A 57,671-nucleotide genomic window follows, 5' to 3' on the forward strand; every position below is an offset into this window, starting at 1 on the left:
TTCCCTCTTTTTCAAGAGACCCTAGGATTGTTTTGGCTATATGAATCGGGATTGCAAATCCAATTCCTTCAACAGCTTGTTGTGCAATTTTACTCGAATTAATTCCAATGACTTCACCCTGTTCATTAAATAAAGCTCCTCCACTATTCCCAGGATTAATAGCTGCATCTGTTTGAATGACCTGTGCTTGCCAATCCACTTGTTGATTTCCAAGTGTACTAACAGGTATTTCTCGTTCCTTGCTACTAATAATCCCCTTTGTTACACTACCTTCTAGCCCCAATGGATTCCCAATGGCTATTACCGTTTCCCCTGTACGAATTTTTTCTGAGTCTCCAAGTGTTGCTACTCTTTTTACATCTGCCCCGTCAATTTCTAATACCGCTAAATCTAATAATGGATCTGTCCCTACTACTTTAGCGGGAACCTTTTTACCATTATTCAATTTCACTTCTACTTTATTCGCACCGTCTATCACATGATTATTTGTAACAATGAAAGCCTTATTGCCGTTTTTTTTATATATGACCCCTGATCCCGAACCAGCTTCTTCTAATTGATCTTGCGTATTAAATGAATCTGCATTTTGTTTATAGTTAATGACACCTACGACAACTTCTTTTGCAGATTCAATCATATTTTGAAGGTTGCTCACATCTTCTGGTTTGTAAGAGGTCGGCGTAACCTGATTTACTTCGTTATGTTTAGGAGATTGGTCTGCATTTCCTTTGATTTCATTTATATAAGGGATGGTCAATCCAATGGTAATTACACCAATCATTGCACCAATTATTCCTGTGAAAAAATACCCTGTTTTTTTATAGGCTTTATTCCTATTATTTTCTGTTTGATTTGTATCATAATGTCCCATTGTGAACATCCCTTTCTCCTTTAATTTCAATTGAATATTTTTATCTTCATATTTGAATTACGATGTATGAATGTGATATTTAGGAATCATCATTTCAAAAAAGAAAATTTCACCTTTAGGCATGGTTTAGACATAAATCAACTGTTTTTTCTTAGAGATAACATTATATTTGAATTTTTCTATAAATACATGTATGACGATATTCAACCCCACCTCGAGCTGGTCTCTAAAAAAAGAGCCTATTCGGCTCTCATCAAATCAATTATTCAATGTACATAGCATGTTATACGGGTATTGGCACAAAGCAGCAAGAAGGAATCATAACCTCAATTAGATTCTTTACTCTTTTGTTATAAACTTAGAGCCGAAAGTTCTCGTGAGAATGGATGGTAATAGGTTTGCGTGTAAATAAGAAGGAAGGGATAAAAATTGATAGATTGTGTATGTCGTCAACATCATGTATCATTCCTTTCTATTTGATACATGTAGCATACAAACTTAATCTGTATTCTATATGGAGTTAATCTAGAGTTATAGTAAAGATTTTCAGTACCTAGCTATTGAATACACGAAAAAGAAAGAATCAATTTGATCCTCTCTATTTTTGTTCACTAGACTTATATAGCTTTCTTTTATTTACACTTGTATATTTATTTAAGTACGGTGCTAATTTCAATTTTTGTTTTTTCTCTTTTATGCGACCATTATTCGAATGAGGGGCCATCCACAGTTGTACATCTAATAAAGAAAGAATGATGTTTGCTTCCAGTGACATCTTGATTACCTCCCTCTGTCTTGTTATGTATATAACCTATCTCATGCATCTGGAGCTGATTTGAAATACATGTAGTTTTCCTGTGAAGTTTTTATAGTGTTTCTATGTATTCTAATTCGTCTCCACATCAGCTCCAGATTGGAGGATTATAATGACTACAAGAGGTGATATAAAGATGAACTATCATATTCTGGTGGTAGAAGATGATCAAGAAATACAAGAATTAATCAAACAATTTTTAATGACACAACAGTATAAAGTTATAGTTGCTTCAGATGGATTAGAGGGCATGAAACAATTTAATAAGCAGTCCTTCGATTTAATTCTTCTAGATGTGATGATGCCAAACCTGAATGGATTTGAAGTTGCCAAAATGATTCGAAGTCAGTCAAATATACCAATTATTATGCTAACTGCGCTAGAAGAAGAACAAGATCAAATGAAAGGATTTGATCTTGGAATCGATGATTATATTACGAAACCTTTTTCTTTTCATGTTTTGATGAGACGAGTCGAAGCAGTACTGAGAAGAAGTAATAATCAAAGTACGGATAATCATTTTGTATTTAGAGAACTACATGTCGATGGCGATGCATATAAAGTATATGTAAATAAAGTTGAGGTTCCCCTAACGACAAAAGAATTCGAAATTTTGCAACTACTACTTCAAAATGAAAAAAAGGTACTCACAAGAGAAAATATCGTAGAAAAAGTTTGGGGATATGAGTATGCCGGAGACACACGAATGATTGATACGCATATGAAAAACATACGAAAAAAATTAGATATACCCTACATTAAAACAGTAAAGGGCATTGGTTATAAAATCGATGAATAGGATTGTAAAGATCATGAAGATGAAGAGAATCACCTATAAACTCTTTATGACTACATCCCTCATTTTGTTAGCCTTTGCAACCTTAATTTATGTAACTTTATACTTCTTTCTCCCTAAATTTTATGAGAAATACAAAACAGATCAGCTTCAAACGGGAATCGAAGAAATAATTGATAAATCTAAAGATCTTACGCTTCAAAATGCAACACCACTTGTTGATGAATACGCACAAAAAAATAATGCAGTGATCTACCTTCAAGATAATGAGGGAACAATTATTTATTCTCCTTCTTTTACTTTTCTTCAAAGTACTATTCAAGGAGGTGCTATTCAAGGGGGGACTCAAGCAAAAGGTTTTGTTAAAGCAGTACCATCAAGGAGTTTAGATAATCCTAGTAATTCATATGAGGCTACCAAGCCAATACAATTCCAAGATGTTAACTTAACGCTTGTGGTGTTCGCAACATTTCAACCGATCGATGAAGCATCACAGGTCTTGGTACGTTTTCTTCCCTTTATTAGTATCATTGTACTGGTTATTGGTTTAGGAAGTGCTTATTTCTATTCAAGGTTTATTACAAAACCACTTATTTATATTAATGAAGGTGCACAAAAGATGGCAAACTTAGATTTCTCCGAAAAAATTGAGGTTCGTTCTATGGATGAATTAGGGGAATTGTCCAATAGCTTGAACGATATGTCCATAAATTTACAACAAGCAATTTTTGATTTACAAAAAGCGAATCAGCAATTGAAAAGTGATATTGAAAAAGAAAGAGAAATAGAAACAAAGCGACGGGAATTTTTTGCTATTGTAGCACATGAATTAAAAACTCCTCTTACTGTTATGAAAGGTTACTTAGAAGGGATGATATATAATATCGGCCCTTATCAAAATCGTGACCAATATTTAAAGAAAAATCATCAAATAATTGGAAGTATGGAACAACTGGTTCGCGAAATTTTAAGCACGTCAAAACTAGAACAACATACCTTTAAACCACAAGTAGAAGAAGTAAATCTTTCGAAGTTAATAGGTACAATCACAAAAGACCTCGAATTTTTTGCTTCTCAAAAAGACATTCAAATAATAAAAGAAGTCGATTCTGACATTTTTGTTTATACGGATTGTGTTCTTTTAGAAAAAGCTTGTAAAAACATCATTCATAATGCAATTATGTATTCACCACTTAACGAAAAGGTCTATATAAAGTTAAGCCAAAAATCTAAGCAAAACTATATCGAAATGCAAGTCCTTAATACAGGTGTCGAAATTAAAGAAGAGAATATACAACATATATTCGAACCCTTTTATCGAATCGAAAAGTCAAGAAATCGGAATACTGGAGGGAGTGGCTTAGGATTATATATTGTAAAACAAATTTTCGAATCTCTTTCTATCACGTATTCTATGAATAATACCAAACAAGGCGTACAATTTTTGGTTACCATTCCATTATCCATCAAGTAAACAACAAAAGAGTCTCGATCTTATTTCATCCTATAGAAATAAGATCGAGATTTTTCATATAGGATACCGTCACATTGATAAATATAATTACCTAAAATATAAGTTATATTCTAATATTTTATTGCTGATAACTGACGGTATCATTATATTTCATTCTGCAGCTTATTTAGAAGAGTTATGTACATTTCGAAGAAGTTCTTCAATAAGTTTTGTTTTTTCATTCACCTTTGTGGCATATGTGAAATCACCATAACAATATGGATACCTAAAATTATTTTTATTTCCACCACAAGTGTACATCGCTGGATTTTGATCAACTTTCATCTTAGAAAACTTTTTAGCCGAATCTTCCGAGTGTTGTTTAACTTCTTGACTGGCAATAAAATCAATATACCCTGGTCCCATATTATAGCTTTGAATAATTGCATCCATGCTAACATCTTTTTCCGTTCCATATTTGTACATTTTAGCAAAGTGTTTTACCCCTTGTTCAATGCTCAAGCTTGTCTCTTGAATTTCATTTGGCTTTAATCCAAGTGATTCAGATGACTGCATAGGGTCGTTTCCCTCACCTCTACTCTCTTGGTACATAATTCCTAATAAAACTGCTGTTTTCCCTCCTAAATTATATTTTTCTAATTCTTTTTTCAAGGTAGGCTCATATTGCAATACACGTTTTTCGGTAGCGAGCGCTTTATTTTGTTGAATATTAGTTTTATGATTAATATATAGTATTCCAAGCATTGTTCCTAAACCTAAAATACTAATAAGGAATACTTTAATAATTTGTTTTTTACTCATATCCTTCATATATTTCTCCTCGTATAAGAAATTCAATTTTTCAATGGCGGTTGGTTATTTACAAAATATATAATAATCATCTATTTCTCTACCCCTTTCAGACTCAAATTTATTTCTTTTAGGTTTAAAGTTTAATATAGAAATTTAAAGATAAGATAAAGATAAGATAAAGATAAAATAAAGAAAAGATAAAGTGCATTTTTAGAGCACTTTAAAAAGATATTGGTACAAACGAATATGTGGGACAAGTTGTAGATATGAATGGATATAGTGATAATCGAGAGGTTATCATACAAGTTATTAATTATGGAGATATCATTCTAGAAGAAGTTTTACTTTAAATTTACTTTGCTCATTTACCGCCTTCTAACAATCAGCATCACACATGGCTTAATACATTACTGAAAAGAAAAAAGCTCTGCACTATGCAGGCTTTCTTTATGATTTCACCGCTAAATTTTTCATAAAACTTTCTATAGAATTCGCCTGAAATATACGTAAATGAGGAGATTGAACGTCGTAATGTTTGCCAGTAATGATAAGGATTGAAGGAAAGAATTTAGAAACTTTCGGTTGCCAGGATTCATTGTGCCATTCTTGGCTATGGAAGTATAACTCGTATCTGTTTATCTTATCTTGCATTATTTTTTTACTGTACACTGACTTTTGAACTTCAATAAAGAATGGTGATCTACGCCATATAGTAAAAGCATCCGGCTCCATATATTCTTTCCCATACTTTGGTTCAACTTTAAATAGTTTAGGATTTTCATAATGAACGAGTTGTTTGTATACGTCCACAATACCAAGGAAATGAGGGATTTTTTGACTTGTCTTTCTGATAGAACTTGGCTGCGGAAAATAAATGTATGGGTGCTGTAATACGTTAGCATCAACATAGCCGTCTCTTCTTAATCGTTTCATAACCGTATTACAACAAGTTACCGCATTCTTTAAGCCTTGAAAATGCAAGTCAATAATATCGTCACGGGACATACATCTAAATCGCTTCAAATCATTCAAAATTCCTTTATCTCTACTCTTCATCATCTAACACCCCAAATAACGGAATTTCTTCTTGCGATGAATTCTGGAGTATTTTCTCCTCTTTAGACATGCGATATGGTTCAACAATTTGTTTCGCCTTACTTAATTCCAAATAAGGAGCTTGCACTTTCTTTAATCCATTTCGTTTTAAAATCATTTGGCCTGATAGCTCTAAATGCTCTGAACCAGGAGTACCCATGATATTACTATTAATTACACTATCACATTTAAAGCCAATTCTTACGGTCATATTGAGCTTTAACTTACCATCTAACACTTTCGCATCTGGCCGCTGCATACTAAGCATAAGAAACACCCCAAGTGATCGGCCGACCGCTGAGATCTTTTCAATTGTAGTCATACACTCTTTTTCATCTTTTAGCATGGCCACTTCATCGATAGCAAGTAGAATATATGCTTTTGGATGATCAGGATTTAATTTGTTGTACGCATCAATATGATCAACTTCATATTCTTCCATAAGTTTTCTTCGTTCTCTGATTTCCTTCCATAACTTTTGAAGCATTATTTTCATTTCAATTTCTTCCATACAAACTTCTTTCACATGCTTCACTCTACGCAAAAAATGAAATTCAGAGTTTTTTAAGTCACCAAGGTACAAATGCAACTTTTCAGGAGACATATATTGAATAAGTGTGGATAATACAACACGTACCATACTACTTTTCCCGCTTCCCGTTTCTCCTGCTATTAATAAGTGTGGTGTATTGGAATCAACCATATCGTACGTAATCGTTTTTCCAAATTGATCCCGGCCAACCACAACAGGAAGACGGTATTCTTTTAATAATGGCTGCCATTCTTTATAACAGTACTTGTAAGGTTTTAGTCCAGCAGCTGAATGGAATGCATGTAGTACAAACTTTTTCATATCCCCTTCAATCGTAAGATTCCGTCCTAATATTTGCTGAAAACAGAACCACTTCTTTTCGATTTTCTGTGGATCTAATCCGTTTGGGATGGTAAATACATATCTCACGCTTTCTTTCGAAGAGGAAACATTATGTATCTTTGGATAAATAGGCACTTTTCCCCCACGCGTTTGATGTTCCGTATATAAACCTGCTTTTCCGAACACCTCCATAAGCTGATTCCTTAACCTTTGCGTACGAAACCACTCCTTTATAATTCCCATTACTCCCTTCCCTCCTTAAAACATGATTACGATACGAACAAATACATATCCAATCAAGCAAACTCCACCAATTCGCGTGCCGTGATAAATACCTTCGCTTACAAATTTAGCTGCTGATATATAGTCATGTCGCACCAAGTATTTTTCTAACATGACTGCTCCGATTAAAATCGTTCCCATAACTCCTAATGCAATGTAAGTATGTAATACCTGATCCGACATATGAAGGAATGCGAAAGGACTTAATGAATTGTATTTACGGATTTTCTGTTCTTTATCTTTGTATGACCGATCCATAAACTCGCGAAAAGGAATTGTTTCCTTCCTAGTACGCATTTAAATGCCCCCTTTATAAACAGAATTTAGAATGTAGATATTACATAGCTTCATCTACTTAATACCGTGGTAGTTTTACCTTGGTAGAAATCCTGATAAATACTGTGGTAATTATTCGCAACTTACTTTGGTAAACTCGTATTCTTCTATCTTAATAAATACCGTGGTAGCTGCTTTGATACATCATATTGTGGACAGCTTGTACATTATGTAAAAAACTTTTGCCGTCTATGCGAATAGTTTTTTACATTTATGTCCACAATGTTGAAAATAGGTTCAGGAGGGATTTAAGTGTTTTGGAAATTCGGAGGGAAAAACCGAACGAAATTAGGTGATTTTTTAGATCGGAATGGCTTCACCCAAAATGATTTAGAAAAGACCGCGAAATTAAGTCGTCCTACAGTTTCAAAGGCGTGCAATGATAAAGAATACATACCTAGTCCAACTGTAATGAAAAAGATTTTAAAAGTTATTAGGCAAATAAAACCAAACGTTAAATCTACCGACTTTTGGGATATGTAAAAACTGGCTAACTAGAGTCAGTTTTATTTTTTTACAAAAACCCCTTCATAAGAGAACGTATATTCGTGTATAATAAGAACAGATGTTCTTATTATTAAGGAGGTGTAAAGGTGTATGACTACTCAATTTTGCCGAATCGAATTGTTTTATGTGTAGATCTTCGTAGTTTTTATGCAAGCGTGTCCTGTATCAAGATGGGCTTAGACCCACTGCATACCAAATTAGCTGTAGTAGGAGATGTGAAGAGAAATGGCTCTATTGTTTTGGCTGCAACACCACCATTAAAGGCATTAGGTGTTAAGAAAATGGCAAGGTTGTACGAAATACCACGGCGTAAAGACATTCTTGTGGTAAACCCAATCATGGGAACTTATATAAAATGCTCAAATTACATAACAAAATTAGCTCTACAATACGTTCCTATTGAAGATTTTCACCAATACAGCATCGATGAATTCTTTATGGATATTACAAATAGTATCCATTTGTTTGCCAATGAGCCATATGAATTCGCGTTAAAATTCAAACGTGAAATATATAAGAAAACAAGAATTGAATGCACGATTGGGATTGGGCCTAATCCTTTAATGAGTAAGATCGCTTTAGATGTGGAAGCGAAGAAGACAAAAGACTGCATCGCATATTGGAAGTACGAAGATGTACCCATAAAATTATGGCCGATACGACCACTTAGTAAGTTTTGGGGAATTTCGAGTAAAACAGAAGCAAAGTTAAATCGAAAAGGAATACATTCAATTGAAGACTTAGCGAAATATCCGCTCAAATACTTAAAACAAAGTTTTGGAGTTATTGGCGAAGAATTACACCTACATAGCAACGGCATTGATTTTAGCCGCATTGCAGAAAAATACATACCAGCAACAACTTCAATTGGTAAGAGCCAAATACTCATGCGTGATTACACAATAGAAGAATTTCCAATTATCCTTCTGGAACATATCGAAGAAGTTTGCTATCGGCTGCGAAGACATAATAAACTTGCTCAAACCATACAATTTTCTATTGGTTATAGTAAAAATTACGCTGGCGGTTTCAGGAAAACTCACACTTTGAACCGACCTACCAATTTAACAATGGATATTTATCGAATTTGTACATACTTTTTACATGAGTTATATACGGGTGAACCCCTAAGATCGATTAATGTTTCTTTAACCAACTTAATCAATGAAGGCGAAGAACAAATCTCTCTTTTCGATAACATCATACAACGCGAAAAAGAAATAAAATTAACTAAGGTAATGGATGAAATACGCACTAAATTTGGCAAGAACAGCATATTAAGAGGCATTTCTTATACAAATAGTGCTACAGCAAGATACAGAAACACATTGTTAGGGGGACATAAATCATGAACAACGCGAATATGCCAAAAGGAAGAGGAATGGTAAAATGGACTCCGTTCGCTGCGATGCCGGAGCAGTTTGCTGGTATTCGTGAAATCATCAAGGAGAAAAACAAAGTAACTCGGCCGATCTTAACCGCTGAAGAAAAAGAACTGATCGAGAACATGTTGCTATGTTCCTTATTATCTGAAGAAGAAATACTAATTACATATTATGAGGATGGTTATTTACTCTCTAGCTACATGACTGTTGTTGGTATTGACCAGCAACATAGTGCTGTTATATGTACCGATGCTTTTTATAATAAAATGAAACTACAATTTTCTAATATAATAGACGTAAAATAGAATGGATTTAAACGATCACGTTTGTATTGTTATAAAGGAGTGTATAAAATGCAAGGGAATCAGATAAGAAAGAATACAGCAAGAACAGTTATTCATAATGATATAAATAACTATCCCTATTTAAGTATACCCATGATTATCAATGAAAAAGATGGAATGATTTACGAAGTTTTAAGTGCTGGTTTTCATAATAATGATGCAGCAGCAATGATAACAACAGACGGTTTCGCTACAACCAGGGTAAATACACCTATCGTATCATTAAAAAATAGTAATGGTAGCATTCAATTTTACCGCTTACCTTTAGAACTGGAATATTGGGTGCTTTCTTGTATACGTGCTTCTTCAACAGGAAAAAATCCGTTTCCATGTAAAGTTGCTTTTGGAATCGTTGACACTAAATTTCATGTGGAATTTAAGTGAAAAAGGAGCAAATTAATTTGCTCCTTTTTATTTCTAAAGAGGTGATAATCGTCTTTATGGTGACCCTATCAGTCAAAGTTTCAATTGAAATAAGTAATATTTTAAAAATCGCTTAGCGTATAAAAAGGTTAAAATATGTGTGTTGCCCCAGATAGAAAAAGACGTTAATTATATTCCCATTTAAATGCTGATTAATAAGTAAGAATCCCCTATTCTTCTCTATTTACTTATACTTATATTTTTTATAATTTATTATGATATAGATATTACTTAAAAGTATTTTTTACAAAATGCTTAATTGTAGTTTTTAGGGATTCAAACTCCGATACCCCACCTTGTTTTCTTAATTCACATAATTTTCAAATATCAGAGATTCATATTTTAAGATTTGATATATAATGAAAGCAACCCGTAGTTAGAGTGTTTGCTCCGATTCAAATTATGAGATAGTTTGTTCTAACTTTTTTACATTATCTAAAAAAGAACTTGTAGGGATTCCTACAAGTTCTTTTTGTTCTTCGGATTGACGAATAGTAAGTGTTATTGGGGATACCGCTAACATTTCGAGAGTCGTCATATATTCTTATGACAAAATGCTGTAGAAAGCTTAAGAATTCTTAAGAACTTTTGCCCCTCTTTCTTAAGGTTTGGACTCTAGAGTATAATTATGAGTTCAAACCTGTGGGATGATTAGGTATGAAAACCATTCGCTTTCTTATTTCTGTATATAATGCACTAAAAATCAATTGGTGCAGCCATTCCAAGTTTAAGGTTTCTTGGAGACAAAATAATTGAAGGACTTGATTTGAAGAAAGTAAATTACATTGTCAAATATGGACTGAGTACAGGTGGATTCACAGAAAAATTAATTAAAAGAAGAAATCTCAAGACAATTATTTTATTAGTGGAAAATAATAAGGAATTTTATTTTTTTAATAAAAGCAAAAGTTAAAGAAAAAGGGAACTTATTAATTGTATATGGATCAGTAATAAATATTGAACAATATATTAGGGAGAACGATATTACGTATATACATTATGTTATTTCTTGTCTTCTGTTTGCAAGCTTAAGAAAAAGAGAAGATAGAAATGTATCACCTGCTTATGTCTTTAGCTGTTTAATGCGAGAAAAAATATGGAGGAATACTATGGAGTCAAACATTCTTATTGTCGATGATGATAAAGAGATTAGAAATCTTATCTCTGTTTATTTGGAAAATGAAGGTCTGAAAACTCAAAAAGCAGAAGATGCTATGGAAGCTTTACAACTGTTAGAAGAAAAGGAGTTTGATCTGATTATTTTAGATATTATGATGCCTAATATGGATGGTATTGAAGCGTGTATGAAGATTAGGGAAGACCGCAATATGCCTATCATCATGCTATCTGCAAAATCTGAGGATATAGACAAAATTCATGGTCTAGCCTCTGGTGCAGACGATTATTTATCAAAACCGTTTAACCCATTGGAATTAATCGCTAGGGTAAAATCCCAATTAAGAAGATTTAAAAAATATAATACGTCAATAGAACATAATAAAAGCATTCTAGAAATTGGTGACTTAACCGTGAATACAGATACACGTCAAGTATGGGTAAGAGGAAAGAAAACAAGGTTAACTCCAAAAGAGTTTGATATTCTCGAACTACTTGCCTGTAACAAAGGGGTTGTCCTGAGCGTTGCAAAAATATATGAAGCCGTTTGGAAAGAGGTTTTTTATAAATCAGATAATACCGTCATGGTGCATATTACAAAAATAAGAGACAAAATTGAAGAGGATTCTAAACATCCCATTTATATTAAAACTGTTTGGGGAATTGGGTATAAAATATGAAGAGAGTTAGTTTTAGAAGTAAGATCATTATAAAACTTCTTGGTGCTGTAGCAGCTAGTTTTTTTATTTCGTTTAGTTTTACAATCCTCATTTTTCTATTCGTCATAGAACCATTATTTAAAGAACACGAAGAATTTGGTATGTTTGAAGCCAATTTGGCATTGTTGTTCTTATTCGCGTTCGCAATCTTTAACTTTATAATAATTTTTTTAATATTGGTTCGAAAGAAAATAGTATATTTGAAGCTCATTTCGGATAATGTGAATGATATTGCAAATGGAAAACTGGGTTTGACCATTGGGATTAAGGGGAAGGACGAACTGACCCAACTTGCTCAAAATATCAACTATATGTCCAAGAAATTGGAAAATACATTTGAACAAGAAAGACGATTAGAACGTACAAAAAATGAACTTATAACCAATGTATCTCATGACTTACGCACACCGTTAACATCTATTATTGGCTATATAGATTTATTAAAAAAAGGGCAATACGACAGTAAAACACAATTACAAGAATACCTCGAAACCACTTATTTAAAATCAAAGCGATTGAAATATTTAATTGATGAACTGTTTGAATATACCCGTTTATCAGGCATCGATGCTAAGTTAAACCTTAATGAAGTTGATTTATCAGGTTTGCTGGAGCAAATAGTTGGAGAATACATTCCTATATTTGAAAAGGAAAGTTTAATCGTTCAAAAATTTATCCCGGAAGAAACAATACCTATCTTCATTGATGTAGAAAAAATGGTACGTGTTTATGAAAATCTGTTTGTGAATGCGATAAAGTACAGCATGAAACCATCTCAATTATCAATATGTCTGGAACTAATGGGTAACAAAGCAATTTTGAAAATATCAAATAAAGTCGAAAAACCGCCTGTTAGCGACCCCAATAAATTGTTTGAAAGGTTTTTCAGGGGGGACAAGGCAAGAAAAGATGACCAGGGAAATGGTCTCGGGCTTGCTATCTCAAAAAGAATTGTTGAACTTCATCATGGTAATATACATGCAAAATATAAAGACGGCTGGATGTCCTTTATTGTTGAACATCCAATCAAATAGATTGGCTTATGGAATTACAGGTTCCATAAGCTTTTTTTTATAAAACTTAAGAATTCTTAAGGGTTTTACAGGGTGTTTCCTAATTTTCATCGTTTATCATGTATGTATTCAAAGCGATGAGGGGAGAGGAGAAATTAAAAAGAAAATTTTCTTTACAGCTTTCAAGTGGATACATCGTGACAACCTCATGAAAAAGGTAGATGCAACATGACTATTTTGTTAGTAGCAAATAAGAATAGCAGCTTATTTTAAAGAAATGAAAAAACAAACGTAGGAGGATATATATGATAAAACCAGTTGTAGATGTAAAAAACATTCAAAAATTGTACGGTAAAAAAGGTGAGAATCAATCACATGCATTAAAAAGTGTTTCATTCTCAATTCAAGAAGGTGAGTTCGTTGGAATTATGGGACCTTCTGGTTCTGGTAAAACGACATTATTAAATGTAATTTCAACGCTTGATAAAGCGACAGGCGGCGTTGTTGAAATTGCAGGAACGGATATTACGAAAATGAAGCAAGGTGAGCTTTCTGATTTCCGTTCGCAAAAGTTAGGATTCATTTTCCAAGACTTTAACTTATTAGAGAACTTATCTATTTACGAAAACATCGCACTTCCACTTTCACTTCAAGGTGTTTCATCACGAAATATTGGACCGAAAGTAGAAAAGGTAGCTGATATGTTAGGAATTTCAGCAATTCTTCAAAAGTATCCATCTGAAGTATCTGGTGGACAGAAGCAGCGTTCAGCAGCAGCGCGCGCTTTAGTACATGAGCCTGCGATTATTTTAGGGGACGAGCCAACAGGAGCTCTCGATTCTAAAAATGCAACCAGTTTACTTGATGCAATGACAAACTTAAATAAAGAACAAGGTGTATCGATTATGATGGTTACGCATGATCCATATAGTGCAAGTTATTGTCAACGTATTTTATTTATTCAAGATGGTGAGCTATATAAAGAAATTCATCGCGGTGGTACACGTGATGAGTTTTATAAAAAAATTTTAGACGTGCTTGCAGACTTAGGCACACAAAAAGCGTAAGAGAGAGGGCTCATGTATGTTATTTAAACTTTCCATGTCAGGACTAAAAAGTAAGTTACAAGACTATATTGTCTTACTTGTTGGTCTTATCGTATCTATTTCTACTTTTTATATGTTTCAAACGCTATCATTAAATAAAACGTTTCTTGAATCTAGCTCTTCTATTCGGGATATTGTATCTATATTCCACATTGGTTCCTTTCTGTTAGCGATTATAACATTTTTCTACATTTTATATGCAAACTCTTTCTTAGTATCTCTTCGCCAAAAAGAGTTTGGTATGTATATGATGTTAGGAGCAAAAAAGCATAAAGTTACACTACTTATGTTTATTGAAACAATCGTATTAGGCGCAGCGTCTCTTGCGATTGGAATTACAGTTGGTATAGGACTTGCAGAAGGTATCGGACAGTTACTAATGAAGCAATTGGAATTTCCTGGTGAGGGTTATCAAGCATTTTATATTCCATCTATAACTGTTACGTGCATCTTCTTCTTTGCACTATTTGTACTATCAGCAATTATGAGTAGTATTAAATTAGTACGTTTTTCCGTATTACAACTTGTACATGCAGATGTACAAACAGAACGTGTCGCGGTAAAAGGAAAAATGACAGTTGTAGTTGCATTCCTTGGTTTAATTTTGTTAGGTATTGGTTATGCATCACTGACCTATATTCCACAAGCGGGAATGGCTGCTCTCGGATTAATGGCCCTTGGATTGACCACAGCAACCTTTGGTACTTACCTTTTATTTGGATCACTTCTCCCAGTTATGATTAACAAGTTAAAGAGTAATAAAAAACGTAGTGAGAAAGGCCTCAATGCTTTTACTTTTGCACAATTAAATTTTCGTATGAATAGCCTAGCAAATGTGCTTGCCACGGTAGCAATGTTAGTGGCCCTTGGAGCTGGTGGGATTTCTGGTGGTATGGCATTTAAAAACAACGTAATAAAAATGGTTAATGGTAGTGAAATTTACGATTCAGTCGTTCATAATCCAACAACTGAAGAAAAGAAAATTTTGAATACCATCTTATTTACAGAGAAGCTTGAATATCATTACAAAATAGATGGTCAGTCTATTTACTATTTAAAAGAGGATTTAGAGAAAAATCGTCCTTTAGTATTGAAAAATAGTAATGAGAGAGCAGAGTTTGGGAAAACAAAGAGAGTTTCAGAAGAGTTGCCAATTGGTGCAAACGTGAAGAAGTCACCGCAACAATGGAGTGAAGCTTTCGAAATAATCCAGCCATATTATATGTATCCTGATCATGAAATAAAAATTGTAGACAAAAACATGTACCATAGTATAGAAGGTCTCGAAAGTACTGTGTTTATTGGGAAAACAGATAATTTTAAATCATACTTAAAGGAATGGAAACAACTTGACGAATTACAGTTAGCTAAATATACAAGTATGAAACCTGAAGAACTGAAGAGTAAATATCGAATGTATGATTCTTATCATGGCATGTTCAGTGGATTGATGTTCATGGGCTTCTTCGTCGGAATTGCGTACTTAGCAATGATGGCAAGTTGCCTTATGTTTAAAGTTTTGTCTGGTGCATCCAAAGATTGTACGCGTTATCAAATGCTTCGTAAAATCGGTGTTCGCCGAGAGTTATTAACACAATCGATTTATAAGGAGTTATTCTTCGTGTTCTTAGTCCCAGCAATTATTGGCATTGTTCATGTATTAGTTGGTATGAACATGTTCGGAGCCATTTTGATTGATCCATATTTTCGTATTTGGTTACCAATTGTTATTTTCGTAGTGATTTACTCGATTTATTACTTCATTACAGTTCAATTGTATAAAAGAATTGTGCTTCCGAAAGAAAAATAGTTTTACAAAACATACAAAATGTTAAACTCAAAAAAACCAGCGATATTATACACATGTACTGATATCACTGGTTTTTTATATGGATATTTGATGGTCAATTTTACAAATTATAAAAAATTACAAGCTCAGTTTTACATTTTCACAACAATATTTTTGTAATATTATCTTTCTTTTCCCTCTGTTTGATTGGCTTGGAACTCCATTTTTAGCGCAATACTATCCCCTTGGAAAACGTTTTGATCTGTTCCGTTATCCTCAAATATAAACTTTATCCAAAACCAATCCATTTTCCCAGGTTTTAACCCCCCTGTTTCAGTCCACTTAGAATGAAATACTTTTTTGGAGACAATCTCTGAACTTTGTGATTTTAGTTCCGCAAGGGTTGTCTCGTATGCAGGGCTTTTTGCAGGATCCCAATCCCAAAGAAATTGTACTTTAATATGTTTACCGAAATCTTCTGTAGTATTATTTTGTTTTAAGTCGTTTACAGTATAGTCGATTTTCATCATGATATCTTTAATATCTAATGTACCACTATTTTTTAAATTGAATTTCTTTAATATTTTGTCCCCAGGTTTTAAATTTTCTAAGTTAAGTGAAGTAGTTGGTTGCATAGCTAAATCCAATGTACCTGCAGCAAATGAATTATTTGTCACCACTTGATCGCTAAAATATGCATATGTTCCCCCACCAATTAAAGATAAACCAAGAGCGGCTGAAACCACTCCAACACCTAATTTCTTTTTCAATGACATTTTTTGTTCCTCCCATATCATTTTTAAAATCTTTCTCCCTAATCAACCGAAAAGATCCCCTTAATACAGATATACCATGAATTGTGAAAAAATTATATTTAAAGAAGAAAATTCCTTATTGAGAAAATTATGTTATTATCTATCTTCTGTAAATGAAACGTCCCAAAATAGAAAAGTTGGATTTATAATTATCAAAACCTCTGCAAAAACACAAATTAATATTAACTGCCCTTTATGATTAGAATTATTTATTTTTTCAGGAGTATTCTAATACTTCAAAAGGTACACCTTTTAATGCGGTGTAATTTCTATGAAAAACAATGTGTCAAAAAGTTCGAGATAATATTTTGAAGTACTTCAAAAATACATAGACCTTTTGAATCATTTGTAAATTTATGTAAATCAGTATCCCAAAACCGATTATTTTTGGGACGCTCAAATATCGAGAGATTTTTGCTGTTGTTTTTTCGAAAAGCTACTCCAAAACAAAAAAATGTAAATTTTCTCGTTTTGGGGGTATTTACATTTCTTAGCTTGATAGTGATGTGCTGGAACCCCATAGCCATCAAGCTAAGATTAAGTAAGAATCCATTCAACTAGATTTTTTTCTGTTTACTAAAGATTTGATATGAACTATTTAAAAATTTGCATATGAAATAAACCCTAATATAAAACCCTTGATTTCTTAAGAGAAGGTATTGGAGTTTATCTTTTGTATATACGTCATCATTTCATTAAAAAAAGACAAATAGATGCCTCTGGGCATCTATTTGTCTAAAAACAACTACTTAAAATTATTTTACTTCTACCGTATAATTCCCTGCTCCACCGCCATATTTATATACACTTAAGTAATATTTCCCTGGCTTCGCATTATAATTTCCAAGCAATTTGTTTCCGTCACGTTTTGTTGCATAAGTTACATAATTATTTAGATCTGATTCAGAGTATAACACCCAGTTCAGTCCAAGGTTTTGTTCGTTCGTAACGGTAATTTGTAAATCTTTTGGGTCCTTTACATCGATAACAAATCTGTCAACTTGATCTTGATCACTTAAGTTTCCTCTTAATAATGTGTTCAAAGATAATGGATTCGCTGCATCAAATGAATTATTCGGTTCTTTTTCGACAGCAGTACCTTCTTCTGTATTCACTCCGCTAAACACAACATCATATTCAAATTGTCCAGCGGCATTGACACGGTAATTTACAAAATAAGCAGTTAATGTTTTGTATCCGCTCCACTCTTTTTCTGCAAGATGCTTCAGCATATCATTCGTTGCTTGATTCATCACTTTCCAATCCTCATTTTCCCCTTTTGCCGCACTTCCTGTATATGTTCCTTGTAGTGTGAAGGTATTAAAGAATTGTGATTTATTCTTTGTTACCTTCACATTTTTTAACTTCGCTTCATTGGTGATATCTGACGTAACATCTGAAAGCGGTTTTGGAGCATGCTGTGCTACATAATCATCTGATACTTGCGGAATTGTATACTTATCACGATTATCTATCAGCATTTGCATGTAAGTTTGATATTCTTCATTTAATTTATTATCTTTACTTAATGTAGAACGGTACGCATCGTAACCTGGAACATCATTTGTACGAATTAAATCATGCACTTTATCGAACATATCAGGACGGTTATTATACATATACGATTGCAATGCAAACGAGTAATTATAAAAATCCCACGTTCCGTATTTTGCATTTAATGTTTGCGCTGCTGTGTAACGTTTCGCAGGATCATTAGACAATCCACCAATGATACTTTTTCGCGGTACTACGCTGTCTAATCGCGTTGAGCCTGCAAAAAACTCCGCATTTCCTTCTTCAAACCAAGTTAAGCGTTCATTTTGATACATTTCTCCTTGACCCCATAATCCCGGAACTTCGTATCTGCCCTGTAAATAGTGTGTAAATTCGTGACGAAACAATTCTTCCAAACTATAAATACTCTGCTGTGGTGTACGTTCATATGTAAAGAAAGTTCCTGTTCCTTCAATATAAATTCCACCATTATTTGTTTCATAGCCGTATAGTTGACGGTTAAATTGATATTCATCCGGACTATTATAAATAACCATTGTTAACACATCATCAGCATGTCCACTTTCGAGTGGTTTATCAATACCAACTGTACGATAAAATTGAGATCGTACTTCTTTTGCTGCCCAATATAAACGTTTAATTTTTTCTTCGCTAACTTTATCTCCCGCTTTAAAGACAATAGCCCCATCATCAAATGTATACGTTTTTGGTAAATAATGTTTCTTACCATCTTCTCGAATTTGATCTAAATTTACCGTTTTTCCATTTGCATCTATCCCGCCGTAATTAGTAACAATTTGTTCTGCTGCAACAAAATATTGTTGCCCTAAATACGGATATATCCCCATTGCTTCTGTAACAACTTGCTGCCCTTTTGTTGGTGTACTATAAAACTTGCCAAAGCGACTAGCATAGTAAATACCATTATTAATTAGCCATCCGTTTTTGTCTGTTACTGTACCTATTAGTGCAAAACGATTTATCTCATTAATAAAGCCATCAATTTTTCCATACCACAGCATATCTTTTGGTTCTTTTCCTGTAGCATTCATATACGATTGAACTTCATAATCAACTTCTTTCATCAAATTATATACAGCATCGCCTTTAGTTCGATCTTCAATAAACGTAGAAAGATTATCGTTATATTGTTTAAAGATTTCACCTGCATATTGAATAACTTCTACATCAGCTGACGCCCCTCCAATTAACATCCCATAAGACGAAATTACTTTATTTTGTTCTGTTGTACCAAGTTTAAAATTCGGGTTCTTCGCAATTGTTTTTAAAGCTGGTAAACATTTATCATGATAGACACGTTCACTTAGTTTACTTAATTCTTGATGATAAAAACCTAAATAAAAACCTGAGCGTAAAACTTCTACTAATGTCTCAATTCCTTTTGAGTCATCTTTCGTATAGGCTTGTCCTTGTTCTGCTAGCTTAGCAATGATTGCCTGCATACGGCTATCATCTTGATAGAATTTGAGACTATCATTATTAAACTGAAATAACTCCGGAATTTGATACCATTGAATCGTAACCAGAAGATCTGTCAATTGCTTGTTGCTTAATTGATTTAATTCAGCCATTGAATATTTCTTTTCTTCAACAAGCTGTTTAGCATTCTCATTTGGCATCGGTGGACGCTGCGATAGATCTGCTAACTTTAAACGTTTAGTAAATGATCCATTTTCTTGTACGTTCGAAGGGTGCGCTAACTCATCAATGGATTTTCTTAATCCTACCGGCTCCATTTGTAATACGTTCTTCACATTTTTTTCTTTTGTCTCTGCTTGAATTTGTAAACCACTACATGATATTGTCATGAGTCCAACACCAACAATCAGTTTAGAAATTTTCGAATATTTAACCACACTTTTACCCCCTATTAATTTGAAGGAAAATTCTGAATTTAAAAAGCAGAACATTCTTATTTGTATTTACAGTTCCGCTATAAATACAAGTAAGATCAATGATGCAATAGTAGCTTGTTTTTTACTATTATTAATACAGATTTCTTACATTCAATCCTCCTTCCTTAAATTTATACAAGCAAAAACTATGCCAATGTTATTTTAGTGAATAAAGAAACGTTCTTTATCCATACTGTAGTATAAAATATACACAACTAATTCAATAATGTATAAATAATTTGACAATTTACAAATTATTTGGCACAAGCCCCCCTCCTTTGTCCTCGGCCACCTTTAAACTTCCTAACAGTAGATAGTTAGCAGTTCCAACTGCCGATTTACAATACAGTTTAATTTTTAACGAAATCCCCGAAAGAATTCCCCTTCCTCCAGCGTGTGAAGGGCGTAGCCCAACGGTAGGTGGGAGATGAATTTCGGTTTGGCATAGCCAAAAACTTTTGATAAACTAGCTATATGAAGTTCTTTGATAACTTGATATATGAGGTTGCAGGAAGAAAATAGAGTGCGAAAACCAAGCCATCCGGTTCCTGCGTAAAATATCAACCGTACCAAAAGAGTGTCCAAGCGTTGGACATCTAGGGATGGAACATCCCGAAGTAACGCTCAGGGAGACGAAAGGTTGCTTTCATCGTGGAACTGAGAAGCTCCCACTTCAAGCTTTGCTAAGTGGCGAGTAGTTCACCTAACTCCTATTCTTTATCTTCTGGAACGGCTTCATTAAATTCATTTTCGTTTGTTAGAATTTCGTAAATACGGTTTGTAAATCTTTTCACCAGAATCGTTTCCGTACTCTCTATTGATTCACTGCTTTTGCTACAAGGGCAGCATATGCTTCTGCACCTACTTTCGTTAAATGTACGCCATCTGGTTCAAAGTATGCCTGATTTCCGGCACTTGCTGCATACCAATCGACTAACACCACATTTTTGTAAGCTGATGCTGCTTCTTTTAACTTCTCATTCACCAACGATTCCCACGGACGTGGCACTCTCGTATTAATTAATATAATTTTACGTTCATCCCCAATCACTTTTATTAATGATGCTAATTGCTCCTTAGTAAAGGCTCCATTTGTACCTAATCCAATAATGACATGATTTCCTAAATTCCCCTCATTCTTTAGCTGTTCCACAGCAGGGATTGCTTTGGACATTTGCCGCCCTATTTCCGCATCAATCCTAATATTAGGAAAAGCATTTTTTAAATACGGAGCAATATCAATCATGATTGAATCTCCTACAGCTGTAACTGTTAGAGGGTCTTTAGGCTGTGCGGGAATCCCTTCTTTTTGTTCTTCTTTATTTTGAGGTGGTTCATTAGCTGGTTTATCCCAAACTGCAACGGGATGTTTAGCCTGCTCTTCTTGCACTGCTTCCAGCTTATCTTTTGAAGGATTCTCCTTTGCTTTACTAGCTGTTGTTAATCCAAAAATAGCTATCGAAGAAATAAATACTGCACATATTAAAGCTAACTTACCACTTACAGTTAAGTTTCTTATTTTCAAGTTCTTAATCCGAATATTCTTCAATGCGCCTTTTCGTATTGGATTTTCAATAAACTTCCACGAAATTTGTGCAATCATTATAATGAGAAGAAATTGAAGAATTGCTCTTATTAGTGAAAAATCTCCAGCATTTACTTTTGGAGTCGTCAATGTAATAATTGGATAATGCCAAAGATATATGCCATACGACCTTATTCCTATCCAGCGTAAAGGTCTAAATCGTAAAAATTGAGCGATACGGCTCGCTGGATGAGCAAGATTTGCCACTAACAATGCTGTTGCAATTGATAAGAGAACCATTCCTCCATTGTATAGAAACGGATCATATTGATTCGTCTTCCAAAACATAAGCAAAATAATAATAAGAGCAGTTCCTCCCACTACATCCAGAATGAGACGCGCCTTTGGAATAATTTTATTTGCAAGCCTATTGCTTGGCCAAATTAAGGCAAGTACCGCTCCAATAAGTAAAGAAAAGGCCCTCGTATCTGTGCCATAATAAATTCTACTCGGATCAGCTCCAGGTTCATACAAAATTGCCATCGCTAAAGCTGAAGCAACAGCTCCCAGACAAATCAATAAAATCATACGGGATTGTTTTTTTATGTGGTAAAGTCCTAAACTAATGATAAACGGCCAGACAACATAGAATTGTTCCTCAACTGCTAACGACCAAAAATGATTCAATGGAGAAAGCTGGTTAAAATTATCAAAGTACGATAATTTATGATAAATATACCACCAGTTACTAACATAAAATAACGCCGCTAATGAATCTCCACGCATTTTTTCAAGTAAAGAGCTATGAAAAATCGTAATCCATGCCAACGTTATAACGAGCATAACAAGCATTCCAGGAAGTAATCTCCTTGCCCTACTAAGCCAGAATTTTTTTAAATCAATTCTCTTATTTCTCTTCCACTCCATCGCTAGAATATCTGTAATTAAATAACCTGAAAGTACAAAAAATACAGTAACTCCCAAAAACCCTCCAGGCATCCAATTAAAATTAATATGATACAAAATAACACCTAGTATAGCTAGGCCCCTTAGACTGTCCAATCCAACCATATAACGACTATTTTTTTCAAAAGGTTTAGTCACCCTACAATCACCTCTATTTCTTGGAAATTAGGTTACTAATAGCGGTATAAAATGCTATTAATTTCCTAAAATCGTATAAGCTAAGCTATAAAAAACACCATTAGGGAAGGCTCTTTTATTATCATTACATACACAGTAACTAATACTTTATCACGTTATCTGTTTCTGTTGTGAAAATTTTTAAACTAGGTGTTTTTGCTTATTCCCCCGAAAAAGAGACATATGCTTAATTAATTAAAAAGTACACTTTTTGATACGTTTTTACATAATTCTCTTTTTGATTGAATGTATGGTTCTGGTGTAAAAAATGATAAGTAAAAAAGAATTCAGGATTCCTAACGGATTCACCTGTTAAGCAATTAATCCAAACAGCCGTTTGATAAAAATATTCTTATTTTGGACAGACTGGTCCTGCAAATCATTTTATTCTTTTTCGAGCATATGCATGGCTTCAACACCACTCAATATAGAAGCTGCTGTTTTGTATGATTTAAATCCCAACATAGAGCGTATACGTTTTTTAATAAAACGAGGCTCTTGTTCTACTATGTTATTTAAATATTTTATCATTTTAGCCAAGAAGACTCCTTCCTCAAGGAACGCTTAGTGAGTAGGTGGGAGATGAATTGGCTTCGGACAAGGGATGGTAGGAAGCCATCTTAATTGTTCGACATACATAAACTGTTACTTCACTACCTATCGAATGTACGTTTGTTGTATAATAGACACATATGAAATGGGGGTGAAACGAATGATGATCAATAAAGCATATAAATTTCGTATCTATCCAAATAAAATACAAGCGACCCTAATCAATAAAACTATTGGCTGTTCTCGTTTTGTATTCAATCATTTCCTATCTCTATGGGATAATACATACAAAGAAACAGGAAAAGGTTTGACATATGGTACATGCTCTGCCAAACTTCCTGCCATGAAGAAAGAGTTTGTTTGGCTAAAAGAAGTGGACAGTATTGCGATTCAGTCGTCTGTTCGCAACCTTGCGGATGCTTATACACGCTTTTTCAAAAAACAAAACAGTGCCCCGCGTTTCAAATCTAAGAAGAACAACGTACAATCTTATACCACAAAACAAACAAATGAAAACATTGCCGTTGTAGGAAACAAAATGAAATTGCCAAAACTAGGTCTTGTTCGATTTGCCAAAAGTCGTGAAGTAATTGGACGTATTTTAAATGCTACAGTTAGACGGAACCCTTCTGGCAGATACTTTGTGTCATTGTTAGTTGAAACAGAAGTGCAAGAACTTCCGAAAACAAACTCTTACATTGGAATGGATGTGGGACTAAAAGATTTCGCCATTTTGTCAGATGGAACTACCTATAAAAATCCGAAGTTTTTTCGATCGTTAGAAGAGAAGTTGGCAAAAGCACAGCGTGTTCTTTCTAGAAGAATGAAAGGATCTTCTCGCTGGAATAAACAACGAGTAAAAGTAGCTAGAATTCATGAATACATGACGAATGCTAGAAAAGATTACTTGGACAAAATCTCGACTGAAATCATCAAAAACCACGATGTTATCGGTATAGAGGATTTGCAAGTATCGAATATGTTAAAGAATCATAAGTTAGCAAAAGCAATTAGTGAGGTAACATGGTCTCAGTTTCGAACTATGTTGGAATATAAGGCAAAATGGTACGGCAAACAAATCATTGTCGTATCGAAAACATTTGCTTCAAGCCAATTATGTTCTTGTTGTGGATATCAAAACAAAGACGTTAAAAATCTAAACCTACGTAAATGGGACTGCCCTTCTTGCCTTACACACCATGATAGGGATATTAACGCAAGTATCAATCTAAAGAATGAAGCGATAAGGCTTCTAACCGCAAGGACTGTGGAGATAGCCTAATAAATTAGAGTTCGATAGAACTCTTTACTTAGGAATCCCCTCTTCTAAACGAAGTGAAAGTGGGGGTAGTTCAACCTTCGGATTTTGGTGCCCATTGGTATCCTTTTTTCTTCCTTCAACTGTTCGATAGCAATTGGATAAGCAGGATCCTTATCGACTGTTATAACACGAGGCTTTGAAACATGAAAAGACTGCAAAGCTTTCTTGAAAAAGCGCTTTGCAGCCTTATAATTTCTAGATTTACTCAAATAAAAGTCAATCGTGTTTCCTTCAGAATCAACGGTACGATATAAATACATCCATCGTCCTTTTATTTTTATGTATGTTTGGTCCACTCTCCATGAGTTATTCATTTGTTTGAGATCACGCCGAATTCATGATATCGGTAAAATGGTGTATGTCGTCAAGAACAAGACGCTAAAATATCTGAACACGAACCTATACGGTCTGTCGTGAGAGTGGTGATGGCACACCGCAACCTTGCACGTCACAACGATACCAGAAATGGACTTCGCCTTTGGTAGCAAGAATCCTACTGATGTTAGTCAGCTTTCCCCTTTAGGTGTGGGAGTGTCAACTCAAATATCATATAGAACCAAGTTTATCTTATCTAGACTATAATAGCTTAGTCGCTCACAACAAAAGATGATAGCAATTACATTTTTCTTATTTATTTTACTACTTGAACAGATACTGGTTTCCAGCCCTGATTCTCTACCCAATCAATATCAACCTTATATTTTTTATTACTTTGCTTATCTCGTACATTACCGTAGGCTTTATTTTCACCATTATTTCCAATAAAATCAAAAATTAATTGACCCTCTGGAACATCAACAGCATAAGAAATTGCTTTTTTCATCTCATTCCAATCTACTGTTCCTTCTTTAAATTTCATTGCAGGTTTTGCTCCTTGCTCTGTACCAATTGCCTTCCAAGAAGGGTTAGTTTGAGTACCCTTTTCTTGAGATATCGTTTTTTCTCCCTCTTTATTTTCATTTCCGTTCGTTTTTACAGGCTCTTCTACTTTTTGTTTCTCTTCTAAATCTGCTGTTTCTTTATCTTTGTTTTTCTTTTCTTCTATCTTTGCTGTTTCTTGATCTTCGTTTTTCTTTTCTTCTATCTTTGCTGCTTCTTTATCTTTGTTTTTCTTTTCTTCTACCTTTGCCGCTTCTTTATCTTTGTTTTTCTTTTCTTCTATCTTTACTGCTTCTTTATCTTCGTTCTTCTTCTCTTCTATCTTTGTTGCTTTCTTTTCTTGAGCAATTGCTTTCTTTGATGTATCAGAAGTGAAAAACAACTGATACGTCACTATGCCAACTGTTACTAATACCATACTAAATGCGATATTAAATATCCCCTTATTACGACGATTTTGTTGTTTTTCTTGAAACCTGCTTCCTTGTCCCATTTTTCAAACCTCCGTGTTTATTTTCGCCACTAATCTTTACGTATTGTTCCTAAGAATCTTAATATTTTTATTAAATAATGAAAATATTAAGGTTTGTGCGTTTTCAAGTATCTGACATATGTTATTCAAAAATAGTTTAATAAATTAAAGATTAATAAGTTTCTGTACTTAAGTGTACTTATTAACAAATAAGCCTCTTCTTCACCGATTTATAATTTTTAAAATCAACTGTCCTCTTTAGTTCGCGCTTTCTAATGGATATGCCGTGAAACCAAAAAAAGATTTCGCCTTCTTTTCAGAATAACTTTCGTCACTAGGGAATTCTATTATTCCTAATCTAACCTTTAATTCGCTTTCATGACAAAATGAATCTTTATGAAGTCCCCTTATCTTTTGTATAAAGCGCTTTTATTTTTTTCAATATAGAGCAATATTTCTTTGTTTATAACCTTCTTAAAAGCTTCTTCTCTACTGTAAAAGTCATTTAAACTATACAATCCATATCATTTAATATGTAACGTTTCTATTAATTCCACCTCATTTTCCAGACAATACTATTATTTCTGAATATTACATTTACTACGAATACACATTCCGGCTTACTTGAATTATAAATTGCGCTTATCTATAATACATTTTATTATTAATAACTTCAATACTACATATGTAGTATTGAATGGATGCAAAAAAAACACGGAAATTTAATTCAAGCCCTATCAAAATGAAAATAAAAAACATCTGTGATATACACAAAGTGCTTTTCTCTTGTCAATTTATCTATTTTCTTTTTATAACTCAACTCCTTCGAATCGTACTTTTCTAGAGTTTGCTGCAATTCATTTTGTTCATATGGAATATGTTTATCTGTCTGTACATCTTCAACATTTTCTCCACTTGCTAATAATCTCCTGTACTTAAAAGAGTGCCCTGTTAATAATGGTGTAATCATTTTGTATGGCCCTCCTTTTGTTTGATTACTTGTATCATAAAACAAGTATCTGAAGTTGATATGTAGTCTACTTTACTGATAAAACTAACAAATAAAAAAGGAAACCTGCATGTTCGTTATAGTGATTTTTAAGTTATATATATATTCATACAAATTTATTAATATGCAATATTACATATTAGGAGTTTCCTGTATCTTCATGATATTGATGTATTTATAATACTTATATCTTCATATTTAGAAAGGAATAAAAAATGAAAAAAATCACATCAACACTATGTATAGCTGGAATGACTTTAACTATTTTAGGATTAGCTCCTCAAAGTAGTTATGCTCATCTCGATCAAATTGATTTAACTGAGAATGATCCTATTACCGCTCGATGGTCTGCAGAAGCACCGTATCATTCTGATAAAAGTACACATTTATGGATTGCAAAACAAGCTATTGAAATTATGAAAACAGAATCTAATGTTGAAGCAAATAAGCAAGCTGTGGACTTCTTAAATTATCCGCAATATAAAGATCTATTTTCTAAAGGATTATATGATGCAGATTATAATGCAGAATTTAACGATGGTGGAACGGGAATAGGCGGCGTTTTTAAAGGTGGATGGAAATCCCACTTTTATGATCCTGATACTAAAGAAAATTATAGAGGAGAAACAGATCCAACTGCTCTTACACAAGGCAAGAAATACTTTTATGAATCTGGAGAACATTTACGAAATAAAGACTATGAAAAAGCTTTCTATTACTTAGGGGTAGCCACGCACTACTTTACAGATGCAACACAACCAATGCATGCAGCAAATTTTACCGCAATTGATATGAGAGCTATAAAATATCATAGCTATTTTGAAAATTATGTTACAACCATTCAAGATCAATTTGCAGTTAATACTGGAGGGAATTATAACGACTCTTTATCTACACCTGAAGAATGGATTGATTATGCAGCCCGAGTAGCTAAACCTGAAATCCAAAATATTGCTAATGATAAAACATTTTCATATTACAATAGCGGTAAGGCGCAATTGTGGCAAGAAATGGTTACCCCAGCTGTGCAGCGAAGCTTAGGAGAATCTCAACGTAATACAGCAGGTTTCCTAAATCTTTGGTTTAAAACGTTTACTAAAAATGTACAAGCTCCAAGTTTAGAAACTGCACAAATCTATGATATAGCAGGAAATGTTATAGAAGCAGGGAAAAACTATTATATCGTACCAAGTGAATCTCCTTTTCAAGGTCTAACGTTTGAATGGTATGTAGCAAATCGTTACGATTATGTTTTACTTGCAAATAAAAAGAATGATATACAATCTGGTACACCTATAGAATTTGTATTTTACAAAGATAATGATGCAAAGCTACACCACGGTGAAAGCGTATACCTTCGCATGAAGCATTCTAATTATGATCAATATCAATATTTAAATTGGTCGAAATATTCTAGTTGGGTTCACCTTGCTGAGAAATCTGATAGTTTAGCAGACTTTAAAATTCAAATTAACCCGGATAACCCTACAGAATATAATATTTTTACAGATGGTTATCCATTAAATTATGAGAATATAAATGCAGAGAAAAGTTGGATTGTACTAGGGGGAAAAACACAAAAACCTAGCTCATGGAAGTTTGTACCTTTCAGATAACCTAAACACACTCTTTCCTAATCAGAACGAGTGTGTTTTTTGTTTTGAGGTATTTGCTTTTCTTAAGGTAAATAAGGATCAAGTTTTAAGAATTAGCTAGTAATTATTGAAGTCTATTATACGTTGAAAAGGCGGAGTCTCTTTGAAGACTTCGCCGTTGTTTATATAGGGCATGAATGGTCTCGATACCTTTTATCGTACATGAAGCATGGCGAAGATTTTGAAATCCTGCAGATTTGGCAAAACGTCTCTTGACATGCCTATGATTCTGGTCAATAAGATGGCTAAAATTTTTGATTCTACAATGGATTGTAGTTTGATAAACCGAGAGGCCCTTTAGAATAGAAATCACTTTTGACACAAAACAATGATTTTATATGGTGTAGTTTGAGCTGGTATACTCATTGTCGTAAAACCATAAATAGCTATTAAATTTCGATTTACAAGATTACCTGTAAAGAATTGACCATTTGTTAATAAAATTTGAGTAGAAGGAGAAATATTTAATTTTAATTTTCCATCACTACTCTCCAACTGTTCATTAAAATAGTCTACTTTTACATTTTGATGCGGTGTATATTTTGCCATAACAATCGCTTGCAATTGTGGTGGGAAAATAAGAGGAGCAGGAGCGTTGGCATCGTAAAACCCAGTTACTTTATCTCCTACTACTACCGTTGCATAGTCGATAAAATACGTATTTGGTTTCACTACAAAATTTATTAGATTCCCATAACCATTATCTACGGACATTAATTTATTACATCCTATATCTTCGTTTGATCCTGTTACAAAATCGTTAATCATAGTTATTGTACCATCAAATGATTGAAATTTTTTCATTCGAATACCTCTTTTGTTTATATAATTAAACCTCTATCGTTACTCTATAATTTTTAAAAACATGTAAATGAAATAATCCTTCTCGTATCAATTCCAAAAATAACCCAAAACCTACCGTTCCATCTAAAACCAGCAACAGACCTTGGTCCTACAAAAATTGGGAAATACCAAAACTGTTCACCATTACTAAGCCATATATAAGTATTTCGAAATAAACATAATGAAATTACTCCTGGATCAACAGCAAATGGTGAAGTTGTTGATTGTTGAGGAATAAATGATGAGCGGGGAGATGTTGGAGCTTGTGAACTTTACTGTCCTGGAAAACTTGGTACATCCGGAAAACCTGGCATTCCAGGTATACCTGGAATTTGAGGATCAGGGAATTGACGATCGAAGTATTGATCATAATTTATATCAGGATAATATATTGACTTATTATACATTTAAAAACCACCTCTTTATTTTTAAAACCTTCTAAATTATTAATATGTAATGTGGTTCGTATAGGAAGCTTATTCGCTTCCTATACGAACCATATTTTAAACAAAACAAATATCAAACAGGAAAGTATACCCATACCCTTTGTTTTCCAGTATGAGGTAAAGGCTAGGAAAAAATGGAGCGAGGGGCTAGCCTCTCCTAATGTCATAAAAAAATAAAGAATGAGAGAAATTCGTCACACCTGAAAATGTCCTTCTTTAAAAAAGACCGCAGCTATTAAGCCACAGTCTATAAAATTCAAAAACAAATCGTAAACTCAAATTTTACGAAAAATACAAAGAAACCGCACTTAAAGGCAGTTTCATATGACTTTTGCTGTACCATCTCACTGTTAGCAAAATAATGTCAGGCTCATAATGCTTCCACTTAAACAAATGTTTTGTTTCCATACCGTTCAAACACCTTTGTGTAGTAGTATCCGTATGTCCAAGTTTGATAGATTTTTTGCACCAGAACCTTTAGAATCTAAATCATGCCACTGCGTGGACATATAAGTAAGATTTTTAATAGCTTTATCAATCGTACTATATATCTCTCTAATATTATTAAAAGCAACTACACGATTTAATGTTACTTTATAATCCGTTTTTTACTTTATTTGGATATGTACAATTACATAAAATTATGTATAATTTCGTCTGAAAAAGTCTTTTCATGTCGATTGATGTAGATTAAACTTTAAATATAATGGTTTTATGTTTTTGCTTCACCCTCTTCATGAGAGAAATGAAGGGATGTTGTCATTTTCGTAATAGTAGTCGCTTATAAAATGTCCAACCATTTCGATATGTAATATTTCATAAAACATTGTTGGTTTTTTTTCCAAAATATTCAGGGGAAATAGACGAAATTCAACAGAATAATTTATCAGACGGGGAGAAAATGATTGTATGTATCCAAAATTTATTGATAAAATAGCGTTTTCGAAAGCGCATAAAGAGTTATTAATTAAACTGTATAATAAAGAAATTTCAAGAAGCGAGTATAATCAATTGGTAGATGCTTTTTATCGTCCACAACAAAAATAAATATGAAGTACGTGTTTATTTTTTTATGTCTTTTATAATAACAAAGTTCGTTTATATCATTTTTGGGGCAAGCTCTTCTGCTAGGTTGATAGACATGTGGCGGTACCCCTACTTCAAAAGGTGTACCCTTTGATACGAAAATAATTTACATGGAATTATCGTAATTTTGTATAAATTTTTTAAAATATAACATTTATGTATTAATGATATTCAATTCATTTTATAGGATTCACAATGGTGATATTCAGTCTTTGTACAATTGGATTATTAAGTAATGTAGTGAAAATAATGAATGGCACAGCAAAAATATATAACTATGTATTATTTGTATTTATCTTACCAGCAATAATTTATTATTTATATGCTTCTTATCAAAAAGGAAAAAAACACCAGCTTAATGACAGTGTTTTTTCCTTTTTAATCTACGGAGCAATATATTTTATTTAAACAAAAAAGAGGATACTATGATTAAAAATAATAGAATAGGCACAATTATACCGATTTTAATACCAGTTTTATTGATTTTATCTATCGTTAATGTTGCATACAAAATTATTATCACTGAATTTTTTGGAGTCTCTATACTTTTACCTGTATTTCTTTGTCCAATTGGATTTATCCTAGCTATTTTTTCCTATCAAGTAGATAAAAATATCGGAGCGAAAATCGGGATAATATTAAATGTGGTAGTATTTTTGATTCCTTTTATTTGGATGCTAGGAAGAAATGCGTAGTTGACATTTAATCTGGACATCTCTCCTGTATCACTAAATCTATGAACATATAAAAAAGGAGGAGAATTTTTATAATCCTCTTCCTTTTTTATTTACGAGAAATTTCGTGCTCATTAGCTGTTTAGTACTTCGAAAAATGCTGTAGAATTTTTCTCTATCATTATAACAGTATAAAAGTTGGTTCTAAGATGCAATATTGCATATAGGAGTGTATTGATATCAACATAATGGCTTACCACCATGAAAACATAAAGCTGCATCACATCTTAACACATAAGTAGAGGAGGAAATAACATGGAAATGGAAATCGCAATTTTGAAATTTGTACGTGGAGTTCTACCATTCGTAGCAGAACTTTTAAAAGCAGTAATGTAAGTTCATTATTACGCAATTATTAGGAATAACTTTTCATACAAATGATCTGTATATCAAAGATGAATTGATGTGCAGATCATTTGTGTGAGCAACCTTTAAACAAGAAAAAGAATTCCAGAATCTTAAGGAATTCTTTTTTTATGTGTAATTATAAATTTAACATTTTTTACAAATGATCTTAATTTTATCATTTTAGCCAAGAAGACTCCTTCCTCAAGGAACGCTTAGTGAGTAGGTGGGAGATGAATTGGCTTCGGACAAGGGATGGCAGGAAGCCATCTTAATTGTTCGACATACATAAACTGTTACTTTACTACCTATCGAATGTACGTTTGTTGTACAATAGAAACATACCGAAATGGAGGTGAAATGAATGATGATTAATAAAGCATATAAATTTCGTATCTATCCAAATAAAGCACAAGCAACCCTAATCAATAAAACGATTGGCTGTTCTCGTTTTATATTCAATCATTTCCTATCTCTATGGGATAGTGCATACAAAGAAACAGGGAAAGGTTTGACATATGGTACATGCTCTGCGAAACTCCCTGCCATGAAGAAAGAATTTGTTTGGCTAAAAGAAGTGGATAGTATCGCGATTCAGTCATCTGTTCGCAACCTTGCGGATGCTTATACACGCCTTTTCAAAAAACAAAACAATGCCCCGCGTTTCAAATCTAAGAAGAACAACGTACAATCTTATACCACAAAACAAACAAATGAAAACATTGCCGTTGTAGGAAACAAAATGAAATTGCCAAAACTAGGTCTTGTTCGATTTGCCAAAAGTCGTGAAGTAATTGGACGTATTTTAAATGCTACAGTTAGACGGAACCCTTCTGGCAGATACTTTGTGTCATTGTTAGTTGAAACAGAAGTGCAAGAACTTCCGAAAACAAACTCTTACATTGGAATGGATGTGGGACTAAAAGATTTCGCCATTTTGTCAGATGGAACTACCTATAAAAATCCGAAGTTTTTTCGATCATTAGAAGAGAAGTTGGCAAAAGCACAGCGTGTTCTTTCTAGAAGAATGAAAGGATCTTCTCGCTGGAATAAACAACGAGTAAAAGTAGCTAGAATTCATGAATACATGACGAATGCTAGAAAAGATTACTTGGACAAAATCTCGACTGAAATCATCAAAAGCCACGATGTTATCGGTATAGAGGATTTGCAAGTATCGAATATGTTAAAGAATCATAAGTTAGCAAAAGCAATTAGTGAGGTATCATGGTCTCAGTTTCGAACTATGTTGGAATATAAGGCAAAATGGTACGGCAAACAAATCATTGTCGTATCGAAAACATTTGCTTCAAGCCAATTATGTTCTTGTTGTGGATATCAAAACAAAGACGTTAAAAATCTAAACCTACGTAAATGGGACTGCCCTTCTTGTCGTACACACCATGATAGGGATATTAACGCAAGTATCAATCTAAAGAATGAAGCGATAAGGCTTCTAACCGCAAGGACTGTGGAGATAGCCTAATAAATTAGAGTTCGATAGAACTCTTTACTTAGGAATCCCCCTCTTCTAAACGAGGTGAAAGTGGGGGTAGTTCAATGACATAAATTATTGTAGTTTAAAGATTAACCCTCCTTATGCAATATTACATATAAAAATCTTTATTAGGTCTGTTATAATTTTAAGAGTAAATTATTCATCCATTAATTTACTCTATCCATATCTATAGTTATGGAAACCCTAATTACATATAAAAAGAGAGAAGAACATTGGTGAGTTCTTCTCTCTTTTTATTTACTAAAGATTACTATTCAAAGTGCTTATTGCAATTGCTTTAAGCTGAATTTTAAATTATAAATTCTGATTTTCATACTTCTTCACGAGTCGATAAAAAGAAAAGAGTATCTGCTCCTTCAAAAATAAGTTATAAAAGAGTTTTGTTTTCCTGTAACACATTATCTATCCTGCTATTCGCAATCAGTACGCTCCCGTACTGATTAAAGTTTCACTTTATAACCTGTTTGCAATATTTACACGTACCACGCCTCCGATAATAGTAAGCAATCGTAGCACCAAACAGAGCCACTCCCCAAATTGGCCATAATAACTCTGGACCTTCCAATGCCCATCCCCTAAGATCTAGACCCCCTTTATTAATAAACCCCCGGATGTACATCAAACCTGCTGAAGTAATCATAATGGAAACCAGTGAAGCAGGAATAATCGCTAATGAAAGAGGTACACGCCTGCCAGCAATAAATGGAAACCAACGTGGAAAAATTTCTCCCCAAGGCTGAATAAGACCCAGCGTAAGAATCGCCCCTCCGAGCGCTACGGTAGCCAAAGACGCGCCCATTAACCAAATTCCGGGTGAATCACGTTCAAAGGAATCAAGTAATTCTTTGGTAGTTCCCAGTGGAATGCCTAGCGCCCAACACCATCTTGTTATGGAATAACAGATAGGAATTATAATGGCAATGCAAGTGCACCATTTCCCCCAAGATGCTGCTGAGGATTGTGATGCCCATTTAGAGGGATTACTATTTCGGCCACAATAAGGACAAGCATCTCGCGTTTGACGTTGATAGACTAAAGCAGTCGCACTCCATAGAAATGCGCCTAACATACTAATATATTGATTTACAATCGTCCAGTACATCATCTGTTCAAAAAACTTCACTCCATGTGGAAAATCAAATGGCGCTCCAATCAAAAAAATAAATCCATATGCTGTTGACGCCAAGACACGGTAGTCAATAACTGCAAATAATAGAATTGCTACTAACATATACACAAACATAAGTAATACTATTCGTAAAAGTCCCTTGCCCCAGCCACAAATCATCATGACAGCTACAATGACTCCCATTAATCCAAATCCAACCATTATAGGTGCACCAGTTTCAGGCCTCAGACCAGCTAGCATTGAGTATTCAGATTGTGGATCTCCGATTCCAAATGGAAAACCATTTCCTTCCAAGGTCCAATACTGACCTAATATCAAATACATCAACGACCAAACAACCGCCGTATATCCAATCCATTTGGGCCAAAATGATAACCATCTAAAAGTATGAATTCCGGTTTCGCTTTTTTTCTCAGTATTTGACATCGCGAATGAACAACTCCTTTTATTAAAAAGTAATAATGCTAAAACCTTCTACAATATTTACACTGTCCTCGCCTTTTTTGATAGTAAGCGATAGTCGCTAGCCCAAATGCAATTCCCCATGGAAGCCAAAATAGTGAAGCCCCTAATTCTCCCCATTTTTGGATAAGTGTCAATGTCAGAATGGCACCGCATATAGGTAATTCACTGATACCAATTTGATAGCAAAAAATCCCGCTTTTCATTCCTATCTTTCAATGCACCTTGTGAATAGTGATCATTTGGCCGTCGTATATGATTTAATTAAAAAAACCATATTCTCCAACTCCCCAGTGTATATTGATGAATAAATTCATATTATGATAAGAAAGTTAATTTGAAACGGACCTCCAGAACTGTTTATAAACAGTTCTGGAGGTCCATTTAGAAAAGAAATTCCATAATCACAGTTGTAAGGTAACAAACTGGAAATATTGAGCAACAAAAATACCAATTCCGCATAATGGAATTGGTAAAAAAATCTTCTAATCTATATTAATTACTTTCTTTCTCTATAGAATTATACTTGTGTTACACAAACTCACTATTATGTTCATATTTATTTTTTAAAATAAACCGCACCAAAATTTTCATTAAATCTCTTACACCAAATAGAAACTGAACCATATACACTTACATCTACCCCTTCAGGAATTTCGTAGTTTTGGTCTCCTTTATTTCCCTTTAATTTTCCCAATTCAATATACTGATAGTTTTTCACGTCTTCATTATTTTTCAAACGATTCGTAGGAACTAATACAACTCGCACATCCGGCCCATTAGATGTTGCAAAATTAGAAAGTCTTAAAACACGTTTTCCATCTGCTAATTGATGAATTTTTGCCGTTCCAGTTGTTTCATGGACACCGTTTTGAAACTGTCCTTCACTTATTACTCGATCACTTTGTTGCTTTGCTTCAGTTGATTGTACCTCTGTTTGTGGCAATGCTTCATTCACGAGCTTATCAATAAATAATTTCTCTGGCCTGAACAATGACCATAAAATCCCCAATACTATTATCAAACAACCTATAAACCATACATATTTTCTTTCCATAAAGTAAAAAACCTCCTGTAACATACTGTGTAGTAGTATGTTAACAAGAAGGTCTTTCATTTTTCTAACGTAAATGTTACAAAAGTCTTTCAGCCGTCTTATTTTTTTCTGATGTGATGGGAAGAGTAAACCAAAATTCACTTCCCTGCTTACCATCTGCGCGATTCCTCACACCAATTTCCCCTTTATGCATTTCAATCAATGATTTTGCGATAGCTAATCCAAGACCGGATCCTCCAGATTGCGAACTTCTTGATCTATCTGTTCTAAAAAAACGTTCAAATACGCGTAATTGATCATTTGGAGAAATTCCCATCCCTTCATCTCGCAAAGTGAATTGGACCTGCTGAGTTTGTTTATTTTCCTCTACAGTCAATTCAATTGTTCCAGATACAGGAGAATATCGAATTGCATTATGTAATAAATTACCTATGACCCTTTCTATTTTACAAGGCATAATCAAAAGTCGAGGTAATGTATCTGGAACATCCAATTGCACATGGATTTGTTTGTCTCCTAATAAAACAGAATGTGACTCTAATACATCTAATAGGACTTTATCTAAATGTGTGAAACTTGGGTGAAAATCTACTTGCTCAAACTCTAACTTTGAAAGATCAAATAAGTCGTTAATTAATCCACTTAACCTTTCTATTTCTTTTAATATCGTCGCTAAGTATTGCTTTCTCATTTCAGGATCTTCAATCAGGTTATCTTGTAATGCTTCTATCATCAATTGCATGCTAGCCATAGGAGTTCGTAAGTCGTGTGAGATATTGGTAATTAGCTCCTTACGGGATTTTTCCTGTTCCTCTAATTTAGTAAACCCTTCTTCTAATTTTTTTGCCATCTGTTGAAAGGCAGTTGCTAATTCTTTAAACTCCCGTGGTTCTTGCCCAATTATATACATCGTTTCAAAGTGTCTATCACTAAATTGTTTCGTCAATTTTATTAAATTTTGTATAGATCTCATGATAGGACGTGTCATTAACCAATAAATAAACGTTGAAATAATGAATGCCACAAATGCGATTACTGTTAATAACCGCGTTTGTTCCGGTTCAAGTAACATTTTCGTCTCACTATACCATATAGCAATTACCATAATACTGGTACTTAATAAATTCATGAGTAACAATTGAATACGTAACCTCACGCTTCATTTCCCCCATTTGGCTCAAAGCGATATCCTATACCCCAAACCGTATGAATCCAACGATTCTTTATTGTATGCTTCTCGAGCTTTTCTCGTAAACGACTCACTAGCACTGTAACTGTGTTTGATGCCCCTTCATGTCCAAAATCCCAAATTAGTTCAAGAAGCTGCGAGCGAGAAAACACTTGTTTTGGATGCTTTGCCATGAGATAAAGTACCTCAAACTCTTTCACCGTTAACTCCACTTCCTTATCACAAACAAGTACATATCTTGTCTTTGGATATATTTTTAAATCTGGAAATTCTATCACTTCCAATAGGGACTCTTTCGCGTGTATCGGTACCTGGCTTCCCCTTCTTAGTATAATTTGGACTCTTAATACTAATTCACGAGGGGAAAATGGCTTTGTTAAATAATCATCTGCCCCCATTGTTAAGCCTAAAATCCGATCCCTTTCCTCTCCCTTAGCAGTTAACATAATAATAGGGACATTTGATTCTTGACGAATTTCCTCGCATAATTCCCATCCATCTTTTTTCGGCATCATCAAATCTAATATAATTAAATCTGGTTGATGCGTAAGAAATAAATCCCAACCTTCTTTGCCATTTACAGCGGTATATACTTCATATTCTTCTCTTTCTAAATACCGCTTGCATACTTCTCGAATATTTGTTTCATCTTCTACGATTAAAATTCTTTTCTTCATGTACTATCCTCACTTCTTTTTCACCAATTACAAAAAAATTTATTTTTTCTATTATCCAATAAATATATCTTTATAGGTAAAGATGTAAAAACTGATCGCATCAATAAATTAAAATTCCAGATTTGAATCTCTAAGCGAATGAAAATTCAGAAAAAAGTTTATGTAATTCAGATAGTAATCTTAACATTTGATTACTTATATGACTAGATAAGCATTTAAAATAGTAGTATCTAAATCATATAAATTAAAAGGAATGAGTCCGATATGGATTTGAAATAAAGTCGCAATGTTTATAAAAAAGATGCGATGTTTTGAAGAAAGTTGCGAAGCTTTGCACCCTTTAGATATTTTTGTCTAAAGGGGTTGTTATTTATGTCTAAAAGAAAAAGAACATCTGAAATTGGAAAGTAGATGAAGCAAGGTCGAGGTTCAGGCATAGGTCCAGATTATCAGCCTTAGTTGAAGATTCAAGATGTTTCATTATTGGGTAAATCAACGAGATTAAGGGTACCAAAATGAAGCGTCAGCATGAATTTTTATCAGACTTGGAACAAAACCACTTTTACTTAACTGAATTTTCGTATTTATAGATAGATATCAGATAGAAATTCCCTCTATTACTTCAAATATTACCTGAATTATTTCAATGATATATTTCCCGAAGAGGTTTCCAATTGTACTTTATAATCCCCTCTCCCATACGTTCCTTTTGTTTCTTTTTTACCTTGTTGATGATTATCTAATACGATGCCGGCTGAACGTCTCCCGCTGTTGGATTTGAGGAGTAGCGTGACATCTGGTTCATCCCCATTCAAGGTAACGTCCACATTTCCACTTGTTGTAGTAACATAAACCTCTCTATGGAAGTGAAGGAAGTCAAGTTTTACGTTACCACTACTTCCATTAACTCGCAGGTTGTGCGTTTGCAGCTCCTTACCAACGACACTGCCAGAAGTGCCATCGATTATGATTTTCCCTTTGAATTTAGTGGGAATTCAAACTTCCAATTGGGGCATCCGATTGATTTTCCCTTTGAATTTAGTGGGAATTCAAACTTCCAATTGGGGCATCCGATTGATTTTAACCAGACGGGTTATATCATTTTTTACTCGAATTATTATTCTTCGTTTCTCCCTATCCATTAAAATTCCCGGACCATTGTCGTTTAAAAGTAAGTATGCTTCCACTTCATCTATATCCGCGGATATTACATTTATCTTTGTGCTTCCATGATCTATGTGAATAGAATCAACATCTTTAAGTGAAGCCATTTGAATGTCTTCACCTTCCGAATCTGCAGTACAGGCGCTTAAAAACATTACAGCAAGAATAGCCAACATGACAATAAATTATTTCTTCATATTTTAACACTCCTCTCGTTGGATACCATTATAGAAGATGACGTCACGTCAATTTCAATTTTTATATAGATTTACTAATGAAAACTAAAAGAGTCTAAAAAAACTTGAAGTTTACGTCGCGTCATTTTGTATACTGATAAGTAACTACTATATATCCATTTTAATTTTTCGACATATAGTCGTGACTATGGATAACAAAAGGTTACCTGCACTCGTTTTTTCTCTTTGTTTCCGCTTGGCATGGGGCACAGGAAAAGGATCTAGCCGCTTCTATGCATGTACGGATACTCCCACTCACCTAAAAAGAAGGTCTTTATATTGGTTTTTTAATTTGAATTCACACATTTAGATATATATGAATAAAAGAGAGTAGAAAGATAGGAGGTTTTTAGATGAAACAGGGAGATATTATTATTTATGGATGCGTCATTATAGGTGCAGGTATTGGGCTGACACTGGATAATGCATTTCCTGGTGTACTGATTGGCTTAGGGACAGGATACTTACTTAAAAAATTTTTTGGTAAAGAAGAATAAATGTGGAATGAATTAAAGAGTTGTTGACGATAGAATCTTAACGTACAGAAAGGCAGGTTTATCCGTTGATACATATTAATAAGGTTGGAGAGCTGACAGGCGTTACAGTAAGAACACTGCGTTATTACGATCAAATCGGATTATTAAAACCAGCATCTAAAACAGAGGGTGGCCATCGTTTATATACCAATGAAGAAATAAAAAAACTACAACAGGTTCAATTTTTAAAAAAGGTTGGATTTCCATTGCATGAGATTAAAGATATGCTAGGTTCCAACACTTGGGATTGGTCAGATAGTTTAAAGAGTCAATTATCTTTCGTAATAAAAGAACAGGAAAATTTAAAGAAAACAGAATTATCCTTACGGGAAATGATACATGGAATCGCGATAGAAGGAGAAGACAATTGGATCGCGATTCAGAAGATTATGCAATTATCCAGTAAAGATAGAGATATACAGCAGTATTATCGTGAAACTGTATTTAAAGACAGAGAAATAAAACTATGGGAAAAGGTTCCCAATATGACAAGTGACAACTCTGATTCACTAGAATGGATTGCTCTGATAGGTCAGTTAAAGCGTTATATGAAAGACGGCCCAAAAGCAACCAAAGTCCAAAATATCATTAGAAGGATGAATGAAAAGCGCTTAGAGGAGTTTGAAGGTGAGGATGAATTTTTAGATAAACTGTGGGAAATAAGGATGTCACCAAAGCAATCAGAGAAACTGAGATTATATCCAATTGACCAGGATGTACTCGAGTTTATGGATCAGGCATATACCATTTTTATGGCTAAAAAGAATAATTCTCAAAAGGAATAAGGGGGGGAGAATGGTGAGTACAGAGCTACTTCTCCTAATAGGGGGATTGGCCCTATTGGACATGCTAAGCCCTACCATATTAGGGGTAACAGTTTATTTGCTTCTAACCGATAAAGAGAGACTTACCAAACGTTTATTAGTTTATTTATTGACGATAGCAGGATTGTATTTTGCTGTTGGAGTTTCACTTATGTTAGGATTAGATTTCTTGCTTGAGATTATTTCTGGTATATTTCAAAATCGAATCGTAAGCTGGACGTTCTTTATTATTGGGCTGATATTGTTCATAGCAAGTTTTTATGTTCCAACAAAGAAAAGTTCAGACCTACTTGCACCAAAATCAAAAAGCATTCTTTCAATGGTTGCTCTAGGATTCACTACTACATTAATTGAACTAGGTGCTGCATTCCCTTATTTTGGAGCAATTGGCATAATGACTACTTCTAATCTATCGTGGGTGGAGTGGTCTTCTATTTTAGCGGGATACAACTTTATCATGGTGTTGCCTTCCCTCGCGCTACTTCTCTTCTATCTACTGTTTGGGCGGTGGATGCAAACACCTCTTGAGAAGCTTCGATTGAAAATTGCTAATAATACAGGATCAGCTCTTTCGTGGATTATGTGTATAGTTGGACTCATCCTGATTTTTAATAGCCTGGATTATTTGTAGGATGTTTGACCAGAATCTTAGATAAAAGTAGAATTATTCAACAATCGAGTGCTTTAATGGAGGAAAGACCACAAATATTATTAAACTTTTTTATAAAAGGATGATTCAATTGAGTTTAGAAAAAGCGTGTTTTGATCAATCTTTTTCAAAACACGCTTTTTTATTTGCTCTTTTATCAAGGTTTATTAAGTTAATTTAATCAGACTTTATTCCAAGCCTACATTCGATTCAATATCGAACTCATTCCCTATTAGTAGCCTAAATTTTTGCATCTAATTTTTCAGATTCAGTTCATTACCGGTTCTTTTTTCAAACTTAGCAACAGAACTGTTACCTATTACTGAGCTCTTGATAGATTCCATGCTATAGTATCAGTTCCATTCTCTCCATTACCATATTTCATATAATCGATTAAATATCCCACCTTTAACTTGTTACCATTAGATAGTATGTTCCATTGCTTATGGTGTCCAGTGAAGTTCTTTGGATATGCATGATTAAATTTAAAAGTACTTGCGTTCTGTTTTTGATCTAAATGGATATAACTATCTTGAAGTTTTAAATATGCATAATCTGAATAAATAGGACTTTGGAATTTAATTAATACCTCTTCATCCTTTTTAATTGGTTTTCCAGGTTTAGGTTGACCTACTCTTTCAATAATTACATTCACTTTTTCATCGCTAGATTTCTCAGCCCAAAGATACTCCCATTTATTCCCGGCGTGATGACTTCCCCAATAAGCTGTATTTCCATATGAAGCTACAGTATAAGGAACTCCTTCTGTAACAAATTCACCTGAATTATCTACTACATAATCTTCGAATTCTTTATTAGCTTTAATCTCTGCATCAATCTTTTGTGTAGGTGTTAGATTGTGTGCGTCATTAATTTCAAATGTAACTTCTCTGTGCGCTGCAATTTCAGATTTAATAGGGTGTATATTTTCTCTAGACTCATATGTATATCCATTCTCACGTTTAACTAGTGTTACTGTTTTTGAGGGACCACTCCATTTTGTCCTATAAGTAGTAGAGATCTCGTTGCTCACCCCAAATAAACCAGGTAAGATTGATGCCCGAATCTTTTGCGTAACAGGATCATAACTACTTTCTACTAATGTTGGTTGCTGTAGTTTTGCAAAAGCACCGTGTACAGAGTCTTTATGTAAATAACTGCGATCGCCCTGCCCCGCTTTTAAAGCGTTCAATGCATCAGTTCCATTATTATCTGAAACCACTGATACTTGATTATTACTTTTAGCCTTGTTTACAATATGCTTTACTTTATTCGTATCTATATTAATATGTTGAAAAACTTCGTTATAGGATAAGGCTGGCTTATCAGCAAGAGATTTGTCTTTAGGACTATATATCCTAAACTTTGGTATATTCCCTATATCTGTTTCTAATTGTTCTGTAGCTGCATTTACTCTAGATTCATATCTCCCTGAATCTCCCAAATGCATAACTTCTTCACCTTTTTCGATGGATAAATCCATTGTACTTGTAGGTAAAACTTCAATCGCAAGAAGTTCCCCTTGTTCAACAGCTTTCAATTCATCCAATGATAAGACAATATTCGCATCTGCTTGTCCCTCTAAACTATCAATTACTACTTCTGTTTTATTCCGTCCACCTTTTTCTGTACTTAAATAGTTTGCCTTATAACGATCTTGTGTTGCCTTTACAGTATTAATAATTTTGTTTCCTAAACGAATATTAAAATGAGGCGAAACATTTTCAGCGGATGCTGTGCCTACATTCTTATATTCCAAATGTACCCGTAATTTTGCTGCGTTCGCTGTATCCACAGTTGTTGCGGTAGACCAATCAAAATTATTTGTATAACTCTCCGTTTCAGTAGTTGTTTTTGAATATCCGTATCCCACGTTTGCTGAAACACTTCCGGAAGGAACAGGACCGGCTGCTGAGCCTTCTACACCACCTGAGCCACTTAGACCTACATTAAATGAATGTTGTGTAGATACGCTTTTTTCCCATCCTCTGCTAACAGATCCGCCATTATTATCCGTAATGGTTGCAATAGGAATTACTTCAATTCTTTTGACACCAATTTGTAAATTTGGCATATTGGCAACTATCGGATTGAAATTAGTATCAGAATCATTATTATAATTCTCAACCTCATACATATCAGTAAACGGATCACCATCCGTATTTGCATTCATAGGATTCGATATAAATTTTGGTTTCCCTTTATCCTTCTCGGGATCCCATGCTTTCGCTTCATTTTTTCCAGTTTGTGAATTGAATTCAATTTTATATCCATTAATCTCTAAGTCGTTAGAAATACCATCTTTGTCCCAATCGTTGTTTGCCATTTCAATGTTTTGTGTAATGAGCGAACCTATTTCCCCATCAGATCCGAGCGTGAAATTCTTATCTTCCTTTTTTGCATTTGTATTCTCTTTGAATATTTCAACTGTACTTCCTGGATTCGGTTGTTTCACATCTGCTAAAGCAGGAGATGCTAAAGTCAGTGCCATCGATACACTACCTAATACACTAAGTGCTGGCTTCAATTTTTTCATTGTTATTTTTCCTCCTTGGTTTCTAATTGAGTTAGAACACCTACTAGTAAGATTAATTTCATCATATATAACAAATCTTTCATTTCTCTCTCATAACTGTTAAAAAAGTCTCTCGTAAATATTACAAAACACTTACAGAGCTTAGTAAGGCTATATAATCTGTATATAAAACATCAAAAAAGCAGTAAAATGAACAATCGATTACACTATATACAAAAAAGCAGCTAGCCAAAGCTAACTGCTCACTAAAAATAAATTTAGTTTTTAGCTATGTCCTTAACTCGATAATCTTCTAAAGTGTTTACCGTAGCAGAACTCTTTTGTTGCTCATTACTCATTTTTATTCACAATTCCATTCTATGGTTTCTTATGAAATTTCAGTAAAAGAATCTATTAATTTTAAAATGTACAAATAGGAAGCGTGACTTCAACTATAGTTCCCTTATTCACTTCACTCTCAATAAATACCTTTCCTTGATGTGTTTCGATAATTTTATAACAGATCATTAATCCTAAGCCAATCCCCTCTTCCTTAATACTATAAAAAGGTTCTCCGAGATATGGTATACGTTCTTTTGGAATCCCGCACCCTTGATCGATAAAACGAATGCTTATTTGATCATTTTCAAGTTTATCAATTTGAATCAGAATTTCCCCTCCCGTTGGCATGGATTCCATTGCATTTTTTAAAATATTTACAAATACTTGTTTTAATTGATTTCCTTCACATGGAATCAATGGAATATCCGGTGTAAAATCGATTCGAATTTGTATATTATTCATCATTACTTGAGGTTGCAGTAGCATTAAAACTTGATCCATTAGCACACTAATATCATTCGGTTGTATCTTTACCACCTGTGGTTTAGCTACCGCCATAAATTCAGTTGTAATACTTTCTATACGCTCAATCTCTGATGATACTATATCTATATAACCCTGATTATTCTCATTTTCCGTTGATTTTAGTAATTGCATAAACCCTTTCATTGCGGTTAATGGATTATTAATTTCATGAGCCATTGCAGTCGCTAATTGTCCTACGACAGCGAGTTTTTCAGATTTTCGTAGTAATTCTTCTGTTTTTAACCGTTCAGTGATATCACGAGAGATACTTAGGAAAACTTTTTTACCATTCAAGTTAAAAACACGGACACTAAACTCAGTTGTTATTATTTTTCCTGTTGGAAAAACATATTCATCTTGCAAAGTGAAAGAAGTCTGTCCTTCTCTAATTTTTTCTAACAGCTTTATAATCATTGGAGAATCTTGTGGTACAGCATTTGGAAATGGCAACGATAGCAGCTCTTCTCTACTATATCCAAATCTTTTACACCCAACAGGGTTTACCTCAATAAATCGACTTGGAACCTGATCTTCATTTAGCTCTACTACATATACTGCGTCAGTTGCTTGTTCGATTAGTGCACGGTACTTCATTTCACTATCACTTAATTGTTGGTGTAATCGATGCCGTTCTCTTTCTGCTTGTTTTCTTTCAGAGATGTCTCTACATATTGCTGATAAAGCTATCACATTTCCTCTTACATCTAGAATAGGAGAAACTGTGAGACTGACATCAAGAAGGCTTCCATCGTTACGTTGTCTAACAGTTTCTAATCGAGTAACTACGGATTCTCTTGTTAGAATTTTCCGAATATTTTTAAGCGATTCGTCCATTAAGAAGTCTGGTACACAAGGTAATCTCTTACCTATGATTTCGTGTGATGACCACCCAAATATCTTTTCATAAGCTTTATTAGCTTGTAAAATATGTCCTTCTCGATCAGATATGGTAATAGCGTCTACATTATGCTTTATAAATGATTCCAGTAATTCTTTGGTTGCTCTTAATTCTGATTCTACCTTTTTCCTTTCGGTTATATCGACTGTAGAACCAACAACTTCAATAACTTGTCCATTTCGTTTAATCGGCCTAAGCGCAATAAGAATAATAGTTTTATCATTTGGCCAGGCTAATTCAAATATAATTTCTTTCCCTTCCCATGCTTGAAGATAATACTTCATCAATTGTGGAACTAAATGTGGAGGAACAATAGAAGCATCAATAGTGCGTAAGCTTTTCCCTACCACTTGTTCAGAATAAAATCCGTTTTGATAATAAAACTGTCCATCACATAAAGTGTGTATAAAGTGCTTACCCACTTTTTTAAATTTAAAGATCCCCCCTTGAAGCTCGTGTACGGTATCTGTGAGTTCTTGCTTCGATTTTTTTAATTTTCGATTCATTTTAGTTAAGTCCTGTGTTAAATAATATAATCTCTGGTAAGCTTCCATAAGAAATAGCCCAATTAAAAGTCCTAAAGCAATATATAATAAGCCTTGAGTGTAAAGCAATGTAGTATTAAAGAATACACCAACTAACCACTTTATTCCCACAAAAACAGAAAAATATAAAGATGCACTTTTAAATGGATTAAGGTTTTTAAAATATGTTTTAAAAACAGTAAATAGGATACCCATACCTAAATAAGCAATCACAGGTGGTTCCCAATACCCACCAATGTAAAAGATACGCATTATAATAATGCTAATTAACGTAATCCAACCAGCAATGCGACCAAAGTAAATATAAGATAGAATAAGAGGAACAACTCGAAGATCGTAGGAAAATCCCATGTACGGAAAAGAAAAGAACATCAAAGTAACTGCGATGATCCCCCCATAGAATTTTTCAAAATATCGCCTGGAATGACTCGTAAACACTTGAACAAATATTGCTGCGCTAACAAGTAAAGAAAAAATAGAAAGATTGATGAAATAGTCTTTAATAATCATGTAATGTCCCTCCTTGCATTAAGTATATTCGACAAAAAAGCGGAAAATCCTACAAATAGTATAAACAGTTCAGATGCATAAAATTTAAAATGCATGTAAGTAATCTCTAAATCTTGGACATACTGATACTGTTACTCTAAAAAGTTGTACAATCGGTATAAATATTGAAGAATTAGTACTTCTTACAAAGATATTCTTCTTAAAGGATGTCGACATGAGGTTAACATTTCAAAAAAAGTATCAAAATGCAGACCGAAACTGAGATTGACATATCAACAGACATTAACATGTTAACCTTCGAAAGAATAAAAATGTTAACTTCATGTCAACTCCCCTTGATAATAAAGTTAATAAGAAACTAATACTACATGGATAAACCATAAGTTTATTAGAACAAGAATTGAAATATATAATTTATAGAGGTTAAAAACATCAATAAATACAATGATTCCCTATTAAAATACAAAGGATATTTCTCTATATTTTAATAAAGTAATATATTTAGCGTAAATTGTTTTTTGTAACATGTAACTTAGAGATTCTCAATCCACTATCAGATATACAATTAAAGATTTAATACTTCTTACAAAGATATTCTTCCTGCAGAGTATTGATATGAGATTGACATTTCGTGAAGCTGGATCAAAATACATAACAGGAATGAGACTAACATATCAATAGGTATTAACATGTTAGCTAACAATAAATAAGAATGTTAATCTCATGTTAGCTATACTTAGCAATAATGAAAACAAGACATTAACAAAACATCTATAAAACCATGGTTTTATTAGGCCGAAAATTGAAATACGAAAATCCACACTAGTTAAGAATTGCGCTTTATAAACTACTAGAAGTTTCAAGTAGAAAAATCACTAAGAAATACAGACTATCAAACAAAGCAGCTCTCATTATAGTTAATTCAATCAATAAAATAATATTAATATGAGCAAAATTACTTTGTAATATACGGCTTAGAGGTCTCAAATCTATTCTTGGGCGAATAATTAAAGGATCATTATTTCAAATGCAGAAATCCTTTCTGTAAGTATTAACATGAGATTGACATTGTGCATAATTGGATCAAAATACTCATCATTAATGAGATTAACATATCAATTAACATTAACATGTTAATCCCCTGAACGATAATATTGTTAATCTCATATCAACTATTCTTGATTATTGTGATAACAAGACATCGACAAAACATCAATAGGCATATGTCCTTATTAATAAAAGCGTTAATAAACCAAGATTCACATCAGTCTTTATTGCTTATAATTAGAGACTGAATAGATCCTTCTATAAAAACTTTTTTCTTTATCGCAAACACTTAGAAATTAAGCATTACAGCTATTCAACAACAAAGCGAATGGGACCTTGTAGTGTTTCAAACTACTAATAGCCAATAACTCGACTAGCCATTAGAATTTAACGCTCATATGAACCTATATTACTTTACTAGTCTTGGAATCAGTTAAAAAGAGATACTACACTCTAATAGTCAAACAGGTATCCGTTATATATTCTCAGGTGTTATCTATGGAAAAGGCTCATACTACAATTATTAATAATATGGACCCTTTTAATCATATTTATACCTTTTTTTTGAAAGTTTAATGCTATATCCTCATAATTTATTTACAAATCGGTTATATTTACTTATCATTAATGTTATGTGAATAAAACTGTCAATCTCATAGCAACCATTTATAAGGATATGGGTGACAAAGGTACCTCATTAATCCTATATAACATTGATGCATTTCAAGTCCCCGTTAACAAAACATCAATATTTAGCGAAGATAGATAACGATTTGTTAATGTCTTGTTAACACTTTGAATATAACATGTTAATCTTATCTTTCATGTTAATTTCAGATAAGAAAGGGATTCCTATTAGTACCGTCGAAAAACACTTAACATATCAATCTCACATTTCATGTTAATGTCATTTATCAGCGAAATTACATACTGCTAAGGAGGTAATACTATGATTAAGCAGGAAAATCACTCAGAACAAACCATGGTAGATGATGAGAACTCATTACACGAAGACGCTTTTGAAAAGGCCTGGCGAATAACAGAGTTTTCTAAGTTAGTAGGTAGACACCATAATACTGTTTATAATTGGTTTAATACGTTAGAAGAGAAGGGGTTGCATGGGACTCTTAGAACCAATAATACAAATGAAAAGCTATATAATTCATTAGATTTAAATATAGCTCTTTTCATAAAGCAGAAAAGGGATGAAAAGTGGTCATTAGATGCCATAATTGAACTTTTACCGCATCAATTCGAACTAAGGCCAGTATCTCCTGAAAACCACTCTAACGAAATATTATCTCAATTTGATTTTCAGGACGCAGCTGAGACAATCGAAAAATTGGTGGAACAAAAGGTTCAAGCACATTTACAAAACATCGAGATACAATTTCAAGAGAAATTTGAAAATGTATTAAAAGCGTTACCTCAGCCTGAAGATCCAATTGCTATGAAAGAACGTCAAAGACAAGAAAGACTGGATAACATAATAATTGAACATAGAGCTCGTAAAGAATTAAGAAGACAAGCTGAAAAACTCTGGAATGAAAAACCTGAGGAAGAGCGCATGAAAAAAGTTGGTTGGTTTAAAAAAGAGGAAGATTTAGCAAAAAAACACCTATTTATAGAGAATTATTTAAACGAAAATATGATAGAGTATATGAAATCTATTATGACATCCGAATAAAAAAGAGGCCCGGGATAATCCCAGGCCTCTTTTTTTTATTTTGATGTACCAAACATTTTGTCTGGATCCATAAATGCAGCTAATTCTTCATCATTCTCAGCATCTGCTGATGGTTCCTCATTACTTGTTCCCATATCGATGTAATCACCGAAATTAATACTGAAATCATCGTCTTGATCTTGCATTTCAATTGTACTAATTTGGGATTTTTTAAACTGAATTTGATTTTGCTTCTCTTTAAATTCATTGAATTCTTCAACTAACCCCTTAGACAAACGGGACGGTAATGCATCAGTTTTATAGAACGTATACACACTGCCCATAAAATCATTTTTACTAATTAAATACCCATTAAATACCGTACCGTTGATTGGTAATGTATTCGTAACTTCTACTTTTGCATCATCCATAAATGAATCATCAATATTCTTTTGTTCGTCTAGAATTGCAAGCATTCCAAAATGATGCACCTTAGAGGCCTCCAACTCACCATCATCGTTCTTTTTCACTAATTCTATAGGATGGTGGAAAGAGCTTCCTTTCAACGATTCTGAGAACATATCTACTATTTCTTTACTATTTTCAATTTGATTCATATTGCGAGAAATTTTATTAATAACTAGACAACCAGTTTTCTCTAATAAAATACGTTTAAAGTCCTGTGAATCTAAAATAACAGATGTTCCTGCGCCATTAGAAGCTGTATTTAATTCATGGATGATTTCACCAATGCGCTGATTTGCATAGTCTCGTGAATTAGCAATACCTTTTTTCTCATTTTCGTTTAATCCCTTAAATTCATCATAGAAATGTTGGTTATCTGCGAAAACAACGAATGCAACACCTTTTGCTGGGTCATTTGCTAACTTCCAAATCTCTTGAGAGAATTTATTTACTTGTCTTAGTACATCAGGCCCATCAGCTCTTACAGGCAGTGTTACAACAATACCCATTTTAATAAAATCTTTACGTTCAATTGCATTGTTGAATGCAATTTTTGCATACTTTTGTTGATTTGCTATTAATTCCTCTCTAGGAATTTTCATTGCCATACTTTTAAGTTCTTCAGCGATTATAGGTTTATTATGAAAAGCCGAGAATTCTTCAATTGCTTTAATGATTGTAGAAGTACCTGTTCCACCGCCTAAACCAGCAAAAAATAGTACCAATTCATCTGTTGGTCTTACACGCTCTGTGATGAATTCTTTTAACTTTTCTTTCGCTTCATCATTCGATTCTAGTACTCTTACAGCACGTTCTGGATTCTTCCCTAGTCCGCCTAATTTTAGTGATACTTGGTTACTTTTAGGCACATTTTTTAATTCGGCTAAATCACCATCGTTACTATTTAGGGCAAGACAGTTGTACACAGATGTTCCATCCGTATGCTTATATTCAGCAAATTTATCTACCATTCTAGTTCCAGCCTGACCAAAACCAACCATTGTCATTTTTACTGCTACTTCGTTTTTAAGAAAGTTCTTCGCCATTATTTTATCTCTCCTTTTTCTTATCTATTCGTTTCTTTACGTTTTCCAAGTTCAATTAACACCTGCTGCCCTCTAATTGTTGAGATTAAAAATTTATAAGGGTGCATAATTTTTTCAGTTATTAATGACATTGAAGATAATGTACTAACACTTACTTCAGCTGATCTTCTTGATATATTGGTTCGTTCAACCTCTAATGAGTATGATTTTCCCTTTAATTTCTTAACTCTCCTATCAATTACAACATTACCTACTATTTCATTTATTGAGATGCCTCTCATATATTTCGTCTCTTGGTATTGTTTATTTACCTCAGATCCTATGTAATGAAATACATTATAAAGTATTTCGTCCTCTTCAAGAATGTCTGCAAACATGTTCACAACTTCAGCAGGAAATTTAATTACTTTATACTTTTCGCTCAATACCTCGTTCAAGTTTCCTCCCCCTTAAAACGTTGGTTAATTATTCCTACGAATATATTACATTAATATAAGACGTATATCAAGTGATTATATATAGAACTTACATATAAAGCGTACAAGTATTAAAGTTAGTTAAAATGTTGATATATAAACACGAATTTATACAGCGTACATGCACGCTGTATATAATATATATCAATTTCAGGTTTCATATAATTAACAATACCTTCTATAAAACTATATATTTAATATTTAATTTGACATTCTTTTGAATAATCCTTTATAAAAAATATCAAATTACAAACATTTCATGTTAAAAAACTTCACAAAGCATCCATACGCTCTATTCATAAACTTTATATATAAGCCGTATATATAAACCCTTTAAAATAAAGGTTTTGTGGCTACTATATCAATTTCATATCAACATATTTAACATATTTCATTTATATAGAACTTATATATAAGTTCTATATATAAAGTGTATATGTACAGTGTGTATAAAACATACAAAAATCATTGCTCTGTTCATATCATATGGTTTGATATGAACATTTTAGTTTAATAAAGAGACCTTCGTATTCAACTAGATTTATTAACGATTTTTCTTCTATTTAAAACCATTGATAAAGGAGATCTGTCAATGTCATGTTATAAGTTCTCCTTTCAGTTATTAACTCACATAATTGCAAGTTCAATATCTCAAGTGTTAGGCTCCATACATTCACTTGTTAATCTCATATGTACACCATCTTTATAATTAACATATAGAGTCAATGTTAATAAATTTAACTAAATTTATTATATTTTTGTGTAAGTATAGATTTACTAATTGAATTATACATATTACTGTAAGCTACCAACTTAACAAAGCAATAGATACATTAGATGACGATTAGTTCTGCTCAAGAAATTGGACCTGTTGTATATTCTGGCAAGAAAGGGGAAGGGGTGATTGCTGACAAAGTAGAAAGTGAATCAGGCTACATCAGAAAGTGAAGAAATGTTAAATGGATTAATTTTGTACATTGGAACCTGTGAATCTAGCAATGGTTATTAAGTTTTAGTTTGAAGAGTTAAAAGTAAATCGTATCCAATTTTCAGTTAGCGTAGAGAATATACGTTCTCAAAAAGCTGTTGAACGAATAGGAGCAACAAAAGAGGGAACTTTTCGTAAACATAGAGTAAAGGCAGACGGAACCATTCAAGACAATATATTTTACAATATTATTAGTGATGAATGGGAGTCAGTAAAAGAAATATTGATTTATTTATTGGAGAAAGCATACTGTTAGTCTCACCTCTTCTTTTTTAACAAATTCTGTAATTATACAAGGGAAAGATGATAAAGAAAGGGATGTATACTTTAATACTCGTTGCACCATTTGGTTAAAAAGGTATCTAGATGAAAGAGATGATGAGGGGCTGTATTCGTCGTGCTTTCACGCCTGAATATTCCGAGTTTCTCCGCAATAATATTTTCAGGTGCCATAGCTTTGCGCGAAAATTTTCTTTTGATACGAAGATTCTTCTGGAATGAGTCGCTAAAGAAATCACTGGGGCAAACGCGATACAGATTGTAGATAGCATCGGCAAAACACTTCGTGAAAAATGAAGCAATGCTAAGAGAAATAGAGAAAAAAGCGGGTGCATTTTTCGGTAAGAAAAACTTTAAAACGAGCCTTAAGCAATCTATTATCATGCTTACTATTCAATAGGAAAAAATGCCTGTCACTCCCTGAGAAATGTCGAAGCTACAAAATCCATTCGACATTTCCAGGATGATGACAATGGATTATTTTTTATAATTCTATTTTCTGGTCACCACGTTTTTCTAGGTTTTTAGCAGTTTTACTTTGGTCAACATCCTTTTGGTCTTTAAAGGTGCCCATGAGAAAATCATAGGCTGGGTTCGTGACACCATACCAGTAATTTTCATTTTTGAAGTGATGCCATAAATGAACCTTTTTCATCCATCGCCCCCATGGTGATATTGGTTGAAGGGGGCGATGCGCGATATAATGCTTCCACTCATAAAATAATAAAAAGAGCATAATACCTGCAATAAATGCGTTTGTCATGACAAAGCTGGATGAAAGAAAATAAAAAATCGCTCCTGAAATTGCAATGTTTGGCACACTGTACCATAAGGGTAAAAATAATAAATGTAATTCATTCGGATTTGTATGGTGATCATAATGTAGGCGCTTAAGCATTTTTAATAAGAATGCATTCTTTGGTGGCTTTAGATGAAAAATAAACCTGTGAGTAGCGTACTCAGCTAAGGAATACATAATCATTCCCAAAATAAAAGCACCCCAAATTCCGATAGAGGTTAAATGTAAAATCATAAATCCAAAACTAGCGAGGAAAAGACAGCTCATGATCAAAATATCAGGATAGGAAAAATATTCTTTAAAATATTTTAGTTTCATTTATCACGCCTCCAGCTTTCTTTATTTTTTTCTATCTTTCCAGAGAGCCAAGCTTTTCTCCAATGTTGTCTTACACAATCTTTCCGCTTCAATTGCATCTCCCTTTAATACAGCTTTTAATAAGTCGTGATAATAGTTGAAGGACAACCCACGATGATCTTTTACAGAAAAATATCTTTTCGCCATATCTACATAAATGGAATCGAAGCTATTTAAAATGAGTAGAAAGATCGGATTGGCAGCAAGCCCAGCACACCTTTTTTGCAAATACCAATCAAATGCTGCATAGCTTTCTGCACTATCTTCAAGCTGCTCAAGATTGGCAAGGAGAGCAACCACTTTAGGTTGATTAAACGTAACAGCATCACGAATATAAGTCGGAGTCAACGAACTTCTAAATTCTAATAAATACATAATAAATTCATCTGTAATGGTATGATGATTCTCAACAATATTAATAAGTGTCGTTAGATTCCCATTGCTCCAATAATCATTAATAATCGCTGGCATTCCTTTTCTTCCTGTTATCCATCCACTCCTTTCTAAACGTTGAAGCGCCTCCCGAATAGTTGGGCGACCAACACCAAATTCTTTCGCAAGCTCTCTTTCCGGCGGTAAAGTACTTCCTACAGAATAACCACCAGCCAATATGGATCTAATTAATTCATTCTCAATTTTATCTGAAGAGCGTTCCTTTTCTTTCAAGCCATCGTCTCCTTTATTTTTTGGTAATACATGTTAAAGATATTGGTAATACCAAAAATTATATAACGTGTTTGAATTTTCCGTCAATAAGATTCATTAAAAAAGAGGAAACCATTTTCAAAGTGGTTTCCTCCTTTTGCTTACATAGACTCGATTATCATTTGTCTTTCATACCATTTTGTTAACTTATCATTAACACTGTTTGAAATCCGTTTCATTTTCTTATTACAGAATCTCGATAGTGTAGCAGGGGATAAGCCTAACTCATCTGCTATTTCGCGCATTGTTCTATTTTGATGCATATGTTGGTGCATAATTTTCTCTCTAATTAGCTCCTCAGTACTTACTGTACTATGAGCTATCGTATTTATAATCACATTATTTTCTTTCTTATCCGGAGTATCAATTACCTTTTTCTTTGCCAAACTCCCGATATTATCCATTAACTCTTTTGGTGGTAAAATGATGATTCCTAATTTTGAGTAATAATTCTTAAACCAGTTCCGTTCTCCAATTCTTGATTCATCAATTTCCTCAGCGTACTCCCAATGTGAAATAACTTTTTCTTTTTCTAAATCTATTAATACATTTTCTAATTGCTCACGAATACGGTGGGGGCGTCCCTTAGCTATATTAATCCCCATAACAGACAATAGTCCTTTTTCTCCATCAATTGAATATGGTCTTTTTAAATTACTGTACTGTTGTCGAATTCTCCATTGCCAAGATAAATAGCGAATTAGTCGCTTGTGGAATTTGTGTCGATAACTATTATACTCCAATGCTTTTTTAGATAATAACGCTGTTGTGCTACTAGATCCGTATAAATACATCGACAAAAAGCTACCTGGCTTTATTCTACAAGATTCAATACCTACGTAATCATTGGTATTTTTATCTCTCCAAAGAACTACAGAATCTAAAACGAAAAGTCTTTTAATTATTTCACGTTTCATTTCAAATTGCTCACCAGTTTCTGCACGATCATTTAAAACCACGACTTCATTATCGTCATTTAAATAAATAAAGATACTCGCCAAAGCAGCTATACGTTGTGCAATTTTAATTTTATCTTCTGCACGATAATACTCTATACCATTTGCTGATGCTTTTGGAATATTACACATATCTAGTACATTTTCATAGCTGAAATCAATAAAATCATCTGGAGATTTCGCTTGATTCAACCACTGTATTGTAATTGTATCTAAACAGTCTGCGGTAAGATCATCCATGTTACTAATAACACCATCGACTAGTATTGACCATCTTTCTGCTTCATTGGTGTTTACTAGCCTTAAATCTTCATCCTTGTGTGATGATAGCTGAGCAACTCCGCTTGTATTTTTAGTTTCTAATGGTAAAACAGATACTGCTCCTACTTCATCTTCTTCAAAGTGATTCTTGGCTATACCATCTCGTAGTTGATAATATACCGCATCATTACTTACAGGATAGTAATCCTCTTGTAGATCAATTGAATGCTCTTTTAACTTTTCATCGGTTGTATTAGATATTATAGACGTTTCAACTTCTTCAGACGTACCTCCAAATTCTTGCTCTATTATTTTATCGAGTACATTTCGAATCTCAATTTTATATTTATCTAGATTTGCGTATATATGCAATAATGAAATCCCTTGTTCTTGTTTCTGGCCTAACCAAGAGACAAGAGCTGAAAATGAAGGGGATATATTAGCTGAAGTTACTACTTTGTCATGATTTCCCTGTACTTCCTCATAATATCTATTCCACTTTTCCCATAGCTGCGTGTTCTTTTCATACATTGGTGCAGCAAGTAAAAGGGCATCGCTAAACAACACTAATACTTTCTCCATATTCAAAAACCTCCTTACTAAGTTCCCACCAATTAGAATTATAAATTATAGAACTTGAGACGTTATAGCTATATGGTGGCAACATAGCATATAAGTTGAAACGTTATCAGAATAATCTATATCGAGAAATGATTTATCGAACAGTATTTGTCCTATCAAGTAAACATTCTTGTACTTGTATTATATAAGACTGTACTTATTTGTAAAATTACTACTTTACACTACAATCTCCATGCGGGAAACCCATTTGGTATTAAATTGTGTAAATCATACTTTTAAAGTGAAACGTAATTGTCCCTTTTCTTACAAATGAAATAAAACATTATAGCGTTATGATAACAATTACTTTCTTACCAAGAAACATCGATGATTTGCTGGTTTCATCTAAAAAATTATTCGCATCATTCTATACAATGATACAAATACCCTTACTTTTATGAAACGTCATAGCTACATTGTGGCAAGTACTCCTTAGAACTTGAAACGTTTTAGCTTTATAGTGGCAAGTATATTCGAAACAAAAAATACCAATAAACTGTTGATTTCCACTTCACAAGCATTAACGTTATTTCATACTTCGACACAGATACCTCTACTTTTATGAAACATTATAGCTGCATTGTGGCAGTTACTATTGAAAACTTGAAACGCTTTAGCTTTATGATGGCAAGTATATTCTGAACAAGAAATACCAATGAATTTTTTAATTTCATTTAACAAGAATTAACGCTATTCCATATATCAGCACGAATACCTTTACTTTTATGAAACACCATAGCTGCATTGTGGCAGTTACTATTGAAAACTTAAAATGCTTTAGCTTTATGATGGCAAGTATATTCTGAACAAGAAATACCAATGAATTTTTGGATTTCATTTAACAAGAATTAACGTTATTCCATATATGAGCACGAATATCTTTACTTTTATGAAACATCATAGCTACATTGTGGCAAGTACTCCTTAGAACTTGAAACGTTATAGCTATATGGTGGCAACAACTCTTTAAATCTGAAACATAAACGCACTAAAATCTGTTCATATAAAAAAAATATTTTTTATTTAAATTAGTGCTAAACATTGGTATAAAGCCATTCTTCAAAAAAACTAAAAAATTCCAATGAAATGCTATAGCTATATGATGGCAACAACTTTTTTTAAAAAAAACCTATGAATCCATATGTAACAAGGGTTTAGGTACATTTCAAGCGCAATGAAACATTGATTTCAAACATGAAACGGCATAGCTTTATGATGGCAACAATCTAAAAAAAA

General features: G+C 33.4%; 44 protein-coding genes and 10 pseudogenes (1 of these 54 only partly in view). 21 read left to right on the forward strand and 33 right to left on the reverse strand.

The window, feature by feature from the left end:
• On the reverse strand, nt 1-880 hold the 5' portion of the coding sequence (locus QCI75_RS28680) for a S1C family serine protease (protein ID WP_353761972.1). It extends 329 nt beyond the left edge of the window; 880 of the gene's 1,209 nt are visible here — the first part of the coding sequence; its start codon is at nt 878-880; its stop codon lies off the left edge, out of view.
• 589 nt (nt 881-1,469) lie between these two features.
• Nucleotides 1,470-1,646 (reverse strand): hypothetical protein, encoded by a 177-nt coding sequence (locus tag QCI75_RS28685; RefSeq protein WP_002017115.1) that lies wholly within the window; start codon nt 1,644-1,646, stop codon nt 1,470-1,472.
• Between the two features lie 151 nt (nt 1,647-1,797).
• On the opposite strand from QCI75_RS28685, the gene QCI75_RS28690 reads away from it, so the two are divergent.
• Both QCI75_RS28690 and QCI75_RS28695 read left to right on the forward strand, forming a co-directional pair.
• Nucleotides 1,798-2,484: a response regulator transcription factor gene (locus tag QCI75_RS28690; RefSeq protein WP_353761918.1), complete on the forward strand. Its 687-nt coding sequence runs from the start codon at nt 1,798-1,800 to the stop codon at nt 2,482-2,484.
• Between the two features lie 13 nt (nt 2,485-2,497).
• Nucleotides 2,498-3,955 (forward strand): sensor histidine kinase, encoded by a 1,458-nt coding sequence (locus QCI75_RS28695; protein WP_353761920.1) that lies wholly within the window; start codon nt 2,498-2,500, stop codon nt 3,953-3,955.
• A gap of 162 nt (nt 3,956-4,117) precedes the next feature.
• On the opposite strand, the gene QCI75_RS28700 is transcribed toward QCI75_RS28695, so the two are convergent.
• The 4 genes from QCI75_RS28700 to QCI75_RS28715 form a co-directional block, all read right to left on the reverse strand.
• Nucleotides 4,118-4,765 carry a lysozyme family protein gene (locus tag QCI75_RS28700; RefSeq protein ID WP_002169578.1) on the reverse strand — a complete coding sequence of 216 codons (648 nt, stop codon included), beginning with the start codon at nt 4,763-4,765 and terminating at the stop codon, nt 4,118-4,120.
• Nucleotides 4,766-5,194: 429 nt separating this feature from the next.
• On the reverse strand, nt 5,195-5,770 hold the full coding sequence (locus QCI75_RS28705; protein ID WP_353761974.1) for a replication-relaxation family protein: 576 nt from the start codon (nt 5,768-5,770) through the stop codon (nt 5,195-5,197).
• A 22-nt stretch (nt 5,771-5,792) separates the two neighbouring features.
• Nucleotides 5,793-6,959, reverse strand: a complete 1,167-nt coding sequence (locus QCI75_RS28710; protein WP_353761922.1) for an FtsK/SpoIIIE domain-containing protein — start codon at nt 6,957-6,959, stop codon at nt 5,793-5,795.
• A gap of 15 nt (nt 6,960-6,974) precedes the next feature.
• Complete coding sequence (locus QCI75_RS28715; RefSeq protein ID WP_353761923.1) at nt 6,975-7,295, reverse strand: hypothetical protein; 321 nt, start codon at nt 7,293-7,295, stop codon at nt 6,975-6,977.
• A gap of 291 nt (nt 7,296-7,586) precedes the next feature.
• Between QCI75_RS28715 and QCI75_RS28720 the strand changes: the two genes are divergently transcribed.
• The 8 genes from QCI75_RS28720 (at nt 7,587) to QCI75_RS28755 (ending at nt 15,757) form a co-directional block, all read left to right on the forward strand.
• A complete protein-coding gene (locus QCI75_RS28720; protein WP_002150963.1) occupies nt 7,587-7,817 on the forward strand; it encodes a helix-turn-helix domain-containing protein in 231 nt (76 codons plus the stop codon).
• A 110-nt stretch (nt 7,818-7,927) separates the two neighbouring features.
• Nucleotides 7,928-9,193 carry a Y-family DNA polymerase gene (locus QCI75_RS28725; RefSeq protein ID WP_353761925.1) on the forward strand — a complete coding sequence of 422 codons (1,266 nt, stop codon included), beginning with the start codon at nt 7,928-7,930 and terminating at the stop codon, nt 9,191-9,193.
• Nucleotides 9,190-9,531 carry a YolD-like family protein gene (locus QCI75_RS28730; RefSeq protein WP_353761927.1) on the forward strand — a complete coding sequence of 114 codons (342 nt, stop codon included), beginning with the start codon at nt 9,190-9,192 and terminating at the stop codon, nt 9,529-9,531. Before QCI75_RS28725 ends, QCI75_RS28730 begins: the two co-directional genes overlap by 4 nt.
• A gap of 48 nt (nt 9,532-9,579) precedes the next feature.
• Entirely contained in the window at nt 9,580-9,954 is a 375-nt protein-coding gene (locus QCI75_RS28735; protein WP_353761929.1) for a hypothetical protein, read from the forward strand.
• A 1,148-nt stretch (nt 9,955-11,102) separates the two neighbouring features.
• Nucleotides 11,103-11,789, forward strand: a complete 687-nt coding sequence (locus tag QCI75_RS28740; RefSeq protein ID WP_353761931.1) for a response regulator transcription factor — start codon at nt 11,103-11,105, stop codon at nt 11,787-11,789.
• A complete protein-coding gene (locus tag QCI75_RS28745; RefSeq protein WP_353761932.1) occupies nt 11,786-12,862 on the forward strand; it encodes a HAMP domain-containing sensor histidine kinase in 1,077 nt (358 codons plus the stop codon). Before QCI75_RS28740 ends, QCI75_RS28745 begins: the two co-directional genes overlap by 4 nt.
• A 284-nt stretch (nt 12,863-13,146) precedes the next feature.
• Nucleotides 13,147-13,908, forward strand: a complete 762-nt coding sequence (locus QCI75_RS28750; protein ID WP_353761934.1) for an ABC transporter ATP-binding protein — start codon at nt 13,147-13,149, stop codon at nt 13,906-13,908.
• 16 nt (nt 13,909-13,924) lie between these two features.
• Nucleotides 13,925-15,757 carry an FtsX-like permease family protein gene (locus tag QCI75_RS28755; RefSeq protein WP_353761935.1) on the forward strand — a complete coding sequence of 611 codons (1,833 nt, stop codon included), beginning with the start codon at nt 13,925-13,927 and terminating at the stop codon, nt 15,755-15,757.
• A 161-nt stretch (nt 15,758-15,918) separates the two neighbouring features.
• Here the strand turns inward: QCI75_RS28755 and QCI75_RS28760 are convergent, their stop codons facing one another.
• The 4 genes and pseudogenes from QCI75_RS28760 to QCI75_RS28775 form a co-directional block, all read right to left on the reverse strand.
• The gene (locus tag QCI75_RS28760; protein ID WP_326266918.1) at nt 15,919-16,512 is read right to left on the reverse strand and encodes a TasA family protein; all 594 of its coding nucleotides are present in this window, start codon (nt 16,510-16,512) and stop codon (nt 15,919-15,921) included.
• A gap of 794 nt (nt 16,513-17,306) precedes the next feature.
• Entirely contained in the window at nt 17,307-19,943 is a 2,637-nt protein-coding gene (locus QCI75_RS28765; protein ID WP_353761937.1) for a collagenase ColA, read from the reverse strand.
• An 853-nt stretch (nt 19,944-20,796) separates the two neighbouring features.
• Complete coding sequence (locus tag QCI75_RS28770) at nt 20,797-22,611, reverse strand: acyltransferase family protein (RefSeq protein WP_353761939.1); 1,815 nt, start codon at nt 22,609-22,611, stop codon at nt 20,797-20,799.
• A 351-nt stretch (nt 22,612-22,962) separates the two neighbouring features.
• Nucleotides 22,963-23,184: pseudogene (locus QCI75_RS28775) on the reverse strand (DDE-type integrase/transposase/recombinase); the annotation flags it as partial.
• A gap of 178 nt (nt 23,185-23,362) precedes the next feature.
• Here QCI75_RS28775 and tnpB (QCI75_RS28780) point away from each other — a divergent pair.
• Complete coding sequence (gene tnpB / locus QCI75_RS28780) at nt 23,363-24,484, forward strand: IS200/IS605 family element RNA-guided endonuclease TnpB (protein WP_353761941.1); 1,122 nt, start codon at nt 23,363-23,365, stop codon at nt 24,482-24,484.
• Nucleotides 24,485-24,549: 65 nt separating this feature from the next.
• Here the strand turns inward: tnpB (QCI75_RS28780) and QCI75_RS28785 are convergent.
• From QCI75_RS28785 to QCI75_RS28800, 4 genes and pseudogenes are all read right to left on the reverse strand, one after another.
• A pseudogene (locus QCI75_RS28785) lies at nt 24,550-24,858 on the reverse strand (DDE-type integrase/transposase/recombinase); the annotation flags it as partial.
• 296 nt (nt 24,859-25,154) lie between these two features.
• Nucleotides 25,155-25,895, reverse strand: coding sequence for a YrrS family protein (locus QCI75_RS28790; protein ID WP_353761942.1), 741 nt, complete (start codon nt 25,893-25,895; stop codon nt 25,155-25,157).
• Nucleotides 25,896-26,177: 282 nt separating this feature from the next.
• Nucleotides 26,178-26,392 (reverse strand): annotated as a pseudogene (locus QCI75_RS28795) (sodium:proton symporter); the annotation flags it as partial.
• A 302-nt stretch (nt 26,393-26,694) separates the two neighbouring features.
• Nucleotides 26,695-26,844, reverse strand: a pseudogene (locus tag QCI75_RS28800) (histidine kinase); the annotation flags it as partial.
• A 254-nt stretch (nt 26,845-27,098) separates the two neighbouring features.
• On the opposite strand from QCI75_RS28800, the gene QCI75_RS28805 reads away from it, so the two are divergent.
• Nucleotides 27,099-28,499 (forward strand): zinc dependent phospholipase C family protein, encoded by a 1,401-nt coding sequence (locus QCI75_RS28805; protein WP_353761943.1) that lies wholly within the window; start codon nt 27,099-27,101, stop codon nt 28,497-28,499.
• A gap of 103 nt (nt 28,500-28,602) precedes the next feature.
• Here QCI75_RS28805 and QCI75_RS28810 read toward each other — a convergent pair.
• The 5 genes and pseudogenes from QCI75_RS28810 to QCI75_RS28830 form a co-directional block, all read right to left on the reverse strand.
• Nucleotides 28,603-28,824: pseudogene (locus tag QCI75_RS28810) on the reverse strand (DDE-type integrase/transposase/recombinase); the annotation flags it as partial.
• A gap of 23 nt (nt 28,825-28,847) precedes the next feature.
• Complete coding sequence (locus QCI75_RS28815; protein ID WP_353761945.1) at nt 28,848-29,342, reverse strand: hypothetical protein; 495 nt, start codon at nt 29,340-29,342, stop codon at nt 28,848-28,850.
• A gap of 53 nt (nt 29,343-29,395) precedes the next feature.
• Nucleotides 29,396-29,788, reverse strand: a pseudogene (locus QCI75_RS28820) (collagen-like protein).
• A 360-nt stretch (nt 29,789-30,148) separates the two neighbouring features.
• Nucleotides 30,149-30,235 (reverse strand): annotated as a pseudogene (locus tag QCI75_RS28825) (IS6 family transposase); the annotation flags it as partial.
• Between the two features lie 59 nt (nt 30,236-30,294).
• A pseudogene (locus QCI75_RS28830) lies at nt 30,295-30,429 on the reverse strand (hemolysin); the annotation flags it as partial.
• A 307-nt stretch (nt 30,430-30,736) separates the two neighbouring features.
• On the opposite strand from QCI75_RS28830, the gene QCI75_RS28835 reads away from it, so the two are divergent.
• The 3 genes from QCI75_RS28835 (at nt 30,737) to tnpB (QCI75_RS28845) (ending at nt 33,478) form a co-directional block, all read left to right on the forward strand.
• Nucleotides 30,737-30,874: a hypothetical protein gene (locus QCI75_RS28835; RefSeq protein ID WP_000283272.1), complete on the forward strand. Its 138-nt coding sequence runs from the start codon at nt 30,737-30,739 to the stop codon at nt 30,872-30,874.
• 464 nt (nt 30,875-31,338) lie between these two features.
• The gene (locus QCI75_RS28840; RefSeq protein ID WP_353761947.1) at nt 31,339-31,608 is read left to right on the forward strand and encodes a hypothetical protein; all 270 of its coding nucleotides are present in this window, start codon (nt 31,339-31,341) and stop codon (nt 31,606-31,608) included.
• A 748-nt stretch (nt 31,609-32,356) separates the two neighbouring features.
• Nucleotides 32,357-33,478 carry an IS200/IS605 family element RNA-guided endonuclease TnpB gene (gene tnpB / locus QCI75_RS28845; RefSeq protein WP_353761948.1) on the forward strand — a complete coding sequence of 374 codons (1,122 nt, stop codon included), beginning with the start codon at nt 32,357-32,359 and terminating at the stop codon, nt 33,476-33,478.
• Between the two features lie 481 nt (nt 33,479-33,959).
• Here tnpB (QCI75_RS28845) and QCI75_RS28850 read toward each other — a convergent pair whose 3' ends face one another.
• From QCI75_RS28850 to QCI75_RS28870, 5 genes are all read right to left on the reverse strand, one after another.
• Entirely contained in the window at nt 33,960-35,066 is a 1,107-nt protein-coding gene (locus QCI75_RS28850) for a hypothetical protein (RefSeq protein ID WP_353761949.1), read from the reverse strand.
• A gap of 38 nt (nt 35,067-35,104) precedes the next feature.
• Nucleotides 35,105-35,308 carry a hypothetical protein gene (locus QCI75_RS28855; RefSeq protein ID WP_353761950.1) on the reverse strand — a complete coding sequence of 68 codons (204 nt, stop codon included), beginning with the start codon at nt 35,306-35,308 and terminating at the stop codon, nt 35,105-35,107.
• Nucleotides 35,309-35,661: 353 nt separating this feature from the next.
• The gene (locus QCI75_RS28860) at nt 35,662-36,159 is read right to left on the reverse strand and encodes a DM13 domain-containing protein (protein WP_353761951.1); all 498 of its coding nucleotides are present in this window, start codon (nt 36,157-36,159) and stop codon (nt 35,662-35,664) included.
• Between the two features lie 76 nt (nt 36,160-36,235).
• Nucleotides 36,236-37,315 (reverse strand): sensor histidine kinase, encoded by a 1,080-nt coding sequence (locus QCI75_RS28865; RefSeq protein WP_071746653.1) that lies wholly within the window; start codon nt 37,313-37,315, stop codon nt 36,236-36,238.
• Nucleotides 37,312-38,025: a response regulator transcription factor gene (locus tag QCI75_RS28870; protein WP_353761953.1), complete on the reverse strand. Its 714-nt coding sequence runs from the start codon at nt 38,023-38,025 to the stop codon at nt 37,312-37,314. The genes QCI75_RS28865 and QCI75_RS28870 overlap by 4 nt, the downstream gene beginning before the upstream one ends.
• A gap of 411 nt (nt 38,026-38,436) precedes the next feature.
• Between QCI75_RS28870 and QCI75_RS28875 the strand changes: the two are divergent.
• Nucleotides 38,437-38,606, forward strand: a pseudogene (locus tag QCI75_RS28875) (heteromeric transposase endonuclease subunit TnsA); the annotation flags it as partial.
• A gap of 57 nt (nt 38,607-38,663) precedes the next feature.
• Here the strand turns inward: QCI75_RS28875 and QCI75_RS28880 are convergent.
• Together QCI75_RS28880 and QCI75_RS28885 are read right to left on the reverse strand one after the other, a co-directional pair.
• Complete coding sequence (locus QCI75_RS28880) at nt 38,664-39,020, reverse strand: DUF4097 family beta strand repeat-containing protein (RefSeq protein WP_353761975.1); 357 nt, start codon at nt 39,018-39,020, stop codon at nt 38,664-38,666.
• Nucleotides 39,021-39,074: 54 nt separating this feature from the next.
• A complete protein-coding gene (locus QCI75_RS28885; RefSeq protein ID WP_353761954.1) occupies nt 39,075-39,365 on the reverse strand; it encodes a hypothetical protein in 291 nt (96 codons plus the stop codon).
• Nucleotides 39,366-39,778: 413 nt separating this feature from the next.
• Here QCI75_RS28885 and QCI75_RS28890 point away from each other — a divergent pair, with 413 nt between their 5' ends.
• The 3 genes from QCI75_RS28890 to QCI75_RS28900 all read left to right on the forward strand — a co-directional run bounded on the left by QCI75_RS28890 (nt 39,779) and on the right by QCI75_RS28900 (nt 41,416).
• Entirely contained in the window at nt 39,779-39,922 is a 144-nt protein-coding gene (locus QCI75_RS28890) for a hypothetical protein (protein WP_353761955.1), read from the forward strand.
• A 65-nt stretch (nt 39,923-39,987) separates the two neighbouring features.
• Nucleotides 39,988-40,746 carry a MerR family transcriptional regulator gene (locus tag QCI75_RS28895; RefSeq protein ID WP_353761956.1) on the forward strand — a complete coding sequence of 253 codons (759 nt, stop codon included), beginning with the start codon at nt 39,988-39,990 and terminating at the stop codon, nt 40,744-40,746.
• A gap of 10 nt (nt 40,747-40,756) precedes the next feature.
• Nucleotides 40,757-41,416: a GAP family protein gene (locus QCI75_RS28900; protein WP_353761957.1), complete on the forward strand. Its 660-nt coding sequence runs from the start codon at nt 40,757-40,759 to the stop codon at nt 41,414-41,416.
• A 337-nt stretch (nt 41,417-41,753) separates the two neighbouring features.
• Here the strand turns inward: QCI75_RS28900 and QCI75_RS28905 are convergent, their stop codons facing one another.
• Both QCI75_RS28905 and QCI75_RS28910 read right to left on the reverse strand, forming a co-directional pair.
• The gene (locus QCI75_RS28905) at nt 41,754-43,970 is read right to left on the reverse strand and encodes a binary toxin-like calcium binding domain-containing protein (protein ID WP_353761958.1); all 2,217 of its coding nucleotides are present in this window, start codon (nt 43,968-43,970) and stop codon (nt 41,754-41,756) included.
• 399 nt (nt 43,971-44,369) lie between these two features.
• Entirely contained in the window at nt 44,370-46,769 is a 2,400-nt protein-coding gene (locus tag QCI75_RS28910; protein ID WP_353761959.1) for a PAS domain S-box protein, read from the reverse strand.
• A 1,996-nt stretch (nt 46,770-48,765) separates the two neighbouring features.
• Here QCI75_RS28910 and QCI75_RS28915 point away from each other — a divergent pair.
• Nucleotides 48,766-49,503, forward strand: coding sequence for a terminase gpP N-terminus-related DNA-binding protein (locus QCI75_RS28915; RefSeq protein ID WP_002150985.1), 738 nt, complete (start codon nt 48,766-48,768; stop codon nt 49,501-49,503).
• 35 nt (nt 49,504-49,538) lie between these two features.
• Here the strand turns inward: QCI75_RS28915 and QCI75_RS28920 are convergent, their stop codons facing one another.
• Both QCI75_RS28920 and QCI75_RS28925 read right to left on the reverse strand, forming a co-directional pair.
• Nucleotides 49,539-50,993: an FtsZ/tubulin family protein gene (locus QCI75_RS28920; RefSeq protein WP_353761960.1), complete on the reverse strand. Its 1,455-nt coding sequence runs from the start codon at nt 50,991-50,993 to the stop codon at nt 49,539-49,541.
• A 20-nt stretch (nt 50,994-51,013) separates the two neighbouring features.
• Entirely contained in the window at nt 51,014-51,430 is a 417-nt protein-coding gene (locus tag QCI75_RS28925; RefSeq protein ID WP_002144332.1) for a hypothetical protein, read from the reverse strand.
• 1,293 nt (nt 51,431-52,723) lie between these two features.
• On the opposite strand from QCI75_RS28925, the pseudogene QCI75_RS28930 reads away from it, so the two are divergent.
• A pseudogene (locus QCI75_RS28930) lies at nt 52,724-52,840 on the forward strand (integrase); the annotation flags it as partial.
• Nucleotides 52,841-53,220: 380 nt separating this feature from the next.
• On the opposite strand, the gene QCI75_RS28935 reads toward QCI75_RS28930, so the two are convergent.
• The 3 genes from QCI75_RS28935 to QCI75_RS28945 all read right to left on the reverse strand — a co-directional run bounded on the left by QCI75_RS28935 (nt 53,221) and on the right by QCI75_RS28945 (nt 56,396).
• The gene (locus tag QCI75_RS28935; RefSeq protein WP_353761961.1) at nt 53,221-53,853 is read right to left on the reverse strand and encodes a sterol desaturase family protein; all 633 of its coding nucleotides are present in this window, start codon (nt 53,851-53,853) and stop codon (nt 53,221-53,223) included.
• A gap of 21 nt (nt 53,854-53,874) precedes the next feature.
• Nucleotides 53,875-54,558: a GntR family transcriptional regulator gene (locus QCI75_RS28940; RefSeq protein ID WP_353761962.1), complete on the reverse strand. Its 684-nt coding sequence runs from the start codon at nt 54,556-54,558 to the stop codon at nt 53,875-53,877.
• A 140-nt stretch (nt 54,559-54,698) separates the two neighbouring features.
• The gene (locus QCI75_RS28945) at nt 54,699-56,396 is read right to left on the reverse strand and encodes an XRE family transcriptional regulator (RefSeq protein ID WP_353761963.1); all 1,698 of its coding nucleotides are present in this window, start codon (nt 56,394-56,396) and stop codon (nt 54,699-54,701) included.
• Between the last annotated feature and the right edge of the window lie 1,275 nt (nt 56,397-57,671).

The sequence above is a fragment of the Bacillus cereus group sp. RP43 genome, from assembly GCF_040459645.1.
In the GTDB taxonomy this organism is placed as follows: domain Bacteria; phylum Bacillota; class Bacilli; order Bacillales; family Bacillaceae_G; genus Bacillus_A; species Bacillus_A mycoides_C.

What these genes read in the sequence shown, in the direction of transcription:
- QCI75_RS28710 (WP_353761922.1), bottom strand. Translation starts at nt 6,959, where the DNA reads ATGGGAATTATAAAGGAGTGGTTTCGTACGCAAAGGTTAAGGAATCAG.
- QCI75_RS28805 (WP_353761943.1), top strand. Translation starts at nt 27,099, where the DNA reads ATGAAAAAAATCACATCAACACTATGTATAGCTGGAATGACTTTAACT.
- QCI75_RS28745 (WP_353761932.1), top strand. Translation starts at nt 11,786, where the DNA reads ATGAAGAGAGTTAGTTTTAGAAGTAAGATCATTATAAAACTTCTTGGT.
- QCI75_RS28935 (WP_353761961.1), bottom strand. Translation starts at nt 53,853, where the DNA reads ATGAAACTAAAATATTTTAAAGAATATTTTTCCTATCCTGATATTTTG.
- QCI75_RS28850 (WP_353761949.1), bottom strand. Translation starts at nt 35,066, where the DNA reads ATGTCAAATACTGAGAAAAAAAGCGAAACCGGAATTCATACTTTTAGA.
- QCI75_RS28755 (WP_353761935.1), top strand. Translation starts at nt 13,925, where the DNA reads ATGTTATTTAAACTTTCCATGTCAGGACTAAAAAGTAAGTTACAAGAC.
- QCI75_RS28715 (WP_353761923.1), bottom strand. Translation starts at nt 7,295, where the DNA reads ATGCGTACTAGGAAGGAAACAATTCCTTTTCGCGAGTTTATGGATCGG.
- QCI75_RS28750 (WP_353761934.1), top strand. Translation starts at nt 13,147, where the DNA reads ATGATAAAACCAGTTGTAGATGTAAAAAACATTCAAAAATTGTACGGT.
- QCI75_RS28700 (WP_002169578.1), bottom strand. Translation starts at nt 4,765, where the DNA reads ATGAAGGATATGAGTAAAAAACAAATTATTAAAGTATTCCTTATTAGT.
- QCI75_RS28730 (WP_353761927.1), top strand. Translation starts at nt 9,190, where the DNA reads ATGAACAACGCGAATATGCCAAAAGGAAGAGGAATGGTAAAATGGACT.
- QCI75_RS28900 (WP_353761957.1), top strand. Translation starts at nt 40,757, where the DNA reads ATGGTGAGTACAGAGCTACTTCTCCTAATAGGGGGATTGGCCCTATTG.
- QCI75_RS28790 (WP_353761942.1), bottom strand. Translation starts at nt 25,895, where the DNA reads ATGGGACAAGGAAGCAGGTTTCAAGAAAAACAACAAAATCGTCGTAAT.
- QCI75_RS28905 (WP_353761958.1), bottom strand. Translation starts at nt 43,970, where the DNA reads ATGAAAAAATTGAAGCCAGCACTTAGTGTATTAGGTAGTGTATCGATG.
- QCI75_RS28690 (WP_353761918.1), top strand. Translation starts at nt 1,798, where the DNA reads ATGACTACAAGAGGTGATATAAAGATGAACTATCATATTCTGGTGGTA.
- QCI75_RS28890 (WP_353761955.1), top strand. Translation starts at nt 39,779, where the DNA reads ATGAAACAGGGAGATATTATTATTTATGGATGCGTCATTATAGGTGCA.
- QCI75_RS28855 (WP_353761950.1), bottom strand. Translation starts at nt 35,308, where the DNA reads ATGAAAAGCGGGATTTTTTGCTATCAAATTGGTATCAGTGAATTACCT.
- QCI75_RS28740 (WP_353761931.1), top strand. Translation starts at nt 11,103, where the DNA reads ATGGAGTCAAACATTCTTATTGTCGATGATGATAAAGAGATTAGAAAT.
- QCI75_RS28760 (WP_326266918.1), bottom strand. Translation starts at nt 16,512, where the DNA reads ATGTCATTGAAAAAGAAATTAGGTGTTGGAGTGGTTTCAGCCGCTCTT.
- QCI75_RS28840 (WP_353761947.1), top strand. Translation starts at nt 31,339, where the DNA reads ATGATTAAAAATAATAGAATAGGCACAATTATACCGATTTTAATACCA.
- QCI75_RS28945 (WP_353761963.1), bottom strand. Translation starts at nt 56,396, where the DNA reads ATGGAGAAAGTATTAGTGTTGTTTAGCGATGCCCTTTTACTTGCTGCA.
- QCI75_RS28695 (WP_353761920.1), top strand. Translation starts at nt 2,498, where the DNA reads ATGAAGATGAAGAGAATCACCTATAAACTCTTTATGACTACATCCCTC.
- QCI75_RS28735 (WP_353761929.1), top strand. Translation starts at nt 9,580, where the DNA reads ATGCAAGGGAATCAGATAAGAAAGAATACAGCAAGAACAGTTATTCAT.
- QCI75_RS28910 (WP_353761959.1), bottom strand. Translation starts at nt 46,769, where the DNA reads ATGATTATTAAAGACTATTTCATCAATCTTTCTATTTTTTCTTTACTT.
- QCI75_RS28815 (WP_353761945.1), bottom strand. Translation starts at nt 29,342, where the DNA reads ATGAAAAAATTTCAATCATTTGATGGTACAATAACTATGATTAACGAT.
- QCI75_RS28915 (WP_002150985.1), top strand. Translation starts at nt 48,766, where the DNA reads ATGATTAAGCAGGAAAATCACTCAGAACAAACCATGGTAGATGATGAG.
- QCI75_RS28685 (WP_002017115.1), bottom strand. Translation starts at nt 1,646, where the DNA reads ATGTCACTGGAAGCAAACATCATTCTTTCTTTATTAGATGTACAACTG.
- QCI75_RS28860 (WP_353761951.1), bottom strand. Translation starts at nt 36,159, where the DNA reads ATGGAAAGAAAATATGTATGGTTTATAGGTTGTTTGATAATAGTATTG.
- tnpB (WP_353761941.1), top strand. Translation starts at nt 23,363, where the DNA reads ATGATGATCAATAAAGCATATAAATTTCGTATCTATCCAAATAAAATA.
- QCI75_RS28885 (WP_353761954.1), bottom strand. Translation starts at nt 39,365, where the DNA reads ATGTTGGCTATTCTTGCTGTAATGTTTTTAAGCGCCTGTACTGCAGAT.
- QCI75_RS28870 (WP_353761953.1), bottom strand. Translation starts at nt 38,025, where the DNA reads ATGAAGAAAAGAATTTTAATCGTAGAAGATGAAACAAATATTCGAGAA.
- tnpB (WP_353761948.1), top strand. Translation starts at nt 32,357, where the DNA reads ATGATGATTAATAAAGCATATAAATTTCGTATCTATCCAAATAAAGCA.
- QCI75_RS28835 (WP_000283272.1), top strand. Translation starts at nt 30,737, where the DNA reads ATGTATCCAAAATTTATTGATAAAATAGCGTTTTCGAAAGCGCATAAA.
- QCI75_RS28920 (WP_353761960.1), bottom strand. Translation starts at nt 50,993, where the DNA reads ATGGCGAAGAACTTTCTTAAAAACGAAGTAGCAGTAAAAATGACAATG.